This window comes from Amycolatopsis sp. NPDC026612, from assembly GCF_040638285.1.
Lineage (GTDB): Bacteria > Actinomycetota > Actinomycetes > Mycobacteriales > Pseudonocardiaceae > Amycolatopsis.
Window position 1 is genome coordinate 1 of sequence record NZ_JBEZYB010000067.1, and the last position, 42,070, is coordinate 42,070.

General features: G+C 70.6%; 40 protein-coding genes, 2 tRNA genes, 1 rRNA gene and 1 other RNA gene. 27 read left to right on the plus strand and 17 right to left on the minus strand.

The window, feature by feature from the left end; translation table 11 throughout:
* Positions 1–92, plus strand: a 5S ribosomal RNA gene (rrf, locus tag AB0F15_RS35855); the annotation flags it as partial.
* 218 nt (positions 93–310) lie between these two features.
* Here the strand turns inward: rrf and AB0F15_RS35860 are convergent.
* Positions 311–763, minus strand: a complete 453-nt coding sequence (locus tag AB0F15_RS35860) for an Lrp/AsnC family transcriptional regulator (RefSeq protein WP_360280487.1) — start codon at positions 761–763, stop codon at positions 311–313.
* Positions 764–874: 111 nt separating this feature from the next.
* Between AB0F15_RS35860 and AB0F15_RS35865 the strand changes: the two genes are divergently transcribed.
* The 5 genes from AB0F15_RS35865 to AB0F15_RS35885 all read left to right on the plus strand — a co-directional run bounded on the left by AB0F15_RS35865 (position 875) and on the right by AB0F15_RS35885 (position 6,793).
* A complete protein-coding gene (locus tag AB0F15_RS35865; RefSeq protein ID WP_360280490.1) occupies positions 875–1,342 on the plus strand; it encodes a rhodanese-like domain-containing protein in 468 nt (155 codons plus the stop codon).
* 15 nt (positions 1,343–1,357) lie between these two features.
* Positions 1,358–2,107 carry a type 1 glutamine amidotransferase gene (locus AB0F15_RS35870; RefSeq protein ID WP_360280492.1) on the plus strand — a complete coding sequence of 250 codons (750 nt, stop codon included), beginning with the start codon at positions 1,358–1,360 and terminating at the stop codon, positions 2,105–2,107.
* Positions 2,108–2,201: 94 nt separating this feature from the next.
* Positions 2,202–3,335: an inorganic phosphate transporter gene (locus AB0F15_RS35875; protein ID WP_360280495.1), complete on the plus strand. Its 1,134-nt coding sequence runs from the start codon at positions 2,202–2,204 to the stop codon at positions 3,333–3,335.
* A gap of 29 nt (positions 3,336–3,364) precedes the next feature.
* On the plus strand, positions 3,365–6,340 hold the full coding sequence (locus tag AB0F15_RS35880; protein ID WP_360280498.1) for a bifunctional [glutamine synthetase] adenylyltransferase/[glutamine synthetase]-adenylyl-L-tyrosine phosphorylase: 2,976 nt from the start codon (positions 3,365–3,367) through the stop codon (positions 6,338–6,340).
* 21 nt (positions 6,341–6,361) lie between these two features.
* On the plus strand, positions 6,362–6,793 hold the full coding sequence (locus AB0F15_RS35885; protein ID WP_360280500.1) for an acyl-CoA thioesterase: 432 nt from the start codon (positions 6,362–6,364) through the stop codon (positions 6,791–6,793).
* A 73-nt stretch (positions 6,794–6,866) separates the two neighbouring features.
* Here AB0F15_RS35885 and glnA read toward each other — a convergent pair whose 3' ends face one another.
* The gene (gene glnA, locus AB0F15_RS35890) at positions 6,867–8,291 is read right to left on the minus strand and encodes a type I glutamate--ammonia ligase (RefSeq protein WP_360280503.1); all 1,425 of its coding nucleotides are present in this window, start codon (positions 8,289–8,291) and stop codon (positions 6,867–6,869) included.
* Positions 8,292–8,560: 269 nt separating this feature from the next.
* On the opposite strand from glnA, the gene AB0F15_RS35895 reads away from it, so the two are divergent.
* A complete protein-coding gene (locus AB0F15_RS35895) occupies positions 8,561–8,950 on the plus strand; it encodes an RDD family protein (RefSeq protein ID WP_360280586.1) in 390 nt (129 codons plus the stop codon).
* An 81-nt stretch (positions 8,951–9,031) separates the two neighbouring features.
* Here the strand turns inward: AB0F15_RS35895 and AB0F15_RS35900 are convergent, their stop codons facing one another.
* The gene (locus AB0F15_RS35900) at positions 9,032–9,772 is read right to left on the minus strand and encodes a DUF4191 domain-containing protein (protein ID WP_360280505.1); all 741 of its coding nucleotides are present in this window, start codon (positions 9,770–9,772) and stop codon (positions 9,032–9,034) included.
* A 56-nt stretch (positions 9,773–9,828) separates the two neighbouring features.
* Between AB0F15_RS35900 and AB0F15_RS35905 the strand changes: the two genes are divergently transcribed.
* The 6 genes from AB0F15_RS35905 (at position 9,829) to AB0F15_RS35930 (ending at position 14,272) form a co-directional block, all read left to right on the plus strand.
* Positions 9,829–11,925: an ATP-dependent DNA helicase UvrD2 gene (locus AB0F15_RS35905; RefSeq protein WP_360280507.1), complete on the plus strand. Its 2,097-nt coding sequence runs from the start codon at positions 9,829–9,831 to the stop codon at positions 11,923–11,925.
* A 204-nt stretch (positions 11,926–12,129) separates the two neighbouring features.
* Complete coding sequence (locus tag AB0F15_RS35910; protein ID WP_360280510.1) at positions 12,130–12,387, plus strand: hypothetical protein; 258 nt, start codon at positions 12,130–12,132, stop codon at positions 12,385–12,387.
* 152 nt (positions 12,388–12,539) lie between these two features.
* Entirely contained in the window at positions 12,540–12,896 is a 357-nt protein-coding gene (locus AB0F15_RS35915) for a WhiB family transcriptional regulator (RefSeq protein WP_360280513.1), read from the plus strand.
* A complete protein-coding gene (locus AB0F15_RS35920) occupies positions 12,893–13,147 on the plus strand; it encodes a hypothetical protein (protein WP_360280516.1) in 255 nt (84 codons plus the stop codon). The genes AB0F15_RS35915 and AB0F15_RS35920 overlap by 4 nt, the downstream gene beginning before the upstream one ends.
* Positions 13,148–13,220: 73 nt before the next feature.
* Positions 13,221–14,087 (plus strand): methyltransferase, encoded by an 867-nt coding sequence (locus AB0F15_RS35925; protein WP_360280519.1) that lies wholly within the window; start codon positions 13,221–13,223, stop codon positions 14,085–14,087.
* On the plus strand, positions 14,084–14,272 hold the full coding sequence (locus AB0F15_RS35930) for a hypothetical protein (protein ID WP_360280522.1): 189 nt from the start codon (positions 14,084–14,086) through the stop codon (positions 14,270–14,272). Before AB0F15_RS35925 ends, AB0F15_RS35930 begins: the two co-directional genes overlap by 4 nt.
* A 177-nt stretch (positions 14,273–14,449) precedes the next feature.
* On the opposite strand, the gene AB0F15_RS35935 is transcribed toward AB0F15_RS35930, so the two are convergent.
* From AB0F15_RS35935 to AB0F15_RS35945, 3 genes are all read right to left on the minus strand, one after another.
* On the minus strand, positions 14,450–15,337 hold the full coding sequence (locus tag AB0F15_RS35935; RefSeq protein ID WP_360280525.1) for a hypothetical protein: 888 nt from the start codon (positions 15,335–15,337) through the stop codon (positions 14,450–14,452).
* 162 nt (positions 15,338–15,499) lie between these two features.
* Positions 15,500–16,840: an AarF/ABC1/UbiB kinase family protein gene (locus AB0F15_RS35940; protein WP_360280528.1), complete on the minus strand. Its 1,341-nt coding sequence runs from the start codon at positions 16,838–16,840 to the stop codon at positions 15,500–15,502.
* A 60-nt stretch (positions 16,841–16,900) separates the two neighbouring features.
* Positions 16,901–17,947 carry a hypothetical protein gene (locus AB0F15_RS35945; protein ID WP_360280531.1) on the minus strand — a complete coding sequence of 349 codons (1,047 nt, stop codon included), beginning with the start codon at positions 17,945–17,947 and terminating at the stop codon, positions 16,901–16,903.
* 230 nt (positions 17,948–18,177) lie between these two features.
* Here AB0F15_RS35945 and AB0F15_RS35950 point away from each other — a divergent pair, with 230 nt between their 5' ends.
* Positions 18,178–18,687 (plus strand): M48 family metallopeptidase, encoded by a 510-nt coding sequence (locus AB0F15_RS35950; RefSeq protein WP_360280534.1) that lies wholly within the window; start codon positions 18,178–18,180, stop codon positions 18,685–18,687.
* A 308-nt stretch (positions 18,688–18,995) separates the two neighbouring features.
* Here AB0F15_RS35950 and AB0F15_RS35955 read toward each other — a convergent pair whose 3' ends face one another.
* Positions 18,996–20,360 (minus strand): zinc-dependent metalloprotease, encoded by a 1,365-nt coding sequence (locus AB0F15_RS35955; RefSeq protein WP_360280536.1) that lies wholly within the window; start codon positions 20,358–20,360, stop codon positions 18,996–18,998.
* A gap of 101 nt (positions 20,361–20,461) precedes the next feature.
* Between AB0F15_RS35955 and AB0F15_RS35960 the strand changes: the two genes are divergently transcribed.
* Positions 20,462–21,568: a PDZ domain-containing protein gene (locus AB0F15_RS35960; RefSeq protein ID WP_360280539.1), complete on the plus strand. Its 1,107-nt coding sequence runs from the start codon at positions 20,462–20,464 to the stop codon at positions 21,566–21,568.
* On the opposite strand, the gene AB0F15_RS35965 is transcribed toward AB0F15_RS35960, so the two are convergent.
* Positions 21,565–22,116 carry a PPA1309 family protein gene (locus AB0F15_RS35965; RefSeq protein WP_360280541.1) on the minus strand — a complete coding sequence of 184 codons (552 nt, stop codon included), beginning with the start codon at positions 22,114–22,116 and terminating at the stop codon, positions 21,565–21,567. The genes AB0F15_RS35960 and AB0F15_RS35965 overlap by 4 nt on opposite strands.
* Before the next feature lie 149 nt (positions 22,117–22,265).
* On the opposite strand from AB0F15_RS35965, the gene AB0F15_RS35970 reads away from it, so the two are divergent.
* Both AB0F15_RS35970 and AB0F15_RS35975 read left to right on the plus strand, forming a co-directional pair.
* The gene (locus AB0F15_RS35970) at positions 22,266–25,271 is read left to right on the plus strand and encodes a UPF0182 family protein (RefSeq protein ID WP_360280544.1); all 3,006 of its coding nucleotides are present in this window, start codon (positions 22,266–22,268) and stop codon (positions 25,269–25,271) included.
* 66 nt (positions 25,272–25,337) lie between these two features.
* Positions 25,338–25,411 (plus strand) — tRNA-Met (locus tag AB0F15_RS35975).
* Between the two features lie 166 nt (positions 25,412–25,577).
* On the opposite strand, the gene AB0F15_RS35980 is transcribed toward AB0F15_RS35975, so the two are convergent.
* A complete protein-coding gene (locus AB0F15_RS35980; protein WP_360280547.1) occupies positions 25,578–27,017 on the minus strand; it encodes an FAD-dependent monooxygenase in 1,440 nt (479 codons plus the stop codon).
* Positions 27,018–27,111: 94 nt separating this feature from the next.
* On the opposite strand from AB0F15_RS35980, the gene AB0F15_RS35985 reads away from it, so the two are divergent.
* From AB0F15_RS35985 to AB0F15_RS36020, 8 genes are all read left to right on the plus strand, one after another.
* Positions 27,112–27,696 (plus strand): TetR/AcrR family transcriptional regulator C-terminal domain-containing protein, encoded by a 585-nt coding sequence (locus AB0F15_RS35985; protein ID WP_360280550.1) that lies wholly within the window; start codon positions 27,112–27,114, stop codon positions 27,694–27,696.
* A 77-nt stretch (positions 27,697–27,773) separates the two neighbouring features.
* Positions 27,774–27,847 (plus strand) — tRNA-Met (locus tag AB0F15_RS35990).
* Positions 27,848–28,259: 412 nt separating this feature from the next.
* The gene (locus tag AB0F15_RS35995; RefSeq protein ID WP_360280552.1) at positions 28,260–28,760 is read left to right on the plus strand and encodes a helix-turn-helix transcriptional regulator; all 501 of its coding nucleotides are present in this window, start codon (positions 28,260–28,262) and stop codon (positions 28,758–28,760) included.
* Between the two features lie 63 nt (positions 28,761–28,823).
* Complete coding sequence (gene prfB / locus AB0F15_RS36000; protein ID WP_360280555.1) at positions 28,824–29,921, plus strand: peptide chain release factor 2; 1,098 nt, start codon at positions 28,824–28,826, stop codon at positions 29,919–29,921.
* A gap of 114 nt (positions 29,922–30,035) precedes the next feature.
* A complete protein-coding gene (ftsE, locus tag AB0F15_RS36005) occupies positions 30,036–30,725 on the plus strand; it encodes a cell division ATP-binding protein FtsE (protein WP_360280558.1) in 690 nt (229 codons plus the stop codon).
* A gap of 76 nt (positions 30,726–30,801) precedes the next feature.
* Positions 30,802–31,695 carry a permease-like cell division protein FtsX gene (gene ftsX, locus AB0F15_RS36010; protein WP_360280560.1) on the plus strand — a complete coding sequence of 298 codons (894 nt, stop codon included), beginning with the start codon at positions 30,802–30,804 and terminating at the stop codon, positions 31,693–31,695.
* 45 nt (positions 31,696–31,740) lie between these two features.
* Positions 31,741–32,223 carry an SsrA-binding protein SmpB gene (smpB, locus tag AB0F15_RS36015; protein ID WP_013223156.1) on the plus strand — a complete coding sequence of 161 codons (483 nt, stop codon included), beginning with the start codon at positions 31,741–31,743 and terminating at the stop codon, positions 32,221–32,223.
* Positions 32,220–33,119 carry an amidohydrolase family protein gene (locus AB0F15_RS36020; RefSeq protein WP_360280563.1) on the plus strand — a complete coding sequence of 300 codons (900 nt, stop codon included), beginning with the start codon at positions 32,220–32,222 and terminating at the stop codon, positions 33,117–33,119. Before smpB ends, AB0F15_RS36020 begins: the two co-directional genes overlap by 4 nt.
* Here AB0F15_RS36020 and AB0F15_RS36025 read toward each other — a convergent pair.
* The 5 genes from AB0F15_RS36025 to AB0F15_RS36045 all read right to left on the minus strand — a co-directional run bounded on the left by AB0F15_RS36025 (position 33,109) and on the right by AB0F15_RS36045 (position 37,363).
* The gene (locus AB0F15_RS36025) at positions 33,109–34,437 is read right to left on the minus strand and encodes an acyltransferase (protein ID WP_360280566.1); all 1,329 of its coding nucleotides are present in this window, start codon (positions 34,435–34,437) and stop codon (positions 33,109–33,111) included. The two genes, AB0F15_RS36020 and AB0F15_RS36025, sit on opposite strands and share 11 nt — an antisense overlap.
* Before the next feature lie 94 nt (positions 34,438–34,531).
* Positions 34,532–34,756, minus strand: a complete 225-nt coding sequence (locus tag AB0F15_RS36030) for a hypothetical protein (RefSeq protein WP_360280569.1) — start codon at positions 34,754–34,756, stop codon at positions 34,532–34,534.
* Positions 34,757–34,877: 121 nt separating this feature from the next.
* On the minus strand, positions 34,878–35,519 hold the full coding sequence (locus AB0F15_RS36035) for a response regulator transcription factor (protein ID WP_360280572.1): 642 nt from the start codon (positions 35,517–35,519) through the stop codon (positions 34,878–34,880).
* 39 nt (positions 35,520–35,558) lie between these two features.
* Positions 35,559–36,692, minus strand: a complete 1,134-nt coding sequence (locus AB0F15_RS36040) for a sensor histidine kinase (protein ID WP_360280575.1) — start codon at positions 36,690–36,692, stop codon at positions 35,559–35,561.
* Entirely contained in the window at positions 36,689–37,363 is a 675-nt protein-coding gene (locus AB0F15_RS36045) for a sensor domain-containing protein (RefSeq protein ID WP_360280577.1), read from the minus strand. Before AB0F15_RS36045 ends, AB0F15_RS36040 begins: the two co-directional genes overlap by 4 nt.
* Before the next feature lie 160 nt (positions 37,364–37,523).
* Between AB0F15_RS36045 and ssrA the strand changes: the two genes are divergently transcribed.
* Together ssrA and AB0F15_RS36055 are read left to right on the plus strand one after the other, a co-directional pair.
* Positions 37,524–37,891, plus strand: a transfer-messenger RNA (tmRNA) gene (gene ssrA / locus AB0F15_RS36050).
* 426 nt (positions 37,892–38,317) lie between these two features.
* Positions 38,318–38,527, plus strand: coding sequence for a hypothetical protein (locus AB0F15_RS36055; protein ID WP_143264264.1), 210 nt, complete (start codon positions 38,318–38,320; stop codon positions 38,525–38,527).
* 4 nt (positions 38,528–38,531) lie between these two features.
* Here the strand turns inward: AB0F15_RS36055 and AB0F15_RS36060 are convergent, their stop codons facing one another.
* The 3 genes from AB0F15_RS36060 to AB0F15_RS36070 form a co-directional block, all read right to left on the minus strand.
* Positions 38,532–39,770: a GGDEF domain-containing protein gene (locus tag AB0F15_RS36060; RefSeq protein WP_360280589.1), complete on the minus strand. Its 1,239-nt coding sequence runs from the start codon at positions 39,768–39,770 to the stop codon at positions 38,532–38,534.
* Positions 39,771–39,909: 139 nt separating this feature from the next.
* Entirely contained in the window at positions 39,910–41,127 is a 1,218-nt protein-coding gene (locus tag AB0F15_RS36065) for an MFS transporter (protein WP_360280580.1), read from the minus strand.
* Positions 41,128–41,222: 95 nt separating this feature from the next.
* Entirely contained in the window at positions 41,223–42,005 is a 783-nt protein-coding gene (locus AB0F15_RS36070) for an IclR family transcriptional regulator (RefSeq protein ID WP_360280583.1), read from the minus strand.
* Between the last annotated feature and the right edge of the window lie 65 nt (positions 42,006–42,070).

A 42,070-nucleotide genomic window follows, 5' to 3' on the forward strand; every position in this document is an offset into this window, starting at 1 on the left:
CGCCCGGTCCCATTCCGAACCCGGAAGCTAAGCCTGATAGCGCCGATGGTACTGCAACCGAAGGGTTGTGGGAGAGTAGGACACCGCCGAACTTAACATGTGAAAGGCCCCGGTTGAGAACTGTGATGGTTCTCCCGGGGCCTTTCCGCATACCCACACCCCGCCCGGTCACGCGACTCCCGCCCCCAATCACGCGACTTCCGCTCCCAGTCACGCGAGTTCCGGCCCTAATCACGCGAGTCCCGGCCCCAGTCACGTGACTCCCGGCCCGGATCACGCGACCGCGGCCGAACGCCGGCGCTGTGATGCCTCAAACGGATCCCGGCCGAGCGAGCGGACGCCGCTTCAACGGGGACGACAACACCAGTGACGTCGTCGTCTCCCCGTACCGCTGGACCTTCTCGACCAGCGTCTCCAGTTCCGCCGTATCCCGGCACAGCACCCGCAGGATCCAGCACTCCTCACCCGTGACGTGGTCCGCCGCCACGACCTGGGCCAGCGGCAGCACCGCCGTCCGGAACCGGGGTGTGTCGAGGCTCCGCACCCGGGCTCGCACCAGCGCCTCGATCGGCAACCCCAGCTTTGTCGTGTCGATGCTCGCCGCGTAGCCGGTGATCACGCCGCGCTCCTCGAGACGGCGGACGCGTTCCGTCACCGCCGAGCCGGACAGTGACACCCGGCGGCCCAGCTCCGTGAAACTCAGGCGGCCGTCCGCCTGCAGGAGCTCCAGCAGACGCCAGTCGACGTCGTCGAGGTGGTCCACCGCAACTCTCCCGGGTTCGCAGGGCCGGAACGGGGAAATCCCCGGCCGTTCCGGGCTTCCACCCCGATTCTGCCCTGTCCGGAAACCGCCTGCCCCAGCAGGATTTACCCCATGACACGCACTCTCGCCTTCCCCGCCGCGACACCGGAAGCCGCTGTGAAGTACTTCGGCGCCGAACTCGGCTTCGAGGTCGATCCCGACGACCTCGTCCGGGACCTCGACGCCGGACGCACCGATGGCTACGTCGTCGTCGAGACCCGGGCGCCCGAAGCCTTTGCCCAGGCACACATTCCCGGCGCGATCAACCTGCCCTACCGCGACCTGACGCCCGAGACGACCGCGCACCTCGACCGGGACGTCGTGTACGTCTGCTACTGCGAGAGCACCAACTGCAACGCCGCCACCAAGGGCGCGCTCAAGCTGGCCGAGCTCGGCTTCAAGGTGAAACGGCTCTCCGGCGGCATCACGAGCTGGATCGCTGCCGGCCACCCGATCGAAGGCACCGCGGCGCAACCAACGGCGAAGCAGGCAACCGCGAGGCAAGCAACCACGACTCAAGGAATCCGCTGCGCCTGCTGACCTACCCTGGAAGGCGTGACCCGAATCCTGATCATCCAGCCGGACCCGTCGGACCCGGTGGGCCCCCTCGGCGACTGGCTGACCGCGGCCGGCGCGGAACTCGACATCCGTCTGCTGCCGGAAAACGACCTGCCCGCCGATCTCGACGGCTACCAGGGCGTCGTCTGCCTCGGCGGCGGCATGGCCGCGGAGGACGACGCCAAGCACCCGTGGCTCGCCGACGTCCGGCGCCTGCTGGCCAAGGCGGCGGCGAAGAGCACGCCCACCCTCGGCATCTGCCTCGGGGCCCAGCTGCTGGCCGTCGCGACCGGTGGCCGCGTCGAGGTCGGCCCGGACGGGCCCGAGGTCGGGCCGCACCTCGTCAGCAAGAAGGACGCGGCGTGGATGGACCCGCTGTTCGCCGATCTGCCGCTCGTGCAGGACGTCCTCCAGTTCCACACCGACGCGATCACCCGGCTTCCGCCCGGCGCCGAGTGGCTCGCATCTTCGCCGCTCTACCCGAACCAGGCCTACCGGATCGGGCGTTGTGTCTACGGTGTCCAGTTCCACATCGAGACGACGCCCGCCGTCGTCGAGAGCTGGGCCGCGGAGTGCCCGGACGAGGCGGAATTCGCGCGGCCGGGTTCGCTCGACCACGACGCGTTGGTCACCGCGCACGCCGACATCGAGGAAACCTGGCGTCCGTTCGTCCAGCGGTTCGTCCGGTTGGCCGCCGGGGAACTCGAGCCTGCCGCGGGAAGGCAACGCACCTTGCCGCTGGCTTGACGACAGAGGTCACAACCGGCAACACGCTGTTAACGCCGGGCGTACCCGTCAGGTACCTTGCGGGAGGAGTCCCCACAAGGGTGCGGAGGTCGGGGTGCAACCCTCGTTGCTGGTCGTGGTCGTCGTCATCACGGCCTTGGTATTCGATTTCACGAACGGGTTCCACGACACCGCGAACTCGATGGCGACGTCGATCGCCACGGGGGCGCTCAGGCCCCGCGTGGCCGTCGCGATCTCCGCGGTGTTGAACCTGGTCGGCGCGTTCCTGTCGGTGGAGGTCGCCAAGACGATCTCCAGCGGTCTGGTGGACGACACGAAGATCGGCCCGGCGATCGTCTTCGGCGGGCTGATCGGCGCCATCGTCTGGAACCTCGTGACGTGGTTCGTCGGCCTGCCGTCGAGTTCGTCGCACGCGTTGTTCGGCGGCCTGATCGGCGCCACCTGGGTGTCGGCGGGCAGTGATTCCGTCCACTTCGGAAAGATCGTCGAGAAGGTCCTGATCCCGGCCGCGGCCAGCCCGGTCATCGCCGGGCTCGTCGCGATGGTCGCCACCTACCTGGTCTACCGCTTCGTGGTGCGGGGCCGCCCGGCCACGCGCGGGTTCAAGGTCGGCCAGATCGTCTCGGCGTCCCTCGTCTCGCTTGCCCACGGCACCAACGACGCGCAGAAGACGATGGGCGTCATCACGCTCACCCTCGTCAGCGCCGGCACCCTCCCGTCGGGTGCGTCGCCGCCGGTCTGGGTGATCGTCAGCGCCGCGTGCGCGCTCGCGCTCGGCACCTACCTCGGCGGCTGGCGCATCACCCACACCCTCGGGAAGGGCCTGACCGACATCGAAGGCCCGCAGGGCTTCGCCGCCCAGACGAGCTCGGCGCTGGTCATCCTCGTCTCGTCGCGGCTGGGTTTCCCGCTGTCGACGACGCACGTCTGCTCCGGCGGGATCGTCGGCTCCGGCGTCGGCCGCCGGGATGCGCCGGTCCGCTGGCGGATGGCGGGCCGGATGGTCGTCGCGTGGCTGTTCACGTTGCCCGCGGCGGCGATCGTCGGCGCGGTCTCCGGCAAGGTCGCTTCCCTCGGCACCGCGGGCACGATCGCCGTCGGTGTCGTCGGGATCGGGGTGGGCCTCGGCATCTACCTCCTCTCGCGACGCCACCCCGTCACCGCGCACAGCTTCCAGGTGCCCGAGCCGACGCCCGCCGGGGCCGAGCCGGGCCGGCTGGCCGCCTGAGCCGTGTTCCCCGGCTACGGTGGTCGGTGATGGCAGACCGCGCGCGAACGACCGCTTCGGCGGCGAGGTACGGCTTCACCGATTCCCGTGCCGAGGGCCGGTTGCGCGCGGCCGGCTGGTGGGCCGACGCCGGCCCGGTCGACGCGGTCGCCGACGTGCTCGCGGCGCTGTCCCGTACCGCCGACCCCGACCTCGCCCTGCTGAGCCTGGACCGGATCCGCGAGGCCGACGCCGCGGAGTGGGCCGACCTCGAACAGCAGCTCCGCACCCACCGGACGTTCCGCGGCCGCTTCCTCAGCGTGCTCGGGACGTCGAGCGCGCTCGCCGACTTCCTCGCCGCGCACCCGGAGCAGTGGCGCTCGCTCACCGGGGACAAGTGCACCGACTCCGCCTGCTACCGGGAAGCCTTGCGCGCGGCTCTCCTCGGCGACGACGGTTCGGTGCTCGTCGGGCTCAAAGCCGAGCAGGCTCTCAAGGTCGCCTACCGCGGCCAGCTGCTCGGCATCGCCGCCGCCGACCTCGGGCACGTCGTCGAGGCCGGGCTCGAGCACCCCGGTTACGCCGAGGTCGCCGCGCAGCTGACCGAGCTGGCCGAAGCCGCACTGGCCGCCGGGCTGGTCGTCGCCGAGGCGGAAGCCGGCGCATCCGTCGAAGGCACCCTCGCGGTCATCGCCATGGGCAAGTGCGGCGGCCGGGAGCTCAACTACGTCAGCGACGTCGACGTCATCTTCGCCGGCGAGGGCGACCTCGGCCTCGCGACGCGGCTGGCGAGCACGATGATGCGTGTCGTCGGGAAGGCGTGTTTCGAGGTCGACGCGGCGCTGCGCCCCGAAGGCAAGGCCGGCGCGCTCGTCCGCACACTGGACGGCCACCACGGCTACTACCAGAAGTGGGCCAAGACCTGGGAGTTCCAGGCGTTGCTCAAGGCACGTCCGGTGGCGGGCGACGCCGAGCTCGGCCGCCAGTACGCCGAGATGGTCGCGCCGCTGGTGTGGTCGGCGGCCGACCGGGAGAACTTCGTCGGCGAGGTGCAGCAGATGCGCCGCCGGGTCGAGGGGCACGTCCCGTCCGAACACGCCGAACGCGAGCTGAAGCTGGGCCGCGGCGGCCTGCGTGACGTCGAATTCGCCGTGCAGCTGCTGCAGCTCGTGCACGGCCGGGTCGACGCCGATCTGCGTTCACCGTCCACGATGGACGCGCTCGCTGCGCTGGGCGAGGGCGGCTACGTCGGCCGTCAGGACGCCGCCGAGCTGGGTGCGTCCTACGAGTTCCTGCGGATGATCGAGCACCGGTTGCAGCTGCGGCGGCTGCGCCGGACCCACCTGTTCCCGGCGACGACCGAAACCGACGAGCTGCGGATCCTCGCCAGGGCCAGCGGGATCAAGGCGAGTGGCGGCAAGAGCCAGGGCGAGGCGCTGCTCGCGGAGTTCCGGCGGCACGGCAAGGGCATCCGGCGCCTGCACGAGAAGATCTTCTACCGGCCGCTGCTGCAGTCGGTCGCGAACGTGCCTGCCGAGGCGCTGCGCCTGACCACCAAGCAGGCCGCCAGCCGCCTGGCCGCGCTCGGCTACACCGCGCCCGACGGCGCGCTCCAGCACATCAAGGCCCTCACCTCGGGTGTATCGCGGCGCGCCGCGATCCAGCAGGCGCTGCTGCCGGTGCTGCTCGACCTCTTCGCCGACACGCCCGATCCGGACGGCGCGCTGCTGTCGTACCGGAAGGTGTCCGAGGCGCTCGAAGCCACCCCGTGGTATCTGCGGGTGTTGCGCGACGAGGGCACGGTCGTGGAGAACCTGGCCCTTCTGCTGGGCACGTCACGGTTGGTGCCGGCCCTGCTGGTCCGCGCGCCGGAGGTGTTGCAGCTGCTCGGCGATCCGGCCCGGCTGGTGGGCCGCACGCCCGCCGAGGTGGCGAAGTCGCTGCGGGCCGCAGTCCGGCGTCAGCCCGGGTTGAACGCCGCCGTCGCGGCCGCGCGTTCGCTGCGGCGGCACGAACTCCTGCGCGTCGCCTGCGCGGATCTGCTGGGACTGCTCGAAGTGCCTGCTGTCTGCGAAGCACTCTCGAGCGTCTGGGTGGCCGTGCTGCAGGGCGCGCTGGCCGCGGCGTTCCGCCAGCGGCAGGCCGAACTCGGCCGGACACCGGCGCGCATCGCCGTGATCGGGATGGGCCGGCTCGGCGGTGCCGAACTCGGCTACGGCTCCGACGCCGACGTGCTTTTCGTGTGCGAGCCGTCCGAAGGGGTCTCGGACGCCGACGCCGTGAAGTTCGCGTCGTCGGTCGCGGAGACCGTCCGGAAGATGCTGGGCGCCCCCAGCTCGGACCCCGCGCTGGAGGTCGACGCCGACCTGCGGCCGGAGGGGCGGAGCGGACCGCTGGTGCGGACGCTGGAGTCGTACCGCGCTTACTACGCGCGGTGGGGCGAGGTGTGGGAGGCACAGGCGCTGCTGCGGGCGCGGTTCATCGCCGGCGACGACGACCTCGGCACGCGGTTCATCGCGATGATCGACCCGATCCGCTACCCCGAAGGCGGCTTGGACGCGACGAAGGCACGGGAAATCCGCCGCATCAAGGCCCGCGTCGAGACGGAGCGGATGCCGCGCGGCGCCGACCCGACGCTGCACACGAAGCTGGGCCGCGGCGGCCTCGCCGACGTCGAGTGGACGGTGCAGCTGCTGCAGCTGCAGCACGCGCACGCGGTCCCGGCGTTGCGGACGACGTCGACGCTGGACGCACTGGCGGTGCTCCCGGAAGCGGGCCTGGCCGAGCCGGCCGAAGCGAACTCGCTGACCGAGGCGTGGCTGCTGGCGACCCGGGTGCGCAACGCGGGGATGCTGGTGCGCGGCAAGGCCGTCGACCAGGTCCCCGGCTCCGGCCGCGACCTGGCCGCGGTGGCCCGGGTGCTCGGCCAGTCGGCCGGCGACGATCCCGGCGAGTTCCTCGACTCCTACCGCCGCATCACCCGGCGGGCGCACGCCGTGGTGGAGCACCTGTTCTACGCGAGCTGAGCGGTCGCTTAGAGTGGGAGAGTGACCGATCGCGAACCGTTCCGGACCCGGATCAAGGTCCGGCACTACGAGCTGGACACCCTGGGCCACCTCAACCACGCCGTGTACCACTCGTACGGCGAGGTGGCACGGCTGGAGCTGTTCGAAGCGGCCGGCGGCCTCGAAGGTTTCCGGGAAGCGAACCTGGCTTCGGTGCTGCTGGAGACGCACGTGGTGTTCCGCCGCGAGCTGCGCGCGGGCGACGTCGTGGACGTCACGTGCGAGGCCAAGTTCGGCAGCGGCAAGACGTTCAAGATGGACTCGGACATCATCAAGCTCGACGGCACGCTCGCCGCGGAGATCACCTGCACGCTGGGGTTGATGGACCTGGAGCGCCGCAAGCTGGTCGAGGATCCGCGCGGCAGGTTCGAGGCCGCGGGCGCCGACCTGAAGCTGCTGTCGACGGCGGAGTGACCATAAGAAACGCCGGTGGCGAGGGCTCTTCGCACCTCGCCACCGGCGTGTTCAGGGCCGTACTACCGGTGGATCACACGTCGTAGTACAGGGCGAACTCGTACGGGTGCGGACGCAGGCGCAGCGGGTCGATCTCGTTCTCGCGCTTGTACGAGATCCACGTGTCGATCACGTCCGGGGTGAAGACGCCGCCCTCGAGGAGGTACTCGTGGTCGGCTTCCAGCGTGTCGAGGACCGTGCCCAGGTCGCCCGGGACCAGCTTGACGTCCTTGGCCTCCTCGGGCGGGAGCTCGTAGAGGTCCTTGTCGATCGGCTCCGGCGGCTCGATCTTGTTCCGGATGCCGTCGAGGCCGGCCATCATCATCGCCGAGAACGCCAGGTACGGGTTGCCCGACGAGTCCGGGCAGCGGAACTCGGCGCGCTTCGCCTTCGGGTTGTTGCCCGTGATCGGGATGCGGACGCAGGCCGAGCGGTTGCGCTGCGAGTAGACCAGCGAAACCGGCGCCTCGAAGCCCGGCACCAGGCGGTGGTAGGAGTTCACCGTCGGGTTCGTGAAGGCCAGCAGGCTCGGGGCGTGCTTGAGCAGGCCGCCGATGTAGTGGCGCGCGGTGTCCGACAGGCCGGCGTAGCCCGACTCGTCGTGGAACAGCGGCTGGCCGTCCTTCCACAGCGACTGGTGGCAGTGCATGCCCGAGCCGTTGTCGCCGGCGAGCGGCTTCGGCATGAACGTCGCCGTCTTGCCCGCGGCGAACACCGTGTTCTTCACGATGTACTTGAACAGCTGCAGGTCGTCCGCGGCGTGCAGCAGCGTGTTGAACTTGTAGTTGATCTCGGTCTGGCCGGCGGTGCCCACCTCGTGGTGCGCGCGCTCGATCTCGAAACCGGAGCCCTGCAGGTTGCGGACGATGTCGTCGCGCAGGTCGGCGAAGTGGTCGACCGGCGGGACCGGGAAGTAGCCGCCCTTGAACTTCGTCTTGTAGCCCTGGTTGCCACCGACCTCGTCGGCGCCGGTGTTCCACCAGCCCTCGATCGAGTCGATCTCGTGGAAGGAGGCGTGCTCGGCGGAGTCGAAGCGGACCGAGTCGAAGATGTAGAACTCGGCTTCGGGGCCGAAGTACACGTTGTCGGCGACGCCGTACTCGGAGATGTACTGCTCGGCCTTGCGCGCGATGTTGCGCGGGTCGCGGCTGTACGCCTCACGGGTGAACGGGTCGTGCACGAAGAAGTTGAGCGCGAGCGTCTTCGCCTTGCGGAACGGGTCGATCCGCGCGGTCGCCGGGTCCGGCAGCAGCAGCATGTCGGACTCGTGGATGGACTGGAAGCCGCGCACCGAGGAGCCGTCGAACGCGAGACCCTCTTCGTAGGCCTCTTCGGTGAAGGCCTTCGCGGGGACCGTGAAGTGCTGCATCACGCCGGGCAGGTCGCAGAACTGGACGTCGATGACTTCGACGTCCTCGTCGGCGATGAGGCGCTGGATGTCGTCTGGAGTAGTGGGCACCCTCGGTGACTCCTTCTCGTTCGAGCTCGTACGGCAGTGCTCTCTTCGGCTCACGCTAAAAGTGCGGTGTTGCCCGACCGTCACCCGTATGTTTCGCCGGTGTTAACGGGTGGTCGATATCGGGTATCCGACCAGGTCGGATGTGTTCCACGCCACCGGCATACCCTAGACGGGTGGCGAGATGGACCGGCGAATGGCTACCCGGCACCGGCGACGGCGGCCCGGACACTGATCAGCACGGCTCACGCTGGCCGGGCGAGAAGTTCGGTTTGCCCGAATCGGGCGTCGGCTCGGCAGCCAGCGGAGGCGCGCGGCTGCTCGGGCTGATCGTCGACCTGGTGGTCGCGGCCCTGGTCACGGCCATTTTCCTACATCCCAGCCTGCAGGATCCGGCCGCGATGCAGAACTTCAACCTCTGGTCCGGCGGGGTGTGGGCGGTCATCTCCGTCTTGTCGGCCGGGTTCTTCGGCTTCACCCCCGGGATGGGCGCCGTCGGCATCCGCGTGGCCCGTCTCGACGGCTCCGCGCTGGTCGGGCCGCTGCGGGCACTGGTGCGCGCCGCGCTGACGTTCGTGCTCATCCCGGCGGCGGTCCGCAACGCCGACGGCCGCAGCTGGCTCGACCGGCTGACCGGCACCGTCGTCATCCGGATGCGCTGAGCGCGCCGAAATTCACCCGGACGTGGTGAGCGTGAAAAGGCCCCCGTCCGGTTCGGACGGGGGGCCTTTTCGTCGTGCGGGTCAGCGGCGGCGGATCGTCCGCTGGACGTTGCGCATCTTCGCGCCGGCCGGCATCGGGCCCTTGGGCATCGCCGCGCCGCGGTTGCCGAGCGCGGCCAGCTTCGCCTCGAGCGCGTCCACCTGGGCCGGCTTGAGGTTGCGGGGCAGCTTCATCAGGTAGCCCTGGAGCTTCTTCAGCGGGAGCTGGCCGTCTTCGTGGCCGATCATCACGTCGTAGATCGGCGTGTCGCCGATCAGGCGGGAAACGCGCTTCTTCTCCTGGGCGAGCAGCGTCTTCACGCGGTGCGGCGCGCCTTCGGCGATCAGCACGACGCCGGGGCCGCCGAGGACCCGGTGCACCGCGTCGAAGTGCGTCGTCGCCGCGACGGTCGGCGTCACCTTCCAGCGGCCGCGCAGGTTCTCCAGCGCCCACGCCGCGGCGCCGGGCTGGCCGTCGGCCTTCGAGTAGACCGTCTTCTGGACGCGCCGGCCGAAGATGATCATGGCGAGCAGGGCGCCGAGCACCAGGCCGAGCGGCAGGAGCACCCACTGCGCGTTGAAGAAGAACCCGATCCCGAACGCCACACCGGCGACGACGACGATCGACCCGGCCATCCACGGGATGAGCCACGGGTCTTCCTTGCGCTGCATCTTGAAGGCCTCGAAGAGCTGGCCACGGCGGGCCTTGCTCGCCGCGCGCTTCTCCTTCTTGGCCTGCTTGGCCGCTTCCTTGTTCTTACCCGAGTCCTGCTGTCCCGCCATATGACCAGGATACGGCCGCGTGCCCCTGCCCCGATTCCCCGTCCCCCTCTGCGAGGATGCCGGACGTGACCGGCGTACTTTCCACCAAGAGCATCAACCGTCTGCTCGATGGCCTCGACCCCGAGCAGCGCGCCGCCGCCAGTGCCCCACGGGGGCCGGTCTGCGTGCTCGCCGGAGCCGGCACGGGCAAGACCCGCACGATCACCCACCGGATCGCCCACCTCGTCCGATCGGGGCATGTTTCCGCTGGTCAGGTGCTCGCCGTCACGTTCACGACGCGGGCCGCGGGGGAGATGCGGACGCGGCTTCGCGGCCTCGGCGTCGAAGCGGCGCAGGCGCTGACCTTCCACGCGGCGGCCCGCCGCCAGCTGCGCTACTTCTGGCCGCGCGTGGTCGGCGACCGGCCGTGGGACCTGCTGGAGAACAAGCTGCGGTACGTCGGCCAGGCCGCGAACCGGGCCAAGCTGGGGGCCGAGGTCGAGGTCCTGCGTGACCTGGCGAGCGAGATCGAGTGGGCGAAGGCGTCGCTGATCAGCCCGGAGGACTACCCGGCCGTCACCGCGCGCGCCCAGCGGGACATCCCGGCGCCGGCGGCGCAGGTCGCCGAGGTCTACCGGATCTACGAAGAGCTGAAGAACGCCGCGCAGGTGCTCGACTTCGACGACCTGCTGCTGCACACGACCGCGGTGCTCGAGGAGCACGGCACGGTCGCCGAGGAGTTCCGCGACCGCTACCGCTGCTTCGTCGTCGACGAGTACCAGGACGTCACGCCGCTGCAGCAGCGCCTCCTCGACGCGTGGCTCGGCGGCCGCGACGACCTGACCGTCGTCGGCGACGCCAACCAGACCATCTACTCCTTCGGCGGCGCGTCGCCGCGGGCGCTGCTCGAGTTCACGCGGCGCTACCCGGACGCCACCGTCGTCCGGCTCGAGCGCGACTACCGGTCGACCCCCGAAGTCGTCGCGCTGGCGAACCGGGTGATCGGCGCGGCGCGGGGGCGGCCGGCGGGCTCGCGGCTGAAGCTGATCGGCCAGCGGCCGCCGGGGCCCGAACCGCGCTTCGCCGAGTTCGACGACGAGGCGGTCGAAGCGGGGGCCGTCGCCCGCCGGGTGCGCGAACTGCTCGACGGCGGTGTCCCGGCGAGCGAAATCGCGGTCCTCTACCGGGTGAACGCCCAGTCCGAGGCCTACGAGTCGGCGCTGGCCGAGGCCGGCATCCCGTACCTGGTCCGCGGCGGCGAACGGTTCTTCAACCGGACGGAGGTCCGGCAGGCGATGTCCGCGCTGCGCGCGGCGAGCGGGGACGTCAGCTCCGACCTGGTCACGACGGTCCGTTCGGTGCTCGCGCGGGTCGGCCTGACCGAGTCGCCGCCCGCCGGCGGCGCGGCGAAGGAACGCTGGGACGCGCTCCTGGCGATCGTCGAGCTGGCCGAAGAGCTCGCTTCGGCGGTCGCGGACGCGGACCTGCCGCGCTTCAACGCCGAGCTGGACCAGCGCGCGGCGGCCCAGCACCCGCCGACGGTCGAGGGCGTGACGCTGGCGTCGCTGCACGCGGCGAAGGGCCTGGAGTGGGACGCGGTGTTCCTCGTCGGCCTCGCCGAGGGCACGATGCCGATCCTGCACGCCGGCGAGGACGAGGCGGCGATCGAGGAGGAACGGCGGCTGTTCTACGTCGGCGTCACCCGGGCCCGCGAGCACCTGTGGCTGTCCTGGGCACTGGCCCGCACGCCGGGCGCGCGGCGCAACCGGCGGCGCAGCCGGTTCCTCTACGGCCTGGTCCCGGAGGACCACCCGGCCGCCAGGGTGGCGCGGTCCCAGCAGAAGCAGGCGACGCCGGTCAAGGCGCGCTGCCGCGTCTGCGGCGGGCCGCTGCTGGAAACCCTCGACGTCAAGCTGGGCCGCTGCGGGCGCTGCCCGTCCACAGTGGATGAGGGTCTGCTGGAGCGGCTGAAGTCGTGGCGCGCCGACCGGGCGCGCGAGCTCAAGGTGCCGACGTTCGTCGTCTTCACGGACGCGACGCTGATGGCCATCGCCGAGCAGCGCCCGGCCGACGAAGCGGCGCTGGTGTCGATCTCCGGCATCGGGGCGACCAAGCTCGAACGCTTCGGCGCGGAGATCCTCGGCGTCGTGCGGGCGGCGTCGACGGAGTCTTGACCGCGTCCGAACCATGATCGACGCGGCGAACCCGCTGCTCAGGGGCGATCTTCGTATCTTCGAGGATTTTCCCGTTAATTGAGTTGCCCCGGTGCGGGCCGGGGCAATAACCTGCCAGTACCGAGCCCGAAGGGCTCGACTGGGGATCTACGGAAGGCCGCTCAGCGGCCGCGTGTGCAGAGTACAGAAGGAGGTGCCGGTGAAATGACCATCAACATGACGCTCACGAACCCGGGCACCCGTCTGTCCTGCGCCGCGGAAGTTGCGGCTGCTCAGCGCCCGGGCGCCGGTGTGCCCGTGAGCGCTCACGAGGTCCGTGGCATGCGGCGCGTCTCGCGTCGTCGGGCCACCGGTGTCGTCGTCTTCGGGACGCAGGGCGTTCTCGCCGCGTACCCGCAGGCTGATCTGCCGACCATCAAGCAGTTCCGTGTTCCGTTGTCGATACGGGAGCGAAGTTCCTGACCTAGTCAGGACACGAGGCTCACGAAGGCCGCGGAACCGGGAAAACCGGATCCGCGGCCTTCGTGCTTTTTGGCTGCACAACCCAAGAGGAACCAGCGTTGCCCCGCTCCAGCACCCAACCCAAAACCCGTACGACACAAGGAGGAACCACCATGTCTTCGGCCGTCGCCTACACCGCCGGTGAGGCAATATTCGTCGACTTGCTCGACCCGATCGCCGTTCCCGACGTCGCGCTGCCCTGCCGTTCCGGCGACGCGGACCTGTGGTTCGCGGAGTCCCCGGCCGAGCTCGAGCGCGCCAAGGCGCAGTGCGCCGACTGCCCCGTGCGCGAGGCCTGCCTGGCCGGTGCGCTGGCCCGGCGTGAGCCGTGGGGCGTCTGGGGTGGCGAGATCTTCGAGCGCGGCGCCGTGATCGCCCGCAAGCGGCCCCGCGGCCGTCCGCGCAAGAACGTCACCGTCGAGCCCGCCGCGGCCAAGGCCGACGGCGATCACCGGAGCGCTGCCGCATGAGCGTCGAACCGGTCACCACAAGGGACTACGAAGCCCACCCCCGCAGCGAGCAGCTGCAGTTGACGAAGACCGAGATCGAGGAGATCAGCGAGATGTTGCTTTACGAAGAACTGTCCAGGGCCCGAATACGGGATCTGGAGGAAGGGGTCCGCGCCCAGCGGGCCCGAGGTGGCGCGCGTGCCGTCCGCCGCTGGACGCGAGTAGCCCGATGGGCTGCTCGCCGGGCGGAGCGGTACCAGGACCAGAACTGAGCGCAGGGCCCATGCCGCCCCTCCCCGGGCGGCGGGGGCCTTCGCGCGCTCTTTTCTGGTGTTGAATGGGACGATGTCCGGACACACCCACGACGACATCGACTGGGCGGACCGCCTCGCCCAGCTGCGCATGGCCGACACCCTCGACGCCGAGGCGCTCACGCCCGTCGCTCATCGGCTCGTCGGCTCGGTGCCGGAGCGGCCGACGGTCGTCGACGTCGGGTGTGGCGCGGGCGGGATGAGCGTGCTGTTCGCGCGCGAGCTCGCCCGCGGCGCCGGGGGCACCGTCGTGCTCGTCGACGCCACGCCGAAGCTGCTCGCCGAGGCGAAGCGGGCCGTCGCCGAGGTGGCCGACGACTCCGTCGAGGTCGTCGGCCTGCCGGGGGACCTCGCCGACCCCGCGCTGGCCGTACCGGCCGCCGACCTCGTGTGGGCGTCCGGCGTGGTGCACCACATCGGCGATCAGCAGGCCGCGCTGCGCACGCTCGCCGGACTGCTGCGACCGGGCGGGGTCCTGGCCATCGCCGAGGGCGGCCTCGAGATGCGGTGCCTGCCGTGGGAGCTCGGAGTCGGCCGCCCCGGACTCGAGCAGCGGCTGCTCGCAGCTCGCGCCTCGTGGTTCGCGCGGATGCGCGCCGGAATCCCGGGCAGCATCGCCATGCCCTACGGCTGGCAGCGCGCGCTTCGCGAAGCCGGCCTCGAGGACGTCGAGTCGTTCGGCACGCTCATCGACCACCCGATGCCGGGCTCGGACCTCCTGCGCGAGTACGTGGTGCACCGCGTCGGGTGGTTCGCGGAGTCGGCCGGGGAGTGGCTCGACGCCGACGACCGCGCCGCGGTCACCGCACTGACCGACCCACGGAGCCCGGACTTCCTCGGCCACCGGGACGATCTGTACCTGTTCGGCGCCAAGGCAATCCACTGTGGACGCTCCCGGTGAGCGCGCCGGAACCGGTGGTGTGCACCCGCTGTGGTCGCACCCGCACCGCCGCCGCCGACGATCCGGTTACGGCGCTCGCGTGGGTGTCGACCCGCGAGCAGGGTGTGCTGCGGTGGCTGTGCCCGGACTGCGCGCGGCAGCACGTGCGGGACATCGAAGGCAAGCTGCCGGACGAATATTGGTGATCAATCGCGCTCCTGAGTGGTGACGGCGAGAGGCTCGCCGCGGGTGGCGTGGAATGGCGGGGCCTGGGTTGCGCGGTGGTTTGTGCCGGCGGGTGCCTGTGAGCGGGCCTCCCTCGGTGGGTTGGTGGGCGAGCCGCCTGGTGGTGGGGCCGGGGCCGCGCTTGGTGGGTGCGGGGGTCAGGCGGCGTCTCCCATCGGGGTCATCGGGATCGCGCGGACTCGGGGGCGGGGCGTGCGGGATGCGTCGCCGAATGCCCGGGCCAGCTCCTGCGCCACGTCCTGAGGAACCTGGCGCAGCTGGCGGACCGTGCAGCGGACCAGGACGATTCCCGTGGCCGCCAGGGCCAGGTGGCTGAAGCCGCCTCCGGGGCCTGGCGTGCAGCGGTACTGCCAGGCCAGGCCGATCTCGTCCCACCACGCGTCGGCCTCGCCGAGGCGGCGGCCGCGGCGGTCGCAGATCGTCAGGTCCCAGCTCGGGGGCGGGAGGTGGGCCATGTCCAGCACGTGCGTTGCCAGACCGTGGGCCTGGATCGGCCCCTCGTCGAGGTCGCGGAGCACCTTGCGGACCGCTGCCGTGCCGCGCTGGGGGCCCGTGGCGAGCTCCGTCAGCAGCTCTTGCCGGTCGCACAGACCCCAGTAGAGGGGCAACGTCAGCAGCTGGTGGATCCGCACCGGGTCGGGCTCGGACCGCGCCATGTCCAGCGTCGCCCGGGCCGGCGGGGCGAACGGCAACCCGTCGATCACGACCGGCTCCGGTAGCCGGGCCGTCCGCGCCAGCCGGACACCTTCGCACGCCACCACCCGGCAGTGGTCGGGCACCAGCAGCCGGATCTCGCTCGCTGTCGGGCACTTCACGCCGTGGGCCTGCAGTGCGTCGGCGCCGGTGATCACCACTCCCGGCCCGTAGCGCACGAGCAGGGCGTGCAGCAGCTGCTGCCGCGTCGGGGTGGTGTTGCGCAGCAGGACGACACCGGGGTGCAGGCGGCGCCACGGCCCGCCGGGGCCGCAGAGCCGCCGGGTTCTTCGGTCGGACACCCCAGCACGGCGTAGCTGTTCGAGGTTCATCACCTCGCAGGCGCCAGGATTACGAAGGGCGATCGGGTCAGTGCATTGAGTAGCAGTCATGCTCCGAGCATGGCGGCTCGGCCAACCGGGTGGAACCCCGTTCCCCGCAGCTGTGGACAACTCGGCGGAATCCGTCCGTTCGCGGCGCCGCCTGTGGACAACTCAGGCGGCGAACCCGGGCTGCCAGCGCTCCACGATGCCGCGGGCCGGGATCTCCGCGTCGAGCTGGCAGAGGATGCCCGTCGACCCCGCTGTCACCCGGTGGATCATCAGGTACTCGGGCGGCAGGTTGAGCGAACGTCCGACCCGGAAGTCGTTGCCGCGGCTGTCGCCGACCCGCCCGGCCTGCTTCTGCATCCAGCGGCGGGTGAAGTGGAACGTCGGCGCGGCCAGCGGCTCGGTGAACGGCGCCAGGTACGCCAGCACTTCGTCCGCGGTCAGGTCGCTGTCCGGCCGGATGAACCGGTTTTCCCGCAGCAGGTCCATCAGCCCTGCGGACTCGCCGTCGAGGGCCAGCCTCGTCAGCTCGCCGAGGTGGCGGGGGATGCCCTCGGGCAGCCGGGCGACGCCGCCGAAGTCGATCACGCACAGCCTGTCGTCTTCGGTGATCATGAAGTTGCCCGGGTGCGGGTCCGAGTGCAGCAGGTGGACGCGTTCGGGCGACGAGTAGTGGAACTCGGTCAGCAGCCGGCCCGCCAGGTTCCGCGTCTCGCGATCCCCGTCCGCGATCACTTTCGACAACGGGGTGCCGCTCACCCATTCCGTCACGACGACCTTGGGTGCGCTCGCCACCACCCGCGGCACCAGGATGCCGGGATCGCCGTCGAACGCCTTCGCGAAGGCGCGCTGGTGCTGCGCCTCGGCCTGGTAGTCGAGTTCCTCGTTCATCCGCTCGGCGAGCTCCGCCAGCAGCGGCTTCACCTCGGTGCCCGGCACGAACGCCTGGAACAGCCTGCTGAAGCGCTGCAGCTGCCGCAGGTCGCTGCGCAGCGCCTCGTCGGCGCCCGGGTACTGCACCTTGACCGCGACCGTGCGGCCGTCGTGCCAGACCGCGCGGTGCACCTGGCCGATGCTCGCGGCGGCCGCCGGTTCGTCGTCGAACGACGCGAACCGGCTGGTCCAGGTGCGGCCCAGCTGCTCGGCGAGCACCCGGTGGGTCTGCCGGACCGACATCGGTGGCGCGGCGGCCTGCAGCTTCGTCAGGGCTTCGCGGTAGGGCTTCGCCATGTCGTCCGGCACCGCCGCCTCGAACACGCTGAGCGCCTGGCCGAACTTCATCGCTCCGCCCTTGAGCGTGCCGAGCACTTCGAACAGCTGCTCGGCGGCCTTCGCGGACAGCGTCGCGTTCACCTGCTCCGCGCTCTGGCCCGCGAGCCTCTTGCCCCAGCCGCCGACCGCCCGGCCGGCGATGCCGAGCGGGAGACTGGCGAGCTTGGCGGTACGAGCGGCACCTTTGCGCGGCATCGCGGTGTCACGATCGGCTGGGTCGCGGAAGTCGGTCACACCGGCGATTCTGCCCTGCGGCGTCCCCCGCGCGCAGCCTGCGCACGACGTCTTCGTGGACTACGTCTCCAGGATCACCTCCCGCGCCCCGCAACCGCACCGTGGGTGCGGCGGCCAGCGGCGGTGGCGGATGCGGCCGTCGAAGGCGTCGATCTCGAGGGTCGCGTTCCACGCCGGCGGGGCCGGCTCGCCCGGGGAGAGCAGCCGCATGGCCTGGGCGACGGCCAGCGATGCGCACGACTGGACCGCGCCGAGGTCGGGTCGCTGGTGCCGGCCGGCGAGCTGCCCGGCGACGCGGGGCCAGCACGGGTCGAGGTCGGTGCGGTGCAGGTCGGCGCAGCGCAGGCACGAGCTGCGGCCCGGCACCACCAGCGGCCCGACGATGCCCGTGCCGTCACGGACGCGCACCGCCAGGTGCGGGACGCCGTCCTCCATCAGCTCGGCGACGACCTCGGGAGCGGGCACGACGGCGTCGGTGAGCAGGGCCACCTCGGGGTACCGGTCGTGCAGACGGGTGACGCGGACCTCGGGATCCACCCGGCGGAGCAGGTCGGCGAGGGCCTGCCGCCGGGGCCGGCCCAGGTCCGCGTCGGTGAAGCCCGAGCCGAGGTCGTGTTCGGTCACCGCGCCGGACACCTGCAGCTCCACGTGCCCGATGCCGGCGTTGGCCAGCAGCACGGCGGCCGCCACCGCCACCCGGCCGTCGCCGTGCACCGAGACCGCGGCGGCCCGCCGCCGAGCGGCCATGGCCGGCTGGTGGTGCCGGGCCCGCAGCGACCAGAGTCCGGGCTCGCCGCGGAAGCCCGGGTCGTCGGGCCGGCCGGCGTCGGTGACCAGGCCGAGCGCGGTCAGCTGCCGCAGCAGCGTCCGCAACTGGTCGCGGTGTTCGCTTTCGGCGAGCAGAAGCCGCTCGACGGGCTTGCTGCCGTCGAGGGCGCGCACCCTCGCGGCGAGGTCCGGGGAGAGGTTTTCGACGATCACGCCGTGGCGCGGGTCGAGCCCGATCTGGATCTCGCGCGGGCCGCGTTCGAGCACGGTGAGGCCCGGGAGCAGGGCGGGGTGCGCCGGCAGCAGCACCGGTGGCATGTCCGCGGTGTCGAGGATCATGTCCGCAGGATTGCACCCGGTGGCGACCGGGAGGCCCGCGAAGAGGCCGGAACGGCCGAGTTGTCCACAAGTGGAGCCGGCTGTGGACAACTCGGGTCTGTGACCTGAAGGCGCTCGGAGTTGTCGGTGCCTGGCCTTACCGTTGTCGGGTGGTCGAAGCACGGATGCCCTCGCTGAGGAGCCGAGGGGAAACGAACCCCTCGTCGGACACACCCGGACACAAGGTCGAAGTGCGGCGCAGCCAGCGCCGGCACCGGACGGTCACCGCGTATTGGCACGACGACACGCTCGTCGTGCTCATCCCCGCGCGGATGACCAGGGCGGAGGAGAAACACTGGGTCGCCGAGATGGAGCGCAAACTGCAGCGCTCGGAACCACGTCGGCCGGCGTCCCCGAAGACGTCGGACGAAGCCCTGCTGGCGCGCTGCGCGCTGCTGTCGGGCAAGTACCTGGGCGGCACCGCGGTGCCGGCGAGTGTCCGCTGGGTACCGCCGATGCGTACGCGGTGGGCGTCCTGCACGCCGGTCGACGCGACCATCCGGGTCAGCGACCGGCTGCGCAAGGTGCCCCCGTGGGTACTGGACTACGTGCTGGTGCACGAGCTGGCGCACCTGCGGGAGCCCGGGCACGACGCCGCTTTCTGGGCGCTCGTGCGGCGGTACCCGAAGACGGAACGGGCGATCGGGTACCTCGAAGGGCTGTCGGCCGCAGCCGGGTGGGGGATCTCCACCGAGGACTGAGCGGGTGATGGTGGCCGGGGCGACCTGCGGAGGTGGGTCGCCCCCGCCGCTTCGATGGGCCGGGGCGCCGGTGGAGGGGAGGGGTGCTGAAGAGGCGCGGGAGGGTGGACGCCGGGGCGCCGGTCGGAGAAGGGCGGTGGCTGGCTGAGTCGGCGCGGGACGGCGATTTGTCGGCTGGAGCGGCGCCGGACCGCAGAAAGCCGGTGCCCCGCGATCGCGGGACACCGGCCATCCGGGACTCACCTCAGCTGGACCTTCAGCCCGGAGTGACGCAGCCCGGGAGTGACGCAGCCGGAGAGGGACTCAGCTCAGGAGGACTTGCCGCCTTCGTCCGTCGGCGGCTCCTCCTCCTTCTCACGCTCTTCGCGTTCCGAACGCTCCGTGCGCTCCAATTCGGCGATCGGGTCGAGGTCGTCGATCGAGCCGGCTTCGCCCACTCGGTCGGCGAAGTCGATCGGCTCGTCCAGGTCCTCGGCCGTCGGCATCAGGTCCGGGTGGGACCAGAGGCCGTCGCGCTTCTCCAGACCGTGGCGGTCGCCCACCAGCTTCCACAGCGCCGACGCCGCACGCATCCGCCGGGGGCGCAGCTCCAAGCCGACGAGCGTGGCGAACGTCTGTTCCGCCGGGCCGCCCGTTGCGCGACGGCGGCGCAGCGTCTCGCGCAGCGCGTCCGCGCCCGGGAGACGGTCGCCGACCGCTTCGGCCACCACCACGTCGACCCAGCCCTCGACCAGGGCCAGCAGCGTCTCCAGGCGGTTCAGCGCCGCCTTCTGCTCCTCCGTCGTCTGGGGCTCCAGGAGCCCCGACGACATCGCTTCCTCGATGCTGGCCGGGTTCGCCGGGTCGATCTGGCCGGCCAGCGATTCGAGGGCCGAGGTGTCGACCGAAATGCCGTGCGCGAACTCCTCGACCGTCGCCAGCAGCCGCTGCGGCAGCCACGGCACGTGCGTGAACAGGCGCTGGTGCGCGGCCTCGCGCGCGGCCAGGAACACCAGGATCTCGCTGTTCGGCAGCTCCAGGCCCTCGGCGAACTTCTCGATGTTCGCGGGCAGCAGCGCCGACGTGCCGGCCGGGGCCAGCGGCAGGCCGATCTCCGTCGAGGTCAGCATCTCCGACGCGAGCTGGGCCAGCGCGTTGCCGAGCTGGGAGCCGAAGGCCATCCCGCCCATCTGCCCCATCATCTGCAGCAGCGGTCCGGCGGCCTGCTTGGCCTCCTCCGGCAGCGCCTCCATCCAGGCGCCCGAAACCTGCCGGGCCACCGGGTCGCACAGCCGCTGCCACGTGGGGAGCGTCTTCTCCACCCAGGACCGCGGCGACCAGGCGACCGCCGACGTCGCGCCGGCGGGGTACACCGTCGCCGCGTCGAGCCACAGCTCGGCCAGGTGGGCGGCGTCACGCACCGCGGCGTTCGCGTCGTCGCCGCCGCGGAAGCCGAGCTTGCTCTCTCCGGTGTTGCCTTCGCTGCCCAGGGTCTGCAGGGCGATCTGCTTGGCGAGGTCGTAGTTCACCGGCCCGCTGGAGCTGCCGGCCTGGCTGAGCATCTGGCCCAGCTGACTCAGCATCTGCCCGAGCTGGTTGAAGGCCTCGGCGCCGGACTGCCCGCCTTCCGAGGGGTCGTTCTCACCTCGTTTGTCGGGATCGGAAGGTCCGAAGCCGAACGGGGGTTTGCTCATGCGTCCACCGTACGCGGGTCGGCGGTCCTCGAGCGCGTCAACCGGACCCATGTGCGTGGCCTTCACCGAGAAGCGAACGCGGTCACCGTACGCTGTCGGTCGTGACCAAGTCCTCCGAGGAGACCGCCCCCGCGAAGAGTGTCCCGGAACCGGCGGCGGAGCCCGCCGGCGAGGGCCGCCGGATGACCCGCCGCGGCTGGACACTGGTGGTCAGCGGCTCGCTGTTCCTGATCTTCGTGGTGCTCGGCTCGATCGTGCCGGTGCCGTTCGTGGCGATCAGCCCGGGCCCGACCTACGACACGCTCGGTCGCGACGCGGCGGGCAACCCGGTCATCCAGGTCACCGGTCACGAGACCCACCCGACCACCGGCGAGCTGCGGATGACGACCGTCTCGCTGCACGACGGCGTCACCCTCTTCCAGGGCCTCGGCTTCTGGGCGAGCGGCCGGTACGCGCTCGCCCCGCGCGAGGAGTACTTCAAGCCGGGCGAGACCAACGAGCAGGTCAAGCAGGAGAACATCCAGCAGCTGCAGGACTCGCAGACGAACGCCCAGGTCGCCGCCCTGCGCAAGCTGGGCTACCCGATCAAGGTGCTGGCGAAGCAGATCGTCTCCGACAGCCCGGCCGACCACGTGCTCTCCCCGGGCGACCGGCTGATCACCGTCAACGGCAAGAAGATCGTCGAGGCCGCCGACGTGCGGGCCGCGCTCACCGGCACCCTGCCCGGCCAGACCGTCCAGATCACCTTCCAGTCCGACGGCCAGCCCGAGCGGACCGTGCCGCTCACGCTCGCCGCGCGCCCCGACCGCAAGGAGGGCTTCGTCGGCCTCACGGCGGTCGACCGCGCCGACGCGCCGTTCACCGTCAACATCTCCCTGCAGGACGTCGGCGGCCCGTCGGCCGGGCTGATGTTCACCCTCGCCATCATCGACCGCCTGGAGTCCGGCGACCTGGCGGGCGGCCGGCACATCGCCGGCACCGGCGAGATCACCGAGACCGGCGAGGTCGACCCGATCGGCGGGATCTCGTTCAAGGTCGTCGGCGCCCGTGAGGCGGGCGCCACGGACTTCCTCGTTCCCGAGCACAACTGCGCCGAGGCCAAGACCAACGCGCCCGCCGGGCTCAACCTCATCAAGGTGTCCACACTGGACGACGCACTCGCCCAGCTGGCCAACCTGAAGGCGGGACGCCCGACGGCCTCCTGCTAAGGCTGCAGCGTGGCCTTCAGCGCTTCGACCAGATTCGGGGCCAGGTCGGGGCTTTCCACGATCTCGTCCATCGTTTCGTCCGTGCCCTCGGCCGTGCCGATCCCGCGCAGCCGCATCACGCAGGCGCCTTCCCCTTCGCGCAGGACCGCCGCGACCAGCCGGGCCTCGGTCCGCTGCGGGTGGTTGGCGGCCGCGCGGCGGAGGCTCTCCGCGTCCGCTTCCGCGACGTCCGGCAGTTCCGACTCCGAGCCCGGCGGCAGGACGATGATCTCCTGGGCCAGTGCACACCCGACGACCAGGTCCGGCCACGCGATCCGGGCCAGCGCCTCGGCCAGGTCGCCCTCGGGCAGTGCCTCCTGCGCCACCGGCGTCAGCGGGTTCGCCCGATCGAGCTGCCCGGCCAGCTCCGGCTGCTCGTCCAGCAGTGCCGCCGTGGGCACCAGCGCGAACAGCTGCGGCGGCTGGTCCCAGCCACCCGCGGCCATGAAGTCCTCGATCTCACGGGCGAGCGCGGCCACGCCGGCCTGTCGCGCTTCGTTCGCTGCCATGCGCACATCGTGTCAGGTCGATCGGGGCGAAGCCGCCGCGAGTCCGGTTTGGGCGGGTCCCGGGAACTTCACACGGCATCCGTAGAGTTAGGGAATCAGGGGGCGCACGCGCCCCTGCTCAAGTGTTGACGAAGACAGGAGCGTGTGCCGTGGCCACTCGGCCCCCGGTGAGCCTGCCGAAGCTGTCCCGGCGAAGCCGGATCCTCCTCATCATCGCCGCGGTGATCGTGCTGGCGCTGCTGCTCGGAGCCCGCCTCCTCGACACGTACGTCGACTGGCTGTGGTTCGGCGAGGTCGGCGCGCGGTCGGTGTTCACCACCCAGGTGGTCACGCGGCTCATCCTGTTCTTCGCCGTCGGGCTGCTCGTCGGCGGAGCGCTCGCGATCAGCCTGATGGTCGCCTACCGCAGCCGCCCGGTGTTCGTGCCGATCTCCGGCGCCGACGACCCGCTGGCGCGCTACCGCTCCGCGATCGTCGCCCGCATCCGCCTCTTCGGCGTCGGCATCCCGGTGCTCACCGGCCTCATCGCCGGCCTGTCCGCCCAGGGCGACTGGCAGGTCGTGCAGCTGTTCCTCAACGGCACCTCGTTCGGCCAGACCGACCCCGAATTCGGCAACGACGTCGGCTTCTACGCCTTCGACCTGCCGTTCTACAACTGGCTGCTGGGCTGGCTGTTCATCACCGTCGTCATCTCCTTCTTCGGCGCGCTGATCTCCCACTACGTCTTCGGCGGCATCCGGCTGGCCGGCAAGGGCGGCCAGCTCGCCGGCCCGGCCCGCGCGCAGCTCGCCATCACCGTCGGGCTCTTCGTGCTGCTGAAGGCGGTCGAGTACTTCTTCGACCGGTACAACCTGCTGCTGTCCGACCGCGCGTTCCCGCTGTTCATCGGCGCCACCTACACCGACCTGAACGCGGTCCTGCCCGCCAAGCTGATCCTGCTGTGCATCTCGGTGATCTGCGCGGTCGCGTTCTTCGCCGGCGCCTTCCTGCGCAACCTGCAGCTCCCGGCCATCGCGCTGGTGCTGCTCATCCTGTCCAGCATCCTCGTCGGCGTCGCCTGGCCCGCCGTCCTCGACCAGTTCTCGGTGAAGCCGAACGCCAACGAGAAGGAAGCGGCGTCCATCCAGCGCAACATGGACGCCACCCGCCGCGCCTACGGCCTCACCGACGTCCAGTACCAGCCCTACGCCGGCAAGTCGGACGCCACGCCGGACCAGCTCAAGGCCGACACCGGGACCATGTCGAACATCCGGCTGCTCGACCCGAACATCCTCTCCGACACCTTCACCCAGCGCGTCGGCCGCGAGAACTTCTACGGCTTCCCGGCCAAGCTGGACATCGACCGCTACACCGTCGGCGGCGTCACCCAGGACTACATCGTCGCCGCGAAGGAGATCAAGACCGAGGGCCTGACCGGCAACCAGACCAGCTGGATCAACAAGCACCTCGTCTACACCCACGGCAACGGCTTCGTCGCCGCGCCCGCCAACACGATCGACCGCGCGGTCAAGGACGCCAACTCCGACGGCGGCTACCCGATCGCCACCACCAGCGACACGCAGAACCCGTCGGGCGCCGGCTCGTCAGGGACCGGCCAGCCCGGCATCGTGGTCAAGGAACCCCGCATCTACTACGGCGAGCTCTCCGCCGCGGAATCCGACTACGCCATCGTCGGCGGCACCTCCGGCAACGCGCCCGGCGAGTACGACACCACCACCGACCGCTACACCTACAAGGGCACCGGCGGCGTCTCCATCGACAACTGGTTCAACCGCCTCGCCTTCGCCGCCGAGTACGGCGAACGGAACATCCTGTTCTCCGACGCCATCGGCGACAACTCGAAGATCATGTACAACCGCGACCCCCGCGACCGCGTCAGCAAGGTCGCGCCGTGGCTGACCCTCGACGGCGACCCGTACCCGGCCGTCGTCGACGGCAAGATCCAGTGGATCGTCGACGGCTACACCACGCTCAACAACTTCCCGTACGCCCAGCAGACCCAGCTCGGCGCGGCCACCAACGACTCCCTCAACGGCGTCGCCCGGCAGGCCAACAGCTCCATCAACTACATCCGGAACTCGGTCAAGGCCACCGTCGACGCCTTCAACGGCACCGTCACGCTGTACTCGATCGACGACAAGGAACCGGTCCTCAACGCCTGGGAGAAGGTCTTCCCCGGACTCGTGAAGCCCAGCGCCGAGATCTCCCCGGACCTGCGGTCCCACTTCCGCTACCCCGAAGACCTCTTCAAGATCCAGCGCGAGCTCCTGTCCCGCTACCACGTCAGCAACCCGCAGGAGTTCTACTCCCAGCAGGCCTTCTGGAGCGTCCCCCAGGACCCGACCGCGGAAGGCGGCTCCAACCCGGCCGCGGCCGGCGCCGCCAACCAGCCCGGCTACTACGTCCTCGCCGACACCCCGGGCCAGAACAAACCGACGTTCCAGCTGACCAGCTCCCTCACCGGCCTCCAACGCCAATACCTGGCGTCCTGGATGACCGTGTCGTCCGACGCCACCGACTACGGGAAGATCCGCGTCCTCCAGCTACCCAGCGCGGCCACCGGAGCCACCCAGGTCGACGGACCCGTCCAAGTCCAGAACCGCTTCCAGAGCGACCCCCGCGTCGCCCAGGACCGCACCCTCTTCAACAACCCCAACGTCATCCCCATCTACGGCAACCTGATCACCCTCCCGGTCGCCGACGGTTTCCTCTACGTCGAACCCGTCTACATCCGGCAGCGCAACCAGAACAGCTACCCGCAGCTCGCCCGCGTCCTCGTCTCCTACGGACCCAAGGTCGGCTACGGCGCCACCCTCCAGGAAGCGCTCGACCAGATCTTCGGCCCCGGCACCGGCGAAGCCACCACCACGCCACCCCAGGCCGGCCAACCGACCACGCCGACCACCCCCACGACACCCACCACCCCCACCACGCCACCCGCCAACACCGGCGGCGGCAACGCGGCCCTCGACCGCGCCGTCACCGACATCCAATCCGCCATCGCCCGGCTCAAAGCCGCCCAGCAATCCGGCAACTTCGCCGACCAGGGCGCCGCGCTCGCCGCCCTCGACGCCGCAGCCAGGGCCTACGAAGCAGCCAAGACCGCGGCCCCCGGGAGCAGCACACCACCGCCCAGCACCCAGCCGGGAGGGTGACCTCGCTTACCAAACGGCACCTGCTTTGCACCCCATCCGAACCAGGGCGTAAGGTAGGTGCCACGACGCGGGGTGGAGCAGCTCGGTAGCTCGCTGGGCTCATAACCCAGAGGTCGCAGGTTCAAATCCTGTCCCCGCTACAGAGGCGGAGGCCCATGTTCGCGGAAAGCGCGAACATGGGCCTCTTTCGCATGTCCTGGGGGTCGGACCCCCAGACCCCCGCCAAGGGGGCTTCGCCGCCCCTGGACCCCCCTGCGCGTGGGCGCGTGGGGCGTGGGGCGTGGGCGCGTGGGGCGTGGTTGTGTGTCAGGTCAGCCAGCCTTCTACTGAGCCCGTTGTGTTTGCTACGTAGCCGTCTGGGCGGACCAGGACCTTTGTTGTGTTCGGCCAGGGGAGGGTGGGGACCTCTGCTACGACTACCTCTGAGTGGGGGGTTGGGGTTGGGGTTTTTGTCAGTAGGACGAACTTTCCTTTGTGGAATAGCGTGCTTGCGTAGTTCGTGGTTGGTAGGGGGAAGTCGGGGAGGCGGGCTCCTTCGGCTGGGTGGGTTGGCGTTGGGGGTGGGGGTGGGGGTGTTGGGTATTTGATGTTCAGGCCTGAGATCAGGCCTGATAGGTGCTTCTGGACTTCTGGTAGCTCTGTCAGTTCTCGGAAGAGGGCTCTCAAGGCCAGTTGGTTGGGTGTTGTGGGGATCAGGGCGTTCTGGGCCGCTATGTTGTTCAGGACGCTCTTTGCTACCGGGTGGCGCTCTGCTTCGTACGTGTCCAAGAGTCGTGTCGGGGCTTGGTTGTGTAGGTGGGCTGCCAGCTTCCAGCCCAAGTTCATGGCGTCCTGGATGCCCAAGTTGAGGCCCTGGCCTCCGGCCGGGAAGTGGGTGTGGGCTGCGTCGCCGGCCAAGAACACCCGGTTGACGCGGTAGCTCGCCGCCAAGCGGCTGTCGTCCGAGAAACGAGATGACCAGCGGATCTCCGCTACCTCGGCCTCCGGGCCGAAGCGTTCCGCCACCGCCGTGCGGACTTCTTCGTCCGCTACCTTCGCGCGGAGGTTGTCCGGGCGGTTCAGGCGGTCGCCGAAAGTCAGGCGGTACAGGTTCTTCTCCTTCAGGGGGATCACGCCGATGAACTTGCCCGGGCTCTGCGACGTCACCATGGCGCCCATCGAGCGCCACTCCGACGGCGCTCCCGGCGGTGCCGCCTTGAGCAACACGTCCGCCGACACGCCGTGGCCCTGGCCCTCGATCCCCTCGAACGACATGTTCAGTGCCTTGCGCACCACGCTGCGGCCGCCGTCGCAGCCCACCAGGTACGCCGCCCGCACCCGGAGACCGCTGGCGGTGACCGTGACACCCTCGGCGTCTTGGGAGAAGCCTCTCAGCTCGTGGCCGCGGTGCACGTGCACGCCCTGCTCCGCCAGGCGCTCCTCCAGCACCGCTTCGACCTCCGCCTGCGGGATGCCGAGCTGGTACGGATACCGGGTGTCCCAGCCGGCGTAGCTCACCGGGATCACCGCGAAGTGTCCGTCCGCGACAGTCGCGAACGAGCGGTCCTGCGCGCGCCCCAGCAAACCCCGCAGATCCAGCATCTCCGCCGTCCGCGGCTGCAGGTTCAGCGCCTTCGACAATCCCGTTCGCTCGTGCATCCGCTCGAGCACCAGAACGTCCACTCCGGCCAGTGCCAGCTCGTTCGCCAGCATCAGCCCGGTCGGCCCCGCCCCGGCCACGACCACCTCCGCGGTCAGCTCGTCCATCCCCAGCTCCTTAACAACGTTAAATTGACCGGTTCCGAGGATGCCCTTAACATCGTTAAACTGTCAAGCCGGTACCCCGAGGAGACTGCAGAAAATGGCCCTGACCAGGCATGACATCGCGAGATCCGGACTGAAGCTGCTCAACGAGGTCGGGCTCAACGGCCTCACGCTCCGGCTGATCGCCGCCGACCTCGGCGTCAAGGCACCCGCGCTCTACTGGCACCTGAAGAACAAACAGGAACTGCTGGACGAGATGGCGACGCAGATGTACCGCGATTCCGCGGCGGACCGGCAACCGCCGCCGCAGCTGGGGGAGTGGGAGGGCGTCGCGCACGGCGCCCGCGCGCTGCGCCGGATGATGCTCGCCTACCGCGACGGCGGAAAGGTCTTCGCCGGGACCTACCTCGCCGACCCGGACCTGGTCGGCGAGCACCCGCTGCGCCGGAGCGTCGAGGCCGGACTGGACGAGGGGCGGGCGAGCCGGGCGACGTTCACCGTCTACTGCTTCGTCATCGGCTACGTGATCGAGGAGCAGGCCGTCCGGCCCATGCCGGGCGAATTCGACGAGCGCTACCGCGAGGCGGCCGGCGAAGCGGTGCTCGGCGACGCCGGCGCGCGGTTCGAGGACGGCCTGTCCATGGTCCTCAGTGGAGCCCGTCAGTGGCTCGAGACGGAGTAAGGCCAGGTCAGGAGGTTTCGGGACCCCGGTGTAAAGCCGTTCGCGACCCCATGTAATCTATTCAAGTACCACAACGGCGCGGGGTGGAGCAGCTCGGTAGCTCGCTGGGCTCATAACCCAGAGGTCGCAGGTTCAAATCCTGTCCCCGCTACAGAGGCAGAGGCCTATGTTCGCAGAATATGCGAACATAGGCCTCTTTCGCATTCTTGGGGGTCGGACCCCCAAACCTCCGCCAAGCGGGGCTCAGCCCCCTTGGATCCCCCGTCGTCGTCCCCTTTTGCTACGGATCTCGCCATGTGGGCGTTGGGTGCACGTGGGGGCAGGTGGTTGCCGTGCGTGTCCGGGGGTGTGGCAAGTCGGGGAATCGGGCCCGGGGAGCGGTTGTCCGGGCGGGTTTTGTGCGTCTGGTTGGACCAAAGTCCGCTCGGAACGGTTGCGGAGCGTATCCAGGTCCACAGTGGACCTGGCTGCATTGGGCCGAACGAGGGGATCTCACTAGCCACAATGGACAGATACCCTGACCACTGTGGACACAGCGGCCGATAAGTGGGAATCTAGGGGGCGTGTCCGAATTGAATGCAACAGCCGCCGCCCTGCTCGGTCTGCTCCACGACGGTCCCGCCACCGGCGGACAGCTCGTCGCGGGAGCGGGTGAGCGATTCGGCGCCTTCTTCAGCGTCACCCGCAGCCAGGTGTACCGGGAGCTCCCGGCGCTGTCCAAAGAAGGTCTCGTCCGGCTCGGCAAGCAGGGCCCGCGCTCCAGCCAGCAGTACCTGATCACCGCCGCCGGCAAGAAGGCCTTCAAGGCCTGGCTGACGTCCGAAGCCGGCCCCGACCACCTGCGCAGCCCGCTCATCCTGCGGCTCGTGCACGCGGGGTCGCTGACCGCGAAGCAGCGCCAGGTGCTGCTCGAGTCGGCCCGGACCAGCTACAGCCAGCAGCTCGACGACGCCAAAGCGGCCACCAAGGCGGCCGAGGGGCCCTACGAAAAGGCCGTCGCCGAATTCGCCCAGGCCCAGGCCAAGGCCGCACTGAAGCTGCTCGACGCCATCCCCGCGGCCTGAGGTTCGCGCGCCCACGACCGGTCCCCGCAACCGGTCGTGGGTTTTGCCGTAACCTTGACAAACGTGAGTGATGAGTTCGACGCGGCACTGAGGGACCTGACCGGCAAGCTGACGCAGATCGAGTCGGTGATGGACCTGGATGCGCTGCGTGCCCAGGTGGCCGACCTGGAGACGCAGGCTTCGAGCCCCAACCTCTGGGACGATCCGGAGGCGGCGCAGAAGGTCACCAGCCAGCTGTCCCACCGGCAGAGTGAGCTGCGCCGGATCAACGAGCTGCGTCAGCGGCTCGACGACCTCGGCGTGCTGTACGAGCTCGCCCAGGACGAGGGCGACTCCGGCAGCATGGCCGAGGCCGAGAGCGAGCTCGCCGACCTCGGCAAGGCCATCGACGGCCTCGAGGTCCGCACCCTGCTCTCCGGCGAGTACGACGCCCGCAACGCCGTCGTCACCATCCGCGCCGAGGCCGGCGGCGTCGACGCGGCCGACTTCGCCGAGATGCTGCTCCGCATGTACATGCGCTGGGCCGAGCGGCACGGTTACCCGACCGACGTCTACGACATCTCCTACGCCGAAGAGGCGGGCATCAAGTCGGCGACGTTCACGGTGACCGCCCCCTACGTCTACGGCACCCTCTCGGTCGAGCAGGGCACCCACCGGCTCGTCCGGATCTCGCCGTTCGACAACCAGGGCCGCCGCCAGACGTCGTTCGCGCACGTCGAGGTGCTGCCCGAGGTCGAAGAGGTCGACCACGTCGACATCGCGGAAAAGGACATCCGCGTCGACGTCTACCGCTCGTCGGGCCCCGGCGGCCAGAGCGTCAACACGACCGACTCCGCGGTGCGCATCACCCACCTGCCGACCGGCATCGTCGTTTCCTGTCAGAACGAGAAGTCGCAGCTGCAGAACAAGGCGGCCGCGCTGAAGGTCCTCCAGGCCCGGCTGATGCTGCGCAAGAAGGAGGAGGAGCGCGCCGAGATGGACGCGCTCAAGGACGGCGGCTCCAGCTGGGGCAACCAGATGCGCTCCTACGTGCTGCACCCGTACCAGATGGTCAAGGACCTGCGGACCGACTTCGAGGTCGGCAACCCGAGCGCGGTGCTGGACGGCGACATCGACGGCTTCCTCGACGCCGGCATCCGCTGGCGGAAGCAGACGGCGTAAGCCGGGCGCAGCGGGTGTTCGCACGACCGCTCACCGTTCGCGAATGCCCGCTGCTCCACCCGGGTGGACCGGGCAACCGGGGCTTCACGAGACCGGTGGGTAGTATGCCGAATCGTGATCCGGCTCGAAGAGGTTTCCAAGGTCTACAAGACCTCGACGCGGCCCGCGCTCGAGCGGGTGTCCGTCGACATCGCCAAGGGTGAGTTCGTCTTCCTCATCGGTCCCTCGGGATCGGGGAAGTCGACCTTCCTCCGCCTCCTGCTGCGCGAAGAGGTGCCCAGCAAGGGCCGCGTGATGGTGTCCAACTTCGACGTCGCCAAGCTGGCCCGCCGCCGCGTCCCCCGCCTGCGGCAGACCATCGGCTGCGTCTTCCAGGACTTCCGCCTGCTGGCGAACAAGACCGTCGCGGAGAACGTCGCGTTCGCCCTCGAGGTCATCGGCAAGCCGGGCCCGACCATCAAGAAGGTCGTCCCCGAGGTGCTGGAGCTCGTCGGCCTCGACGGCAAGGCGGACCGGCTGCCCAACGAGCTCTCCGGTGGTGAGCAGCAGCGCGTCGCGATCGCGCGCGCGTTCGTGAACCGGCCGCTGGTGCTGCTCGCCGACGAACCGACCGGGAACCTGGACCCCGACACCAGCCAGGACATCATGCTGCTGCTGGAGCGGATCAACCGCACCGGCACGACCGTCCTGATGGCGACCCACGATCACTCCATCGTGGACTCCATGCGGCGCCGAGTCGTCGAGCTGCAGCTCGGCCGGGTGATCCGCGACGACGCCCGCGGCGTCTACGGCATCGGTCGCTGACCGCCGATCCCGTAGCGACGCAGCCCGTAACGACGCAGCCCCGCAACGCCCCCGACCCCAAGGACCTGCACCCGCCATGCGCGCCAGTTTCGTCTTCAGTGAGGTAGTCACCGGCCTGCGCCGGAACGTCACGATGACCATCGCGATGATGCTGACCACGGCCGTCTCGCTCGCCATGCTCGGCGGTGGCCTCCTCGCCGTGCGGACGATCGACAAGATGAAGTCCAACTTCCTCGCCGACGTCGAGGTTTCGGTCTACCTCACCGACGACATCAGCGCGGCCGACAAGAACTGCACCCAGTCGCTGTGCCAGACGCTGCGGACCTCGTTGCAGAGCAACAACGGTGTCGAGTCGGTCGTGTTCGAGAACCGCGACCAGGCCTTCGACCGGTTCAAGAAGATCTTCGAGAGCCAGCCGGAGCTGATCGCGCTCACCGGTCCCGAGTCGCTGCCCGCGTCGCTGCACGTGAAGCTGAAGGACCCGGACCGCAGTGACGCGATCGTGCAGGAGTACGCGAACAAGCCGGGCGTGCGGAAGGTCGACGACCAGAAGAAGTTCCTCGACCGCGTCTTCAACGCCTTCAACGGCGTCCGCAACATGGCCTTCGGCGCCGCGCTCATCATGGCCATCGCCGCGCTGCTGCTGATCGCCAACACGATCCAGGTGTCCGCGTTCACCCGCCGCACCGAGGTCGGCATCATGCGGCTGGTCGGCGCGACGCGGTGGTACACGCAGCTGCCGTTCCTCCTGGAGGCGGTGGTCGCCGGCGTGGTCGGTGCGGTCCTCGGCATCATCATGCTGGCCCTCACCAAGGCGAGCTTCCTCGACGCGGTGTTCACCGGCGACGTCTTCCCGAAGATCACCATGCTGGAACTGCTGTTCCCGGTCGCGCCGATCCTGCTCGGGGTGTCCGTGGTGATCTCCGCCATCACCGGTTACGTCACGCTGCGCCTGTACGTCCGGCACTAGGTTAACCGGCTGCTGGCAGCCCCCGAAATCACGTAGAGTGGTCGTATGCCCAAGGAACGTGGCCAGAAGGTGATCGTGTCGAACCGCAAGGCGCGGCACGATTACTCCATCCTCGACACCTACGAGTGCGGTCTCGTGCTCGTCGGCACCGAGGTCAAGAGCCTGCGCGAGGGCAAGGCGTCGCTGGCGGACGCGTTCGCGACGGTCGACGACGGCGAGGTCTGGCTGCGCAACGTGCACATCCCGGAGTACACGCAGGGCACGTGGACCAACCACATGCCGCGGCGCACCCGGAAGCTGCTGCTGCACCGGCGGGAGATCGAGAAGCTCATCGGCAAGACCAAGGAGAGCGGGCTCTCGCTGGTGCCGTTGTCGATGTACTTCAAGGACGGCAAGGTCAAGGTCGAAATCGCCCTGGCGCAGGGCAAGAAGGCCTACGACAAGCGGCAGACGCTGGCCAAGCGCGACGCGGACCGGGACATCAGGAAGGCCATGGGCCGCGCGCTGAAGGGCCGGTTCACGGAGTGACGCCCGGCCCGGCGGACGACGGTGACGTCGCGCGGTGGACAGCGTCGCTGGGCCTGCCCGGCCTGGTCGACCTGCACGTCCACTTCCTGCCGAAGCCGGTGATGGACAAGGTCTGGGCGTACTTCGACCAGGCTGCGGTGCACTACGGCACCGAGTGGCCGGTGTTCTACCGGACGTCCGAAGAGGACCGGCTGGCCACGCTGCGTTCGCTCGGCGTGACGCGGTTCGCGCCGCTGGTCTACCCGCACAAGCCGGGGATGGCGCAGTGGCTGACGGACTGGGCGCTGGAGTTCGCCGGGCGCGTCCCGGACGCGGTGCCGACCGGCACGTTCTACCCGGAGCCCGGCGCCGGGTCCGCTGTGGACGGTGCGCTGCGCGCCGGCGCCCGGGTGTTCAAGGCGCACGTGCAGGTGGGCGCGTACGACCCGCGTGACGACCTGCTGAAGCCGGTGTGGGGTGCGCTGGCCGACGCCGGTGTCCCGGTCGTCGTCCACTGTGGACACGGTCCGTTGCGGGGCGACTTCACCGGGTTGCGGGTCTTCGAGGAGGTCCTGGCGCGGCACCCGCAGCTGACGGCGGTGCTCGCGCACGCCGCCATGCCGGAGTTCGAGGCGGCCTTCGACCTGCTGGCCAGGTACCCGCGGGTGCACCTGGACACCACGATGGTCGGGGTGCCGTTCGCCGAGGCGATGTCCCCGCTGCCGCCCGACTGGACCGCGCGCCTGGCCGGGTTCGCCGACCGGGTCGTGCTCGGCACGGACTTCCCGAACATCCCGTACTCGTACGCGACGCAGCTGCAGGCGATCGCCGGCTGGGCGGCCGCCGACGATCGCCTGGGCGAGCCGTTCCTGCGGGCGGTCCTGCACGACACCCCGCTGCGGCTGCTCACCGCTTGAGCAGCGCCCGCTCGCTCACGGCGACCGCACGGCCCAGGGACCGCGTGCTGAGCACGGTGACCGGGATCTGCTTGCCCGCCAGGAGGAACCCGGCCGTCGCGAGGACCACCCACGGCACCGGGCCGTGCGCGATGCCGTCCGACAGCGGCGCGAAGCCGTGCGCGGCCAGGCCGAGCAGACCGCCGGAGGCCAGCAGGCCGGCCACGACGAGCTGCGGCGTCTTGGCGGTGAGTTCACCGGTGCCGCGCTGCACCTCGAAGTGCGCGAACAGCCGGAGCAGACCCAGCAGTACCAGCCCGCAGACCGCGAACCACGCGGGCGCCATCACCAGCCAGAACACCGTGCCCGGCGCGGGGGTCTCGTAGCCGAGCCCGTACACCGTCACGCCCGTCACCACGACCAGCGCCGGCATGTGCCAGAGGTAGACGCTCATGAACCGCGCGCCGAGCCAGCCGAGGGCGTCGCCGACGCCGGGACGCGCGGCGAGCGCGTTGAGCTGCGGGCGGAAGGCGAGCAGCAGGCCGATCTGGCCGACGGCCAGGAAGGCGAGCAGCACGGTCGGCGGGCTCATGTTCGACACCGGCGCGCCCGGCATGCCGATCATGCCGGCCGGGTACGGCCCGAACGCGACCATCAGCGCCGTGACGCCGAAGCCGGCCGCCGACAGCGTCAGCGCGGCGCGGCGGGTCAGCGAACCGAGCCGGCCTTCGACGTAGTGGAAGCCCAGCTGGTGCACCGCGACCCAGACGAACACGGCGTTGGCGTAGCCGACGTAGCCGAAGTCGTTGAAGCGGGCGACGTCGACGAGCACCCCCGCCACGGCCATGACCAGCGGTACCTTCAGGCCCCAGCGGCGGTGCGCGGTGACCATGAGCGGGGTGAGCAGCACGACGAGCAGGTACACCGCGAGGAACCACAGCAGCTGCGCGGCGATCGCACCGGCGACCTGCAACGGCTGTGGCGGCACGCCGAGGCCGCGCAGGAAGTCCGGCACGATCAGCCAGACCGCCATCAGCGGCAGCACCGGCGCCACCAGCCGCTTGATGCGCCCGGCGAGCCACTGCCGCGTCGATCCGGCGCGGCGGAAGGAGATCAGGTTCGCCGCGCCGCCGGCGAAGAAGACGAGCGGCATGACCTGGCTGAGCCAGGTGACGACCCACCAGCCCGGCGTCGCCAGCGCGTTGCCGGTCGCGAGGTGCCCGTCGGAGTAGGACAGCACCGGCATGGTCCAGTGCTGGGCGATGACGGCGAGAATGGCCCCCGCCCGGACGACGTCGAGGAACCTGTCCCGGCTCGCGGGCACCTGGCTGATCTGCATGCCGTTCAGCCTGGCCGCTTCGACCTGGGAAAACAGCGGTGCTGACCGGCCTGTCCGTGGTCCGGTTGACCCCACTCGGACCCGGGGGTTCTCCCTACCTCAGGCCGTCCGGCTCCGGTTCGTGCTGCGTGGCCGCGAGGCGGTACTCCCAGCCCGTCTCGGTGAGGCCGAGCTCGTAGCGGGTCTCGATCTTCGGGCCGCCGTGCAGGTGGATGTGCCGGATGACGGTGCCGGGTACCGGCTCGGCGTCCCCGAGCTCCTGGACGCGGCCGTCGAGCGGGCCGCCGAAGAAGCGGACGCAGCGGATCTCCTCGGACATCTGCGCGCTCCTCTCGACGGCAGGTCCGCTCATGGTAGGTGAGCGATCACGGGGGTGCCGCCCGCGGAACGGGTGACGCTATGTCCACCGTACGGCGATTTTGGTCACTCGCCGTCGATTGTCAGCGACCGAGGTAGGTCAGCACCGCCCGGACGCGGCGGTGCTCCTCCGCGCTCGCTTCCAGACCGAGCTTCGAGAAGATGTTGCCGATGTGCTTCTCCACCGCGCCGTGCGAAACCACCAGAGAGTTGGCGATCGCGGTGTTCGACAGGCCCTGGGCCATCAGGCCGAGAACCTCGGACTCGCGGGCGGTCAGCGCGTCCAGCGGGTTGCGGCGGCCGCGGGCCATCAGCTGGGCGATCACGTCCGGGTCGATCGCCGTGCCGCCGCCCGCCACGCGACGGACCGCGTCCAGGAAGTCCGCGACGTCCGCCACGCGCTCCTTCAGCAGGTAGCCGACCCCGCCGGCGCCGCCCGACAGCAGCTCCACGGCGTACGACTCCTCGACGTACTGCGACAGCACCAGCACCGGCAGCCCCGGGATCTCCTTGCGCGCCGCCAGGGCCGCGCGCAGTCCCTCGTCGGTGAACGTCGGCGGCATCCGCACGTCGACGATCGCCAGGTCAGGACGATGTTCCTGGACCGCACCGAGCAGGTCGTCCCCGTTGTCGACGGCCGCGACCGTCTCGATGCCCTCGTCGGCGAGCAGCCGGGTCACCCCGGCCCGCAGCAGCACAGCGTCCTCGGCGATGACAACCCGCATCCGGCCCCCAAGCTCGTGGATGAACGGGGTCCAGCCTATTCACCACTGGCAGGGGAGGTCGGCGCGGATCACGGTCGGCCCGCCCACCGGACTGACCACGGTGATCACGCCGTCGATCGTCGCGGCGCGGTCGGCCAGGCCCGCCAGCCCGCCGCCGGGACGCACCTCGGCGCCTCCGTGACCGTTGTCGGTGATCTCGACGACGACGTGGTCGTCGGTCCGCCACACCCGCACGCCCGCTTCGGTCGCTCCGGAGTGTTTCGCGATGTTCGTCAGCGTCTCGCCGACGATGAAGTACGCCGTCGTCTCCACCGCGGCCGGCGGCCGCGGGTCGACGTCCACCGTGACGTCCACCGGGATCGGCGACTTCGCCGCCTGCGCCGACAACGCGGCGTCCAGCCCGCGGTCACCGAGCACGGCCGGATAAATGCCGCGCGCCAGATCCCGCAGCTCCGACACGGCGAGCTTCGCGTCCGCGTGTGCCTCGTCGATCAGGTCCCGCACCGCCTGCGGATCGTGGTCGAACTTCGACTTCGCGCGCCCCAGGCTCATCGCGACGGCCACCAGCCGCTGCTGCGCGCCGTCGTGCAGATCGCGCTCGATGCGACGGCGTTCGGCCTCCGCCGCGTCGACCCCCCGGGCCCGCGACGCCTGCAACCGCTCGGCCTTCTGTTCCAGCCGCTTCGTGCGATCCTGCCCGAGCAACGCGATCGCCAGCTCCCCGTGCAACCAGCCCAGCCACGGCGTCACCCAGATCGCCATCGGCAGCAGCACGATCGACGACAGCGCGATCAGCAGCTCCGCGCACGCCAGCGGGAACGCCGCCACCAGGTAGGCCAGGTCCCGCCACGTCGTCGGGTCGCTCAGCCGGACCATCCACCGCCGCAGCAGCGGCTGCCCCTCTTCGTACGGCCGCCGCTGCACCGGCGGCAGGGGCACCCGCAGCATCGTCCCCAGCCAGCTCCGCTCGCGGTCGCCGGACCAGCGGACGAAACTCGTCGTCGCCAGCAGGATCGGGAACCCGACCCAGATCACCGCCGTCGACACCCCCACCGCGATGCCGACCACGATCAGCACGAACTGCAGGAGCCGGAAGACGAAGCTGACGATCATGTAGAGGATGGTGCGAGCCGGCTGCGGCCGCGGGTGTTCCAGCTGTTGCGCCTCGGTCATCCCGCCACCAGGTTCTTCTCGTCCGCGTCTTCCCACCAGCGCTCCATCCGGCGGCGCTGCGCCACCGTCGGCCCCAGCAGTGCGTACGCCAGCCGGGCGTGCGTCCCCGCCAGCGCCTTGGTCAACGCCACCGACAACGCGACGAACAACACCCCCAGCGCCGCCCACGGTAGCGCCTCCACCGTCGAACCCACGGTCAGCCACGGCACCTCCCCAGCCGGGAAGCGGTACTCGCCGGCCGGCAGCCACCGGAAGTAGACCGGCAGCCCCACGAGCGCCAGGCTCGTCGCCCAGAACGCCGTGACCAGCACGAACTCGACCAGCCCCACCGGAAAGAGGAGCGCGAAGTAAGCCAGGTCCCGCCACGTCGACGGATCCTTCAGCCGCGCCTTCCACCGCGCGCCCTGCTTGCCGGCCGGCAGCGGCAGATAAGGCAGATCCACGTACCGGTCCAGCAGCGCGTAGACCCGCGCCCGCTCCAGCCGCGCGGCCCCCCGCCCGGCCAGCACCACCAGCCCGAGCAGGCCGACTCCCACCCACACCACCGCCGTCCCCACCCCCGCCGAGACGAACGCCGTCAGCAACGCGAACGCCACCACCCCCAGCGGCAGGTTCATCAGCAAGAACACCACCGAACCACCGAACGGCGGATCCCGCCTCTCGCTCACCATGACGGCGCTCCCTTCATCCCACGACACCTGACCAGCATCACCTCCCGCCAAGATCGGCGACATGGTGCGAGCGGGCATCCCGCCGGTAGGGCTGGCCCCACCCCACCCGGACCAAAGCGGTGGCGGGGGGCGGTATGATGAGTGGGTTGTGTCCCGACAAGGGGGTGAACGGTTTCGACTTTGGACGTTGATTCAGGAGAAGCGTGCCGGTGCAGGCGAGAGACCACCGTAAGCGTCATCGCAACCAAATAAGCGCCGACTCCAGTCAGCGCGAGTTCGCCCTCGCCGCCTGAGCGAGTGCGACTCTGTCGGCCCGGGTTCGCCTCCGGCCCGGGTACCGGCATCAGCTAGGAGGCTCAGCGACTGTCCCGGCCACGGGGAACAGTCGTGAAGCAAACAGTGGCTGGGCTCGTCACCTCAGCTTGTTCGCGTGATTGAGGGAGCCAAGCAGAGACGTAGCGGACTGCGCACGGAGAAGTCCTGTTGATACGCCAGAGGACCCGGGTTCAATTCCCGGCACCTCCACTGCGAGAAGGCCCACGCCCCTTCGGGGCTGGGCCTTCTCTCGTTCTCGGGTGTTTTTCTGGGGGTCGGACCCCCAGGCCCCCGCCAGGGCGGGCTTCGCCCCCCTGGACCCCCGGGTGGTCGCCTTTGTGGGGTGGGTCTTGGGGGGCTGGGGGCTGGTGGGGTCGAAACTGATCTCGTCGGCTGGCCGGCCGTCGGCCCGCCTGACGCCTGGCCTGGCTGGCCTGGTCGCTCCGGACGGGCTGGTCTGGGGGCGGTCGACCTGGGGTGGTCCTTGTTCGTGGGGCTCTGGTGGGTGGGAGCCGGCCTGGGGTTGGCTGGGTGTTCTGGGGGCGTGGTGGGGGGCACTTGTGGGTGAAATTCGTGTCAATGTCATGCTTGGGGTCCGACCATGGCTCCGCACCCGTGGAGTCGGAAGTAGGTGGCCAGATGACCTGGGCCCGGCGTAGTGGCAGCTCGCTTGCCAATGATGAAGACAGCCGGATGGGTGTTATCCGGGCTGAAGAGGCGGTGCGGCTGGGCGAACAGAACGATCGCGCCGTGCTCACCGTTGCCGGTCACTCCTCCGATGTTCACGACTGCGCCGAACTGCTGGCCATGCTCGGGCTCGACGCCGGGCGGCGGCAGCGCACCGCCTGATCCGTCACACCAGGTCCGCTACGTGGACCACCTTGTTCCGGCCCGTCGCCTTCGCGTGGTAGAGCGCGGTGTCCGCCGCGTCCAGCAGGCGCTGTAGCGACGCGCCTGCTGTCGGGTACACCGCGATGCCGATCGATACCGACAGGCCCGTGATCGACAACTGGCCCATCGGAACCTGCAACGCGCTGATCGCCCGGCGGATCCGCTCCGCCACCGCGCCGACGTCCGGCGGGGCGATCCCCGGCAGCAGCACCACGAACTCTTCGCCGCCGAACCGGCCCACCGCGTCGCCGCGGCCGCGGACCGCCGAGATGATCGACTGGGCCACCGCCTTCAGCACCGCGTCACCCGCCAGATGACCGTAGGTGTCGTTCACCTGCTTGAAGTGGTCCAAGTCCAGCATCAGCAAGCCGAACGTGCCCCGCTGGCGTGCTGCGGCCGCCAACGTCCGCTCCGCCAGCGCGTGCCAGCCGCTCGTGTTGTACAGACCCGTCTTCTCGTCGCGGTGGGCCGCCACCTCCAGCTGCTTCACCAGCACCGTCCGGTGCAACAGCAGCAACGGCGGGAACACCAGCACCACCAGGCCCGGCAACGTCGCCAGGGCCAGGGCGTTCAGCGCACCCAGGCACAGCGTCGCCACCTCCAGGCCGTTGTCCGACCACGTCCCGAACAGGGCCTCCGGCGTCCGGCCGATCTCCCGGCGCGCCGGGAGCACCAGCAGGGCGTTCACCGCGAAGAACGTCACGCCCGCGGCCGCGATCGCGAACGTTCCGGTCCAGCTGTGGGCCATCGCCGCCCGGATGTCGCCGACGCCGGCCACGCGCAGCACCGACTGGGCCGCGTAGCACGAGAGCACGATGATCGCCGCGTTGCTGACCGTGCGTGACGCCGGGACCCGCTGCAGGCGGTACCAGCTGCGGATCGCCAGGTGCGCGTACAAGCCGCCGACCAGGACCGCCAGCAGCAGCGGCGGCAGGAGCAGGACGCCGGCGAACGTCCACACCGACGTCATGTTGATGTGCGGGGTCCCCGACACCCGGCGGCGGATCCGCTCCACGCGCCGGCCCGTCTCCGACTGCACCACCCCGAGGACCAGCAGCACCGCGAGGATCAGCAGCGTGCGGCGGTCCACCGCGATCGGGGACGGACGCAGCGTCAGCACCACCGCCACGACCTCGCTCGCCAGGCAGAAAACGATCACCCGCGGACCCTGGCGCCAGAGCGCCCAGTGCCGGGGAGCCACGACCACGTCACGAAAACGCGGCACACTGCGCGGGATCCCGGGCCCGGTCCGCATACTCATGGTGTCCGGCCGGTGACAGAGCCGGTCCGGCCCGAGGTGGTGAAGGGAGGCGCACCATGTGCGGACGCGACAACTGAGGTCATCGATCCTCCAGCCTGACCCGGCGCCACGCCCTCGCGATCGGCACGGCCAGCGCGGCACCCGCCGCCCCGGCCGCGGCGATGGTGTGGGCCGGGCCCAACACCTCGGCCAGCCCGCCCGCCGCGGCCGCGCCGACCCCCTGCACGGTGATCAGCCCCGTCGAATTCACGCCGGCGCACTGCGCGCGGTGCTCGTCCGGCACCCGCCGCATGAACGACACCGTGCCCTGGATGTTGTACCCGGTGGCCAGCAGCCCGGACGCCGCCAGCAGCGCCAGTGACACCACCAGCCCCGGCCGGAACAGGAACAGCACCAGCGGCAGCCCGGCCGCGATCCCGAGCAGCCCGAGCACCCCCACCTGGACGTGCTCCGGCACCGCCTTGCCGAACACGAACCCGCCGACCACGCTGCCCGCCGGGTCCGCCGCCATGAGCAGCCCCACCAGCGTCGCGCCCGCCCCGATCCCGGCCGCGTACGGTGCGGCCAGTGCTTCCGGCACGACGTAGAACCCGGCCAGCCAGTTGAGCGCCACCAGCGTCCGCAGCGCCGGATCGCGCCAGATCAGCCGGATGCCCGCGCCGGTCGTGGACAGCCAGGCCGGCCGGACGGCCTGCGCGACCGCCGCCCGCCGCCGGACGCCGGTGACCAGGAACACCGCCGAGAGCAGGAACGTCGCCGCGTCGAGCGCCAGTGCCGCGGACGGCGCGAGCGCGGCGATCAGCGCCCCGCCCCCGCCGAACCCGGCCAGCTGCGCGCCCTGGTTCGTCACGTTCCGCAGGGCCATCCCGACGAGGTACCGCTCGCCTTCGAGAACCGACGGCAGCAGCGCCTGCTGTGCCGCCTTGAACGGCCCGCCGAGCGCCGTCATCACCGCGACGAGCACGCACAGCACCCACAGCGGGACGCCGGGGATCGCGATGACCGCGACCAGCGCGGCCCGGGACAGGTCGGCCGCGACCATCACGTCCCGCCGCGGCCACCGGTCGCCCGCGCCGGCGAGCAGGATGCCGCCGAACAGCGAAGGCACATACGTCAGGGCGTAGGTCAGGCCGGTCAGCGCGGCCGAGGACGTGCGCTGGAAGACGAGGACGGCGAGCGCGACCCTGGCGAGCTGGTCACCGCAGACGGACAGCAGCTCGGCGGTCCACATCGCCCGGAATTCGGCGACGGCGAGCACCGCGCCGAATCCGACTTTCGTCACGCGTGCGTCATCCATGTGGCGCCCCTCGAAACCGCTGTTCAGTCAAGGTAATCACCGAGCGGAGTGGAATCGAGTCGTTCGGTGACAGTTGCCCCGTTCGCAGCAGCGCGTCAGGCCGGGTGGCCGCCGATCCGGGTGGTCAGCTCGGCCGCCGTCGCCGCGACTTCCGCGGCCAGGTCCGGCCACGTCTCCGCGCACGGCTCCGCCGCGCAGTGGTGGCGCACCGTGACGCTGATCGCTGCCAGCGGGCGGGCGCCGTGGTCGAAGACCGGGCAGGCCACCGACGCGAAGCCGGCCGTGACGTGGCCGTCCTCGACCGACCAGCCGAGCCGGCGTTCCGCGGTGAGGGTGCGGCGCAGCTCGGCCAGCGTGCGCGGGCCGCGGCCGGTGCGGAGCACGAACGCCGACGCCGCCGGGAAGAGCGCGCGGACGTGCGGGGCAGGCAGGTGCCGCAGCACCGCCCGGCCGGACGCCGTCAGCTGCGCCGGCAGCCGGACGCCGACCTCCGTCACCAGCGTCTCCGGCCGGGCCGGGCGTTCCTTGATCAGGTACAGCGACTCGTTGCCGTGCAGGACGCCGAGGTGGGCGGTGTGCCCGACGCGGTCGACGAGCTTGCGCAGCAGCGGCCCGGCCAAGCGCTCCAGGGGGTCGTGGCGCAGGTAGGCCGAGCCCAGCTCGAAGGCGGCGATGCCCAGGCCGTAGCGGCGTTCCGCGGGCAGGTGCACGACGAACCCGGCCGCTTCCAGCTCGCTGAGCAGGTGGTACGTGGTCGAGCGGGGGAGCCCGGCTTCCCGGGCGATCGCCGCCGCGGTGACCGGGCCGGGCCGCGTCGCCAGCAGGCTCAGCACCGCGAGCCCGCGGCGCAGCGCCGGGACCTCGCTGCTCTCGCCCACCGCTCACCCCCGTCGGGGGCCCCGGGGGGCCGGTGTCGGTGTGGGGGGGGGGGGGGGGGGGTGGC

Bases quoted from the DNA above. Each gene is read 5' to 3' on its own strand.
- AB0F15_RS35865 (WP_360280490.1), top strand. From the start codon at position 875: ATGACACGCACTCTCGCCTTCCCCGCCGCGACACCGGAAGCCGCTGTG.
- AB0F15_RS35880 (WP_360280498.1), top strand. From the start codon at position 3,365: ATGGCAGACCGCGCGCGAACGACCGCTTCGGCGGCGAGGTACGGCTTC.
- AB0F15_RS35900 (WP_360280505.1), bottom strand. From the start codon at position 9,772: ATGGCGGGACAGCAGGACTCGGGTAAGAACAAGGAAGCGGCCAAGCAG.
- AB0F15_RS35905 (WP_360280507.1), top strand. From the start codon at position 9,829: ATGCCGGACGTGACCGGCGTACTTTCCACCAAGAGCATCAACCGTCTG.
- AB0F15_RS35910 (WP_360280510.1), top strand. From the start codon at position 12,130: ATGACCATCAACATGACGCTCACGAACCCGGGCACCCGTCTGTCCTGC.
- AB0F15_RS35915 (WP_360280513.1), top strand. From the start codon at position 12,540: ATGTCTTCGGCCGTCGCCTACACCGCCGGTGAGGCAATATTCGTCGAC.
- AB0F15_RS35920 (WP_360280516.1), top strand. From the start codon at position 12,893: ATGAGCGTCGAACCGGTCACCACAAGGGACTACGAAGCCCACCCCCGC.
- AB0F15_RS35925 (WP_360280519.1), top strand. From the start codon at position 13,221: ATGTCCGGACACACCCACGACGACATCGACTGGGCGGACCGCCTCGCC.
- AB0F15_RS35935 (WP_360280525.1), bottom strand. From the start codon at position 15,337: ATGAACCTCGAACAGCTACGCCGTGCTGGGGTGTCCGACCGAAGAACC.
- AB0F15_RS35945 (WP_360280531.1), bottom strand. From the start codon at position 17,947: ATGATCCTCGACACCGCGGACATGCCACCGGTGCTGCTGCCGGCGCAC.
- AB0F15_RS35955 (WP_360280536.1), bottom strand. From the start codon at position 20,360: ATGAGCAAACCCCCGTTCGGCTTCGGACCTTCCGATCCCGACAAACGA.
- AB0F15_RS35965 (WP_360280541.1), bottom strand. From the start codon at position 22,116: ATGGCAGCGAACGAAGCGCGACAGGCCGGCGTGGCCGCGCTCGCCCGT.
- AB0F15_RS35980 (WP_360280547.1), bottom strand. From the start codon at position 27,017: ATGGACGAGCTGACCGCGGAGGTGGTCGTGGCCGGGGCGGGGCCGACC.
- AB0F15_RS35985 (WP_360280550.1), top strand. From the start codon at position 27,112: ATGGCCCTGACCAGGCATGACATCGCGAGATCCGGACTGAAGCTGCTC.
- ftsX (WP_360280560.1), top strand. From the start codon at position 30,802: ATGCGCGCCAGTTTCGTCTTCAGTGAGGTAGTCACCGGCCTGCGCCGG.
- smpB (WP_013223156.1), top strand. From the start codon at position 31,741: ATGCCCAAGGAACGTGGCCAGAAGGTGATCGTGTCGAACCGCAAGGCG.
- AB0F15_RS36025 (WP_360280566.1), bottom strand. From the start codon at position 34,437: ATGCAGATCAGCCAGGTGCCCGCGAGCCGGGACAGGTTCCTCGACGTC.
- AB0F15_RS36030 (WP_360280569.1), bottom strand. From the start codon at position 34,756: ATGTCCGAGGAGATCCGCTGCGTCCGCTTCTTCGGCGGCCCGCTCGAC.
- AB0F15_RS36035 (WP_360280572.1), bottom strand. From the start codon at position 35,519: ATGCGGGTTGTCATCGCCGAGGACGCTGTGCTGCTGCGGGCCGGGGTG.
- AB0F15_RS36040 (WP_360280575.1), bottom strand. From the start codon at position 36,692: ATGACCGAGGCGCAACAGCTGGAACACCCGCGGCCGCAGCCGGCTCGC.
- AB0F15_RS36045 (WP_360280577.1), bottom strand. From the start codon at position 37,363: ATGGTGAGCGAGAGGCGGGATCCGCCGTTCGGTGGTTCGGTGGTGTTC.
- AB0F15_RS36055 (WP_143264264.1), top strand. From the start codon at position 38,318: ATGACCTGGGCCCGGCGTAGTGGCAGCTCGCTTGCCAATGATGAAGAC.
- AB0F15_RS36065 (WP_360280580.1), bottom strand. From the start codon at position 41,127: ATGGATGACGCACGCGTGACGAAAGTCGGATTCGGCGCGGTGCTCGCC.